Origin of the sequence: Methylobacterium sp. UNC300MFChir4.1, assembly GCF_900110155.1 — a bacterium.
GTDB lineage: Bacteria > Pseudomonadota > Alphaproteobacteria > Rhizobiales > Beijerinckiaceae > Methylobacterium.
This window is the reverse complement of sequence record NZ_FOCS01000014.1, coordinates 55,047-110,638: the sequence shown is the minus strand read 5'-3', so window position 1 is coordinate 110,638 and position 55,592 is coordinate 55,047. Positions and strand designations below refer to the sequence as shown.

General features: G+C 73.2%; 55 protein-coding genes (2 of these 55 cut by a window edge). 37 read left to right on the top strand and 18 right to left on the bottom strand.

The window, feature by feature from the left end; all coding sequences use genetic code 11:
• The 4 genes from BMY19_RS19150 to BMY19_RS19135 form a co-directional block, all read left to right on the top strand.
• Nucleotides 1–508, top strand: the 3' portion of a protein-coding gene (locus BMY19_RS19150; protein ID WP_020095120.1) for a sigma-70 family RNA polymerase sigma factor. The gene continues 35 nt to the left of window position 1, outside the view; the window shows 508 of its 543 coding nt (coding positions 36–543); its start codon lies beyond the left edge, outside the window; the stop codon is at nt 506–508.
• Nucleotides 505–1,347 (top strand): anti-sigma factor family protein, encoded by an 843-nt coding sequence (locus BMY19_RS19145; protein WP_100252619.1) that lies wholly within the window; start codon nt 505–507, stop codon nt 1,345–1,347. Before BMY19_RS19150 ends, BMY19_RS19145 begins: the two co-directional genes overlap by 4 nt.
• 70 nt (nt 1,348–1,417) lie before the next feature.
• Nucleotides 1,418–2,110, top strand: a complete 693-nt coding sequence (locus BMY19_RS19140) for a helix-turn-helix transcriptional regulator (RefSeq protein WP_100252618.1) — start codon at nt 1,418–1,420, stop codon at nt 2,108–2,110.
• A gap of 137 nt (nt 2,111–2,247) precedes the next feature.
• On the top strand, nt 2,248–2,475 hold the full coding sequence (locus tag BMY19_RS19135; RefSeq protein WP_100252617.1) for a DUF1127 domain-containing protein: 228 nt from the start codon (nt 2,248–2,250) through the stop codon (nt 2,473–2,475).
• A gap of 48 nt (nt 2,476–2,523) precedes the next feature.
• On the opposite strand, the gene BMY19_RS19130 is transcribed toward BMY19_RS19135, so the two are convergent.
• A complete protein-coding gene (locus tag BMY19_RS19130) occupies nt 2,524–3,543 on the bottom strand; it encodes a zinc-dependent alcohol dehydrogenase family protein (protein WP_100252616.1) in 1,020 nt (339 codons plus the stop codon).
• Nucleotides 3,544–3,757: 214 nt separating this feature from the next.
• Here BMY19_RS19130 and serA point away from each other — a divergent pair, with 214 nt between their 5' ends.
• Nucleotides 3,758–4,978: a phosphoglycerate dehydrogenase gene (serA, locus tag BMY19_RS19125; RefSeq protein WP_082558002.1), complete on the top strand. Its 1,221-nt coding sequence runs from the start codon at nt 3,758–3,760 to the stop codon at nt 4,976–4,978.
• A 112-nt stretch (nt 4,979–5,090) separates the two neighbouring features.
• On the opposite strand, the gene BMY19_RS19120 is transcribed toward serA, so the two are convergent.
• The 3 genes from BMY19_RS19120 to cysE all read right to left on the bottom strand — a co-directional run bounded on the left by BMY19_RS19120 (nt 5,091) and on the right by cysE (nt 9,771).
• The gene (locus tag BMY19_RS19120) at nt 5,091–7,085 is read right to left on the bottom strand and encodes a SufS family cysteine desulfurase (protein WP_100252615.1); all 1,995 of its coding nucleotides are present in this window, start codon (nt 7,083–7,085) and stop codon (nt 5,091–5,093) included.
• Nucleotides 7,072–8,469 carry a family 2B encapsulin nanocompartment shell protein gene (locus tag BMY19_RS31650; protein ID WP_026605239.1) on the bottom strand — a complete coding sequence of 466 codons (1,398 nt, stop codon included), beginning with the start codon at nt 8,467–8,469 and terminating at the stop codon, nt 7,072–7,074. Before BMY19_RS31650 ends, BMY19_RS19120 begins: the two co-directional genes overlap by 14 nt.
• Before the next feature lie 429 nt (nt 8,470–8,898).
• Nucleotides 8,899–9,771: a serine O-acetyltransferase gene (gene cysE / locus BMY19_RS19110; RefSeq protein WP_020095129.1), complete on the bottom strand. Its 873-nt coding sequence runs from the start codon at nt 9,769–9,771 to the stop codon at nt 8,899–8,901.
• A gap of 627 nt (nt 9,772–10,398) precedes the next feature.
• On the opposite strand from cysE, the gene BMY19_RS19105 reads away from it, so the two are divergent.
• From BMY19_RS19105 to BMY19_RS19095, 3 genes are all read left to right on the top strand, one after another.
• The gene (locus BMY19_RS19105; RefSeq protein ID WP_020095131.1) at nt 10,399–10,677 is read left to right on the top strand and encodes a hypothetical protein; all 279 of its coding nucleotides are present in this window, start codon (nt 10,399–10,401) and stop codon (nt 10,675–10,677) included.
• 55 nt (nt 10,678–10,732) lie between these two features.
• Nucleotides 10,733–11,983 carry a hypothetical protein gene (locus tag BMY19_RS19100; protein ID WP_100252614.1) on the top strand — a complete coding sequence of 417 codons (1,251 nt, stop codon included), beginning with the start codon at nt 10,733–10,735 and terminating at the stop codon, nt 11,981–11,983.
• 98 nt (nt 11,984–12,081) lie between these two features.
• A complete protein-coding gene (locus BMY19_RS19095; RefSeq protein WP_091681463.1) occupies nt 12,082–12,303 on the top strand; it encodes a hypothetical protein in 222 nt (73 codons plus the stop codon).
• 27 nt (nt 12,304–12,330) lie between these two features.
• Here the strand turns inward: BMY19_RS19095 and BMY19_RS19090 are convergent, their stop codons facing one another.
• Genes BMY19_RS19090 through BMY19_RS19070 form a run of 5 tightly spaced genes read right to left on the bottom strand, consistent with a single transcriptional unit; the run spans nt 12,331 to nt 17,445 of the window.
• The gene (locus BMY19_RS19090; protein WP_100252613.1) at nt 12,331–13,131 is read right to left on the bottom strand and encodes an ABC transporter ATP-binding protein; all 801 of its coding nucleotides are present in this window, start codon (nt 13,129–13,131) and stop codon (nt 12,331–12,333) included.
• 7 nt (nt 13,132–13,138) lie between these two features.
• Nucleotides 13,139–14,506, bottom strand: coding sequence for an ABC transporter substrate-binding protein (locus tag BMY19_RS19085; RefSeq protein ID WP_100252612.1), 1,368 nt, complete (start codon nt 14,504–14,506; stop codon nt 13,139–13,141).
• A gap of 33 nt (nt 14,507–14,539) precedes the next feature.
• Nucleotides 14,540–15,571 carry a branched-chain amino acid ABC transporter permease gene (locus BMY19_RS19080; protein ID WP_244534959.1) on the bottom strand — a complete coding sequence of 344 codons (1,032 nt, stop codon included), beginning with the start codon at nt 15,569–15,571 and terminating at the stop codon, nt 14,540–14,542.
• A gap of 9 nt (nt 15,572–15,580) precedes the next feature.
• Nucleotides 15,581–16,474 carry a branched-chain amino acid ABC transporter permease gene (locus BMY19_RS19075; RefSeq protein WP_042675144.1) on the bottom strand — a complete coding sequence of 298 codons (894 nt, stop codon included), beginning with the start codon at nt 16,472–16,474 and terminating at the stop codon, nt 15,581–15,583.
• Nucleotides 16,471–17,445 (bottom strand): ABC transporter ATP-binding protein, encoded by a 975-nt coding sequence (locus tag BMY19_RS19070; RefSeq protein WP_100252610.1) that lies wholly within the window; start codon nt 17,443–17,445, stop codon nt 16,471–16,473. The genes BMY19_RS19075 and BMY19_RS19070 overlap by 4 nt, the downstream gene beginning before the upstream one ends.
• A gap of 424 nt (nt 17,446–17,869) precedes the next feature.
• Here BMY19_RS19070 and BMY19_RS19065 point away from each other — a divergent pair, with 424 nt between their 5' ends.
• Both BMY19_RS19065 and BMY19_RS19060 read left to right on the top strand, forming a co-directional pair.
• The gene (locus BMY19_RS19065) at nt 17,870–18,601 is read left to right on the top strand and encodes a Crp/Fnr family transcriptional regulator (protein WP_100252609.1); all 732 of its coding nucleotides are present in this window, start codon (nt 17,870–17,872) and stop codon (nt 18,599–18,601) included.
• 56 nt (nt 18,602–18,657) lie between these two features.
• The gene (locus tag BMY19_RS19060) at nt 18,658–19,377 is read left to right on the top strand and encodes an HWE histidine kinase domain-containing protein (RefSeq protein WP_042675139.1); all 720 of its coding nucleotides are present in this window, start codon (nt 18,658–18,660) and stop codon (nt 19,375–19,377) included.
• Nucleotides 19,378–19,380: 3 nt separating this feature from the next.
• On the opposite strand, the gene BMY19_RS19055 is transcribed toward BMY19_RS19060, so the two are convergent.
• Together BMY19_RS19055 and BMY19_RS19050 are read right to left on the bottom strand one after the other, a co-directional pair.
• Nucleotides 19,381–20,160 (bottom strand): Crp/Fnr family transcriptional regulator, encoded by a 780-nt coding sequence (locus tag BMY19_RS19055; protein ID WP_020095141.1) that lies wholly within the window; start codon nt 20,158–20,160, stop codon nt 19,381–19,383.
• Between the two features lie 235 nt (nt 20,161–20,395).
• Complete coding sequence (locus BMY19_RS19050) at nt 20,396–20,614, bottom strand: DUF6894 family protein (RefSeq protein ID WP_020095142.1); 219 nt, start codon at nt 20,612–20,614, stop codon at nt 20,396–20,398.
• Between the two features lie 325 nt (nt 20,615–20,939).
• Between BMY19_RS19050 and urtA the strand changes: the two genes are divergently transcribed.
• From urtA to BMY19_RS19015, 7 genes are all read left to right on the top strand, one after another.
• The gene (gene urtA / locus BMY19_RS19045; RefSeq protein WP_056530753.1) at nt 20,940–22,235 is read left to right on the top strand and encodes an urea ABC transporter substrate-binding protein; all 1,296 of its coding nucleotides are present in this window, start codon (nt 20,940–20,942) and stop codon (nt 22,233–22,235) included.
• Nucleotides 22,236–22,422: 187 nt separating this feature from the next.
• A complete protein-coding gene (gene urtB, locus BMY19_RS19040) occupies nt 22,423–23,994 on the top strand; it encodes an urea ABC transporter permease subunit UrtB (protein ID WP_091926791.1) in 1,572 nt (523 codons plus the stop codon).
• A 5-nt stretch (nt 23,995–23,999) separates the two neighbouring features.
• Nucleotides 24,000–25,154, top strand: a complete 1,155-nt coding sequence (urtC, locus tag BMY19_RS19035) for an urea ABC transporter permease subunit UrtC (RefSeq protein ID WP_100252608.1) — start codon at nt 24,000–24,002, stop codon at nt 25,152–25,154.
• Nucleotides 25,151–25,954 (top strand): urea ABC transporter ATP-binding protein UrtD, encoded by an 804-nt coding sequence (gene urtD / locus BMY19_RS19030; RefSeq protein ID WP_100252607.1) that lies wholly within the window; start codon nt 25,151–25,153, stop codon nt 25,952–25,954. Before urtC ends, urtD begins: the two co-directional genes overlap by 4 nt.
• Nucleotides 25,955–25,956: 2 nt before the next feature.
• A complete protein-coding gene (gene urtE / locus BMY19_RS19025) occupies nt 25,957–26,652 on the top strand; it encodes an urea ABC transporter ATP-binding subunit UrtE (RefSeq protein WP_020095147.1) in 696 nt (231 codons plus the stop codon).
• Between the two features lie 300 nt (nt 26,653–26,952).
• Nucleotides 26,953–27,159 (top strand): hypothetical protein, encoded by a 207-nt coding sequence (locus BMY19_RS19020; RefSeq protein ID WP_020095148.1) that lies wholly within the window; start codon nt 26,953–26,955, stop codon nt 27,157–27,159.
• Between the two features lie 100 nt (nt 27,160–27,259).
• Complete coding sequence (locus BMY19_RS19015; protein WP_042675131.1) at nt 27,260–27,556, top strand: hypothetical protein; 297 nt, start codon at nt 27,260–27,262, stop codon at nt 27,554–27,556.
• Between the two features lie 17 nt (nt 27,557–27,573).
• On the opposite strand, the gene BMY19_RS19010 is transcribed toward BMY19_RS19015, so the two are convergent.
• The 3 genes from BMY19_RS19010 to BMY19_RS18995 form a co-directional block, all read right to left on the bottom strand.
• Nucleotides 27,574–29,220 carry a hybrid sensor histidine kinase/response regulator gene (locus BMY19_RS19010; RefSeq protein WP_100252606.1) on the bottom strand — a complete coding sequence of 549 codons (1,647 nt, stop codon included), beginning with the start codon at nt 29,218–29,220 and terminating at the stop codon, nt 27,574–27,576.
• A 431-nt stretch (nt 29,221–29,651) separates the two neighbouring features.
• Complete coding sequence (locus tag BMY19_RS19000) at nt 29,652–30,509, bottom strand: hypothetical protein (protein ID WP_244534958.1); 858 nt, start codon at nt 30,507–30,509, stop codon at nt 29,652–29,654.
• A 79-nt stretch (nt 30,510–30,588) separates the two neighbouring features.
• On the bottom strand, nt 30,589–31,221 hold the full coding sequence (locus tag BMY19_RS18995; protein WP_100252603.1) for a LuxR C-terminal-related transcriptional regulator: 633 nt from the start codon (nt 31,219–31,221) through the stop codon (nt 30,589–30,591).
• Between the two features lie 274 nt (nt 31,222–31,495).
• On the opposite strand from BMY19_RS18995, the gene BMY19_RS18990 reads away from it, so the two are divergent.
• The 11 genes from BMY19_RS18990 (at nt 31,496) to BMY19_RS18940 (ending at nt 43,148) form a co-directional block, all read left to right on the top strand.
• Nucleotides 31,496–32,089 (top strand): hypothetical protein, encoded by a 594-nt coding sequence (locus BMY19_RS18990; RefSeq protein WP_042671987.1) that lies wholly within the window; start codon nt 31,496–31,498, stop codon nt 32,087–32,089.
• Nucleotides 32,090–32,092: 3 nt separating this feature from the next.
• On the top strand, nt 32,093–33,193 hold the full coding sequence (locus BMY19_RS18985; protein ID WP_100252602.1) for an AAA family ATPase: 1,101 nt from the start codon (nt 32,093–32,095) through the stop codon (nt 33,191–33,193).
• A 73-nt stretch (nt 33,194–33,266) separates the two neighbouring features.
• On the top strand, nt 33,267–35,222 hold the full coding sequence (locus BMY19_RS18980) for an AAA family ATPase (RefSeq protein WP_026605242.1): 1,956 nt from the start codon (nt 33,267–33,269) through the stop codon (nt 35,220–35,222).
• Nucleotides 35,223–35,244: 22 nt separating this feature from the next.
• Complete coding sequence (locus BMY19_RS18975; RefSeq protein WP_100252647.1) at nt 35,245–36,606, top strand: hypothetical protein; 1,362 nt, start codon at nt 35,245–35,247, stop codon at nt 36,604–36,606.
• A complete protein-coding gene (locus tag BMY19_RS18970; RefSeq protein WP_100252601.1) occupies nt 36,603–38,030 on the top strand; it encodes a peptidoglycan-binding protein in 1,428 nt (475 codons plus the stop codon). The genes BMY19_RS18975 and BMY19_RS18970 overlap by 4 nt, the downstream gene beginning before the upstream one ends.
• Nucleotides 38,031–38,042: 12 nt before the next feature.
• Nucleotides 38,043–39,398: a hypothetical protein gene (locus tag BMY19_RS30960; RefSeq protein ID WP_170863000.1), complete on the top strand. Its 1,356-nt coding sequence runs from the start codon at nt 38,043–38,045 to the stop codon at nt 39,396–39,398.
• Between the two features lie 52 nt (nt 39,399–39,450).
• Entirely contained in the window at nt 39,451–40,215 is a 765-nt protein-coding gene (locus BMY19_RS18960) for a hypothetical protein (protein ID WP_100252600.1), read from the top strand.
• Between the two features lie 67 nt (nt 40,216–40,282).
• Complete coding sequence (locus BMY19_RS18955; protein WP_100252599.1) at nt 40,283–41,092, top strand: hypothetical protein; 810 nt, start codon at nt 40,283–40,285, stop codon at nt 41,090–41,092.
• A gap of 141 nt (nt 41,093–41,233) precedes the next feature.
• A complete protein-coding gene (locus tag BMY19_RS18950; protein ID WP_056530795.1) occupies nt 41,234–41,653 on the top strand; it encodes a hypothetical protein in 420 nt (139 codons plus the stop codon).
• Between the two features lie 112 nt (nt 41,654–41,765).
• Nucleotides 41,766–42,674 carry a lysozyme inhibitor LprI family protein gene (locus tag BMY19_RS18945; protein WP_244534957.1) on the top strand — a complete coding sequence of 303 codons (909 nt, stop codon included), beginning with the start codon at nt 41,766–41,768 and terminating at the stop codon, nt 42,672–42,674.
• A 129-nt stretch (nt 42,675–42,803) separates the two neighbouring features.
• Nucleotides 42,804–43,148, top strand: a complete 345-nt coding sequence (locus tag BMY19_RS18940; RefSeq protein ID WP_020095162.1) for a hypothetical protein — start codon at nt 42,804–42,806, stop codon at nt 43,146–43,148.
• Nucleotides 43,149–43,194: 46 nt separating this feature from the next.
• Here BMY19_RS18940 and BMY19_RS18935 read toward each other — a convergent pair whose 3' ends face one another.
• The 4 genes from BMY19_RS18935 to BMY19_RS18920 are packed head-to-tail and all read right to left on the bottom strand — an operon-like array spanning nt 43,195 to nt 46,532.
• On the bottom strand, nt 43,195–43,494 hold the full coding sequence (locus BMY19_RS18935) for a hypothetical protein (RefSeq protein ID WP_056530802.1): 300 nt from the start codon (nt 43,492–43,494) through the stop codon (nt 43,195–43,197).
• A complete protein-coding gene (locus BMY19_RS18930; RefSeq protein WP_244534956.1) occupies nt 43,478–44,605 on the bottom strand; it encodes a hypothetical protein in 1,128 nt (375 codons plus the stop codon). Before BMY19_RS18930 ends, BMY19_RS18935 begins: the two co-directional genes overlap by 17 nt.
• Nucleotides 44,602–45,021, bottom strand: a complete 420-nt coding sequence (locus tag BMY19_RS18925) for a DUF4383 domain-containing protein (protein WP_026605246.1) — start codon at nt 45,019–45,021, stop codon at nt 44,602–44,604. Before BMY19_RS18925 ends, BMY19_RS18930 begins: the two co-directional genes overlap by 4 nt.
• Nucleotides 45,022–45,080: 59 nt before the next feature.
• Nucleotides 45,081–46,532 (bottom strand): FAD-binding oxidoreductase, encoded by a 1,452-nt coding sequence (locus tag BMY19_RS18920; protein ID WP_100252596.1) that lies wholly within the window; start codon nt 46,530–46,532, stop codon nt 45,081–45,083.
• Between the two features lie 308 nt (nt 46,533–46,840).
• On the opposite strand from BMY19_RS18920, the gene BMY19_RS18915 reads away from it, so the two are divergent.
• From BMY19_RS18915 to ureC, 9 genes are all read left to right on the top strand, one after another.
• Nucleotides 46,841–47,527: a helix-turn-helix domain-containing protein gene (locus BMY19_RS18915; RefSeq protein ID WP_020095167.1), complete on the top strand. Its 687-nt coding sequence runs from the start codon at nt 46,841–46,843 to the stop codon at nt 47,525–47,527.
• A gap of 101 nt (nt 47,528–47,628) precedes the next feature.
• The gene (locus BMY19_RS18910; RefSeq protein ID WP_100252595.1) at nt 47,629–48,537 is read left to right on the top strand and encodes a class II glutamine amidotransferase; all 909 of its coding nucleotides are present in this window, start codon (nt 47,629–47,631) and stop codon (nt 48,535–48,537) included.
• Nucleotides 48,538–48,586: 49 nt separating this feature from the next.
• Nucleotides 48,587–49,273: a GltB/FmdC/FwdC-like GXGXG domain-containing protein gene (locus BMY19_RS18905; protein ID WP_100252594.1), complete on the top strand. Its 687-nt coding sequence runs from the start codon at nt 48,587–48,589 to the stop codon at nt 49,271–49,273.
• Nucleotides 49,274–49,376: 103 nt separating this feature from the next.
• Nucleotides 49,377–50,705, top strand: coding sequence for an FMN-binding glutamate synthase family protein (locus BMY19_RS18900; RefSeq protein ID WP_100252593.1), 1,329 nt, complete (start codon nt 49,377–49,379; stop codon nt 50,703–50,705).
• Between the two features lie 75 nt (nt 50,706–50,780).
• Nucleotides 50,781–52,088, top strand: a complete 1,308-nt coding sequence (gene glnT / locus BMY19_RS18895) for a type III glutamate--ammonia ligase (RefSeq protein ID WP_100252592.1) — start codon at nt 50,781–50,783, stop codon at nt 52,086–52,088.
• A gap of 90 nt (nt 52,089–52,178) precedes the next feature.
• A complete protein-coding gene (gene ureE, locus BMY19_RS18890; RefSeq protein WP_100252591.1) occupies nt 52,179–52,643 on the top strand; it encodes an urease accessory protein UreE in 465 nt (154 codons plus the stop codon).
• On the top strand, nt 52,637–53,320 hold the full coding sequence (locus tag BMY19_RS18885; RefSeq protein WP_100252590.1) for an urease accessory protein UreF: 684 nt from the start codon (nt 52,637–52,639) through the stop codon (nt 53,318–53,320). The genes ureE and BMY19_RS18885 overlap by 7 nt, the downstream gene beginning before the upstream one ends.
• Before the next feature lie 10 nt (nt 53,321–53,330).
• Complete coding sequence (locus BMY19_RS18880; protein ID WP_091977471.1) at nt 53,331–54,026, top strand: urease subunit gamma; 696 nt, start codon at nt 53,331–53,333, stop codon at nt 54,024–54,026.
• A gap of 10 nt (nt 54,027–54,036) precedes the next feature.
• Nucleotides 54,037–55,592, top strand: partial view of an urease subunit alpha gene (gene ureC / locus BMY19_RS18875; protein WP_020095175.1) — the 5' portion only. It continues 157 nt past the right edge of the window; only the first 1,556 of its 1,713 coding nucleotides appear in the window; it begins with the start codon at nt 54,037–54,039; its stop codon lies off the right edge, out of view.

Sequence of the window (55,592 nt, the reverse complement as noted above, 5' to 3'; positions counted from 1 at the left end):
CGTTCTCCCGCGCCTGGACGAGGGCTACCGGCTCGCGCACTGGCTCACCGGCAACGCCACCGACGCCGAGGACGTGATGCAGGAGGCGTGTCTGCGCGCCTACCGGGCGATCGAGGGGTTCGCCGAGGGCAATGCCCGAGCGTGGTTCCTGACCATCGTCCGCAACACCGGCTATTCCTGGCTGCAGCGGCACCGGCCGCGGGCGGTGGTCTTCGCCGACGACCTCGCCCCCGAGGCCCGCGCCGAGCTGGAGATCGGGGGCGCCCTGACCGAGGTCCCGGAGACGCCCGAGGCGACCCTCATCGCCCGCGACGACGCGGGGCAGCTCGCCCGGGCGGTCGAGGCCCTGCCGGTGGCCTTCCGCGAGGCGCTGGTCCTGCGCGAGTACCACGGCCTCAGCTACCGGGAGATCGCCACGGTGACGGGGGTCCCGATCGGGACCGTGATGTCGCGCCTCGGCCGCGCGCGGCAGCACCTGCTTGCACGGCTCGCGAAGGACGGGCGATGACCGACGACGAGACCCTCCTGCTCCTCAGCGCCTACGCGGACGGCGAGCTGTCGCCCGGCGAAGTCCTGGCCATGGAGCGCCGTCTCGCGGCGGATCCCGACGCGCGGGCCCTGGCGGAACGCCTCCGCGACCTCTCGGCCACCCTGCGCGGGCCCCTCGCGGGGCCGCCCGCCCCGGAATCCCTGCGGGCGCGCGTGATCGAGCAGATCGGCTTCACCGACCCGCCTCCGTCGCGCGGCCGCCTCGGAGACCCGCTCGGGACCCGGCTCGGGTCCTGGGTCGGGACCTGGGTCGAGGCCTGGCTCGAATCCTGGCGCAGATCCCGGCAGGCGCTGGCCGCGACGCTGCTCGTCGGCCTCGTCGGCGGGGCCGCGCTCGGCGGCGGGATCGTCTATCTCGACCGCCCCGACGGCGCCCCGGATACCGGCGCGGCCGTGCTCGCCGGCCATCTCCGCGGCCTCGCGGCGCCCCAGCCCTTCGACGTAGCCTCCTCGGACCGGCACGTGGTGAAGCCCTGGTTCAACGGCCGGACCCCCCTCGCGCCCGAGGCCCCCGACCTGTCCGACAAGGGCTTCCCGCTGGTCGGCGGCCGGGTCGACATCGTCGGCGGAACCCCCGTGCCGACCCTGGTCTATCGCCGCGACAGGCACGTCATCAGCGTCACGGTGGTCCCCGCCGCCGACGGCCCCGGCGCCGGCGAGGAGCGGCGCGACGGGTCCACGCTCGAGCGCTGGCGCCTCGGCGACCTCACCTACTGGGCGGTCTCGGACCTCAACCGGCGCGACCTGCGCGCCTTCGCCGACCTGTTTCAGTCCCGGACCGGGGGCCCGCCGGGATGAGGCGGGAATAAGGGACGCCAGTTTCGGGTTATTACTGATATCGTGATGTCGATCCGGCGAGGATCCCAGCGTGATCAGTCAATCCCACCTGCACACCCGCAGAGCCGAAACGATATCCGGGATCGGCTCCGCCCAGGAGCGGCGGGTTCAGGCCGGCGGCACCCCGGCCTTCCCGGACCCGACCCTCGTGGAGGCGGCGCTCCATCTCCTGGCGGAGCATCTCGAGCAGGGGCTGGCGGTGGCCGACCGGTACGGGCGGGCCCATTTCCTGAACCGCGCGGCGCAGGCCTTCGTCGCGCGCGGCCTCCTGTGCCTGGAGCACGGCGGCCTGCGCGGCGCGACGCCCGAGGCCAGCGCGGGGCTGCGCCGGGTCATCGCCCGCTGCGCCGCGGGCCATCGCGGCGGCTCGGTGCGATTGGAGGGCGCGGGCGGGACGCTCCTGGTCGCCGCCTCGGCGATTCCCGGGACGCTCGGCCCGATCGGCGAGGGCGCGGTTCTCCTGCGTCTCACCGACCCCGGGACCCCGCGCCTGCCGGATCCCGGCATTCTCCAGGACCAGTTCGGCTTCACGCCCGCGGAGGCGGCCCTGGCCGTCGACATCCTGGCCGGGAACGACCTCGCGGCGAGCGCGACGCACCGCCGGATCACCCGGAACACGGCGCGCGTGCACCTGCGCCACCTGTTCGAGAAGACGGGGACGCGCCGCCAAGCCGAGCTGGTGCGCCTGCTCCTGCTCTGCCCGCAGCCGATCGCGGACGCCTAGCGCGCTCCGGCAAAAATATTCGCGCCGCGCGCCACCCTTAATCCGAACGGAGGATGCGCATAGTCCGCATTGAAGCGAGGCTGATCCGGCCGATCGTGGACAAACCACGGATCTTTCGGCGCAACGGAGGCTGGATCATGATCCTCTCGTTCCTGAAATCTGTCCGGAAGAGCCGTATCGCGGCGCGAAATCTTCGCATTCTCTCGGCCCTCGACGACGAGATGCTGAGCGACATCGGCCTCGACCGGCGCACACTCCGCACGTTCTGCGAGAACGGCTGCGCGCACGTGCCGCCGCCGCCGAGCCAGGCCGAGACGCCCCGGGCCCTGATGATACCCGGTGGGCTCGGGATCGCCTTCCGCTGAACGCCCGCCGCACCGCCCGCTGCACCGCCTCGGGACCGGCCGGACCGCTCAGATCTCGACGCAGATCTTGCCGAAGTGGCGGTTGCTCTCCTGGTGGCGGAACGCCGCGACGAGGTCGTCGAGGGGGAAGCGGCGGTCGATGACCGGCCGCAGCCCGCAGGCATCGATGCCGCGGATCATCTCGATCTGGTGGCGCCGGCTGCCGACCAGCACGCCCTGCAGCCGGATCTGCTTCAGGAGCGCCGGCACCAGCGGCAGCTCGCCCGCGACCCCCGAGAGGATGCCGATCACCGAGACGTGGCCGGCGACCCGCGCGGCGGCCATGGACTGCTCCAGCGTCGCCGGGCCGCCGACGTCGAGGACGTGGTCGACACCGCGCCCGTCGGTCAGGCGCCGGGCGGTCTCGCCCCAGGCCGGGTCGGTGCGGTAGTTGATGACGTGGTCGGCGCCGAGACCGCGCAGGCGCTCCAGCTTGTCGTCGCTGGAGGAGGTGGCGATCACCGTGGCCCCCGCCGCCTTGGCGAATTGCAGGCCGAACAGCGACACGCCGCCGGTGCCCTGCACCAGCACCACGTCGCCGCTCTTCAGGCCGGCATCGGCGTGCAGCGCCCGCCACGCGGTGAGCGCGGCGGTGGTGAGCGTCGCCGCCTCGGCGTGGTCCCAGCCCCGCGGGGCGCGGGTGAAGGCGGTGGCGGGCGCGGTGACGCCCCCGCGGGCGTAGCCGTCGACCCCGTCGCCCGGCACGGTGGCGAAGCCCTCGACGCGCGGCGCGCCCTCCAGCCAGGTCGGGAAGAACGTGCTGACCACCCGGTCGCCCACGGCGAACTCGGTCACGCCCGGCCCCACGGCCTCGACCTCTCCGGCTCCGTCGGACATCGGGATGCGCGGCTCGCTCGGGCCCCACATCCCGCTGACCACCGCGTAGTCGTGGTAGTTGAGGGAGCTCGCCCGCAGGCGGACGGTGATCGCGCCGGGCCCGGGCTCCGGCACGGGCCGCTCGCCGAAGGTCACCTTGTCGAAGCCGCCGCCGGGCTGGACGATGACGGCCCGGGCTGTCGATCCGGTCATGACGCACCTGTCGCTCCGCGGCCTCGGCCGCCGGGAGGCGGACACTGGCAGGCCCCGCGCGCCGCGTCGAGACGACGGGGCCGGGCCGTCCGCCGCGGGGCGGGGGAGGGCGGCCCGCGCCCGCAACCCCTTCCTGCCCGCGCCGCCCTTGCCGCCGCGCCGCGCCGGCGCCAAGGTCGCGGATTGCACCCCGTCCGTGGAGGGAGGACAGACCGTGTCGACCGAGCGCGTCGTTCTGACCGAAAGCATAGCGCCGACAGCGTCCAGGATCTTCACCCAGGCCGGGATCGGCGCCATCCGGCAGCTGTCGCGCGCGGTCAGCCCCGGGGACGCCGGCGAACTGGCCGACGTCACCGTCCTCGGCATCCGCTCGCGCACGCAGGTCACCGCCGCGCTTCTCGACGCCCTGCCCGACCTCGCCGCCATCGGCTGCTTCAGCGTCGGGACCAACCAGGTCGACCTCGAGACGGCGCGCGCCCGCGGCCTGCCCGTGTTCAACGCGCCGTTCTCGAACACGCGCAGCGTCGCCGAACTGACGATCGGCGAGATCGTGATGCTGCTCCGGCGCATCGTGCCGCGCTCGGTCGCGGCCCATGAAGGCGGCTGGGACAAGTCGGCCACCGGCGCCTTCGAGGTGCGCGGCAAGACGCTCGGCATCGTCGGTTACGGCAATATCGGCGCGCAGCTCTCGAACCTCGCCGAGGCGATGGGCATGCGCGTCATCTTCTACGACCTCACCGACAAGCTGCGCCACGGGAACACCGAGCCGGCCGAGAGCTTCGAGGCCCTGCTCGCCGTGAGCGACGTGGTCAGCCTGCACGTCCCGGAGACGCCGCTGACCCACGGGCTGATGGGCGCGGAGCGGATCCGCGCGATGAAGCCGGGCGCCTACCTGATCAACAACAGCCGCGGCACGGTCGTGGACCTGGACGCCCTGGCGGCGGCTCTGCGCGACGGTCACCTCGCCGGGGCCGCGATCGACGTCTTCCCGGTGGAGCCGACCTCCAACGCCGAGCGCTTCGTCTCGCCCCTGCAGGGGCTGCCGAACGTGATCCTCACCCCCCATGTCGGCGGCTCGACTGAGGAGGCCCAGGACCGCATCGGCGCGGAGGTGGCCCGCAAGCTGGTCGACTACGTCCAGACCGGCTCGACGCTCGGCGCCGTGAACTTCCCGCAGGTCCAGCTGCCGCCGCGCCTGTCCGGCGCGCGCTTCCTCCACGTGCACCGGAACGTGCCCGGCGTGCTCGGGCAGATCAACGCGATCTTCTCGGGCCGGTCGCTCAACATCGACGCGCAGTACCTGCAGACGGACGGCGAGTTCGGCTACGTCGTGGTGGACGCGTCCGTGCCGCCGGGCGAGGCGGACGCGGTGCTCCGCGCGCTGCGGGCCATCGACGGCACGGTGCGGACGCGGCATCTCCGGCCGGCGGCGTGAGGATCCGCGCGCCGCGCCGGACGTCGGCGACGGGTCGCGCGGATCCTCACGCCCGCAGGGCAGGGTTCGGCGGACACGACGCCCCCGCGCCCGCCGGCCGGCGACGCGCCGGTCACGGTCGCGGCAGGGTGTGCAGCGCCCTCAGGAAGGCGTCGACCTCCGCGCGGGTGTTGTAGAAGGCCAGCGAGGCCCGCACCGACTGGTCGACCCCGAACCGGCGCAGGGCCGGCAGGGCGCAGTGGTGGCCCGAGCGCACCGCGATGCCGTGACCGTCGAGGTGGTGGGCCACCGCCGCGTTCGTCTGCCCCTCGATCACGAAGGACATCACGCTCACCTTCTCCCGGGCCGTGCCGATCAGGCGCAGGCCCTTCACGTCGGCGAGCCCGCCTTGCGCGTAGTCCAGGAGGTCGTGCTCGTAGGCGGCGATCGCCGGCATGCCGATGCCCGCGAGGTAGTCGAGCGCCACTCCGAGACCGACCGCCCCGGCGATGTCGGGTGTGCCGGCCTCGAACTTCTCGGGCGCGCCCTTGTAGACCGTACGCGCGAAGGTGACGTCCTCGATCATGTGGCCGCCGCCCTGCCAGGGCGGCATCGCCTCCAGCAGGTGCGTCTTGCCGTAGAGCGCGCCGATCCCCGTCGGCCCGAACACCTTGTGGCCGGAGAAGACCAGGAAGTCCGCGTCCAGGGCCTGCACGTCCAGCGGCATGTGCGGCGCGGATTGCGCCGCGTCGACCAGCACCGGCACCCCGTAGGCGTGGGCGAGCTGGATGATCTCCCGCACCGGGTTCACGGTGCCGAGCGCGTTGGCCACCTGCGTCACCGAGACGATCTTGGTGCGGCCCGACAGCAGCGCCGCGTACTGCTCGAAGATGATCTCGCCCCGGTCGTTGACCGGGATCACCCGGAGCGTCGCCCCGGTCTGCTGGGCCAGCAGCTGCCAGGGCACGATGTTGGCGTGGTGCTCGATGGTCGAGACGATGATCTCGTCGCCCGGGCCGACATTGGCCCGGCCGTACGAGTTCGCCACGAGGTTGATCGCCTCCGTGGTGCCCCGCAGGAAGACGATGTCGTCCTTCGTGGGCGCGTTGAGGAAGCGGCGCACCGCCGCGCGGCCGCCCTCGAACAGGTCGGTGGCGCGCGCCGCCAGGGTGTGGGCGGCCCGGTGGATGTTCGAGTTGTGCCGGGCGTAGAACTCCGAGGTCGCGTCGATCACCCCTTGCGGCTTGTGGGTGGTGGCGGCGTTGTCGAGCCAGACCAGCGGGTGGCCGTTGACGCTCTGGTGCAGGGCCGGGAAGTCCCGGCGGACATGCTCCACGTCGAAGGGCGCCCCCACCGGGCTCGACCCCTGCGCGGCCAAGCGCGGCGCCGAGCCCGGGTCGCGGGCCGGCTCCACCCGGGGGCTCGCCGGCGCCCTGCGGGCTGGGCCGGGGCCGAGGTTCAGGAAGTAGTAGTCGCCGGCCGGCGCCTCGGGCACCCGGGACAGATGGCCGGTCCGGGCGAAGCGCTCCTGCGCCGCATCGCGGCCGACTTTCGACGGATCGGCCGGCACGAGAGCCGGGGCGAGGGCGTGCGCGAAGGCGTTGGCGCGGGGATGGTCCGCGGCGATCTGCCGGTGCAGCTCCGGACCGCCGGGCAGGGCGGCCGCCAGCGCCGGGGCACCGGCGAAGGAGAAGTCCGGCAGGGCGGGGCGCGGGCTCGCCGGGTGGACCAGCGGGATCGCCCCGACATCGGCGAGGGCCGGGCTCGCGGGTGCGAGGTTCGGCGCGGTCGGGCCGGAGAGGCCCGGCAGGCCGACCGGCGGCGCCCCGAAGGAGCGCGCCGCCAGCGCGGAGGCGTCGGGCGGCAGGCCGGCGGGCTGGCCGCCCGCTGGGGCGGAAGGGACGCCCGGGGGCGCACTCGGCAGCGGCGCGCCGCCCGGGCGCTGGGGCAGGCTCTCGAGGGCCTGCGGGACCTGGGGGCCGGCGGGAAGCGCCGGCGCGAAGGGCCGGTTCGCGGCCTGACCCTGCCCGTAGATCTCCCGGGCGAGGCGTCCGACGAGATCCGCGTGGGCCAGCTCGCCCGGGCTCGCCCCGGGCAGCCCGAGGGCGACAGCCTCAGGCGTAGTCATGGTAGTTGCCCAGCAGCACGTTATCGAGGCGGGCGATCGCGTCCTCGACCAGCACGGCGGCCGAGAAGTAGCGGGTCACGAGGTGCGAGGCGATCGAGTGGTCGTTGGTGCCCATGTAGCGCACCGACAGGCCGGGCTCGATCTCGCCGGTCACGCCCGATTTCTGCAGGCCGACCACGCCCTGCTCGCCCTCGCCGACGCGCAGCAGCAGGATCGAGGTGGTCTCGGCCCCGGTCACCGGGTCGAGGTCGATCGGCAGCTTGTCGCTCGGCACCAGCGGCACGCCGCGCCACGTGATGAACGGCGCGCCGAACAGGTGGACGACGACCGGCGGCACGCCGCGGCGGGTCGCCTCCCGGCCGAAGGCCGCGATGGCGCGGGGATGGGCCACGAAGAAGGCGGGCTTCTTCCAGACCAGGGTCAGCAGCTCGTCGAGGTCGTCCGGGGTGGGCGGGCCACCGCGGGTGGGGATGCGCTGGCGCGGGCCGACCTCGCCGAGAAGGCCGAACTGCGCGTTGTTCAGGAGCTCCCACTCCTCGCGCTCCTTCACGGCGTCGACCGTGAGGCGGATCTGCTCGCGGAGCTGGTCGATCTCGTTGGAGTAGAGATCGGTAACGCGCGTATGGGTGTTGAGGATCGTCTGGATGGTCGAGAGGTGGTACTCGCGCGGATCGACCTCGTAGTCCACGAAGGTCGTCGGCAGGCGCGGCTCGCCGGTATGGACCGCCAGCAGCTCGATCCCCTGCTCGCCGTAGGAGTTGGTGTGACCTTTGAGGCGGTCGCGCTCCTCGCGGTACTGCGCGATCTTGGCGCGGATCTCCTCGCTCTCCACCGCGGCGGCGTCGAGGGTCAGGAGGGTCACGGCCGACAGGGCCTTCACGGCCGGGGCGGGCGCGCGCTCACCGGCGAGGCCCGCATCGCCGAAATAGTCGCCCTTCGTGGCGAGCCCCTGGCGCAGGCGACCCTTGTAGGGGCCCGACAGGGTCAGCTCGACGGTGCCGTCGGCCACCACCGTGAGGCTGCGGCCGGCGGAGCCCTCCTCGTGGATCACCGTTCCGGCCTTGTGCCGGCTCTCGGTGAACTTGGCCGCCAGCGCCGCCAGCTCGGCATCGCCCAGCCGGCTGAACAGCGGCACGGCCCGCAGGGAGGCGGGACGGATCACCTTGCCGTCCCCCTTGTCCTCGGCGACGAGATCGATCCGGCCGGGGCGGGCCAGCACGACGGCGCGGCGGTTGACGCGGTAGACCCCGCCCGCCACGTCCACGAAGGGCAGGAGCCGGAGCAGCCAGCGCGGCGTGTTGGCCGCGTTCTGGACCGAGGTGACGGTCGCCGTCGCAAGATTGCGTGCCGCCGTGGCGCTCACGCTCAGACCCGGTCCGCTCATCGTTCGTCCTCACTCCATCCAGGATTTCAGGCGCGCCGCGCCGATCCGCGCGGCGGCGGTGCGCCCCGCAGCCTGTGCGGGGCGGACGCAAGTCGTTCCGATCAGAACGCGACGACGATCGCGACCCGAGCGGCCGCACCGTCAATCAAATCATGTATTCTCTAGCAGTCCGACAGCCATCGTCGAACGCTCGGCCGGGCCGACTTCATCGTTGTTCCAGCGATGTCTGGATAAAGTCTGATTCGCCCAAGGGTCAACGGAATGATATCCCTATTTTTCGTCGATTCGTAGAAATGGATCCCGTGGTATGCACGACGAACAGGACACGACCGTCCTCAGGCAGGCAGGCCAGAGAACTTAATTCTACGGAGTCGCGCCCGGCGGCGGCGCCCGGACGACTTTGTTGTCAGGAAAAATCTTTCGCGCGTCTCAGATGCCGTCCCCGTAGCCGAAGGACTGGTCCATGCTGAGCGCCGGCTCCTCGTCGACGGGCAGGCGCGAGACGACCCGGGCCGGCACGCCCGCCACAGTTGTGTGGGGCGGCACGTCCTGCAGCACCACCGCGGCGGCCGCGACCTTGGCGCCCGCCCCGACGCGGATGTTGCCCAGCACCTTGGCGCCGACGCTGAGCAGCACCCCGCGCTCGATCTTGGGATGCCGGTCGCCGCTCTCCTTGCCGTTGCCCCCGAGCGTCACCGACTGGAGGATCGAGACGTCGTCGGCGATCACCGTGGTCTCGCCGATCACCACGCCGGTGGCGTGGTCGATGAACACCCCCGAACCGATCCGGGCCGCCGGGTGGATGTCGCAGCCGAACACCTCGGAGATCCGGCTCTGGACGTGCAGCGCCAGGGTCGCCCGGCCCCGGTGCCAGAGCCAGTGGCCGACCCGGTACGCCTCGAGCGCGGCGAGTCCCTTGTAGAACAGGAACGGGTCGAGGTAGCGGCGGCAGGTCGGGTCGCGCTCGCGGATCGCCACGAGGTCGCGCACCGCGTGGGCGCCGGCCTGCGGGTCGGCCTCGAAGGCCGAGAGGCACAGGTCGCGCATCGACAGGCGAGCGAGGTCGCCGTCCCCGAGCCGGTGGGCGAGGCGGTAGGCGAGGGCCTGTGCCAGCGAGCGCTGGTCGAGGATCGTCGCCTGGATGATCCCCGCATAGAGGGGCTCCTCGATCAGGGCCGCCTCGGCCTCGGCGCGCAGGGCGGCCCAGACTTCGGCCTCCGCGGTGCTGCGGCTCGTGATGCGCAGGGGCGGCTGGACCACGGCCATCGTGGCGCCCGCGGCGGGCAGGGCAGCGTGATGCATCGGTCGTCGCCGATCACGGCAGGGGGCGGAACGGGCCGGGCCGGCCGCGCTCCAGGGCGTCGTGCCCCTGGACCGTCACGCCCACATTGGCCGGGGCGTCGCCCCGCATCATCGTCCCCGGGGCCATGGTGTCGTCTCCCTCGAATCGGTCGCGGTGGCGGCCCGATTCCGCCGGCGGCGCCGGCGAGAAGTCTCTTCCGGATGCCCCGGCCCGGCGGAGAAGGTTTCGACCGCACGAGCGCGTTGCCGGAGCATTGTTTCGCTAAGTCATTGCTATAGAATGATATTCAGGCATCGCGCCGGCTTTGGCAAGTCCCGGGAGCCGGCCGGCACCGGCGATCGATCGCGGCCGCGATCCGGGCATATCTCCGCCGACCCCGTGCTTCTGCTCCGGCTCGCGGCTTCGACGAACAACCTGCGCTGCAAGTCCTCGCCAATTTGGCAGCACATTCTCGGGCCCGGCGTCTACATTGACGGTGTCGACATACAGTCGATGCGGAGCCCAACGGAGGTTTGCCGTGATCACCAGCAAGGAACGGTTCGCCCGGATGACTGCGCCGTGTCTGCCGTGTTGCCGCGTCCAAGAGGAGGAAAGCGCACGACATCAGACACGCGAGGCGACCACCGATGCTGACCTATGACACGACCCGGAACACCCGTCCCGACCTGAGCCCCGAACCGGCCGCCGCCCTCGGCCGGGCCCTGTCCCGGAGCGTCCGCTCCCATCCCTCCCACGAACGCGCCGCCCTCGCGAGCGCCCTCGACGACGGCCTGATGCCCGACGAGGTCGCGCAGATCCTCGCCGGCCGCCCGGTGGCCGAGGCCTTCCCGATCCGCTGGGGCGAGAGCCCGGAAGCCTACGCGTCCCGGGCCGTGTCCGAGATGTTCGTCGCCTACCTCCAGTAGGCGCGTCGCTGCCGGCCGCGCCGGCCTCTCCGACCACGAACGATGGAAACCTGCCATGTCGGTCTTCCCCCGCGGGTGGAGGCGCCGGACGGGGACGGCCGCCTGCGCGCTCGCCCTGGCGCCCGCCCTGGCGCTCGGTGCCGCCGGCCCGGCCGCGGCCGGACACCCGCCGAAGGGCCGCGGCGCGGCCGGCGTGCCGGACGTCCCGGCCCGGCTCACGGTCGGGCCGGGCGGACGGGACCTGAGGCTCGCGGGCGATCTCGCGGCCGGGGTCGCCGCGCGGGTCCGGGCCATCCTCGCTGCGCACCCGCGGATCGCCCGGATCCATCTCACGAGCGACGGCGGCCTCGTGGAGGAGGGGGCGGCGATCGGGGCGCTCGTGGCGGCCCGCGGCCTCGCCACCTACGTCCCCGACGCCTGCGCCTCGGCCTGCACGCTGATCTTCATCCGCGGCCGGACGCGCTACCTCGCGACCGGCGGCCGGCTCGGCTTCCACGCCCCCTACGAGATCGGGGCGCGGGGCCGGATGCACCCGGTGGATTCCGCGCCGGAGCGGGCGGCCTACCGGGCCGCCGGCCTGCCGGCGGCCTTCGTGACGCGGGCGCTGGCGGTGCCCCCGGCCGGGATCTGGATCCCGACGGACGGGGAGCTGCGCGCGGCCGGCATCGTCAGCGAGGTCGTCGGACCGGACCGCTTCCCCGATTCCACCCTGGACGCGGATCCGAGCGCGGCCGGGGCGCGGGCCGCGATCCTGCGGAACCTGCCGATCCTGCGCCAAGCCGAGGCGGCGGGGCTCGACCCGATCGCCCGGTGGTACCGGGACGGCTACGCCGCCGGCCGGCCGGAGGCGGAGGCCGCCGCGGGGTTGAGGCGGATGGCGGCCGGCTACCTGCAGCGGCGCTTCCGGGCGGCCGACGACGCCGTCGTCCGCGCCCTGGGCCAGCGGATCCTGGCGACGCTGGAGCGGGCCGGCGCGGGGGACGCGGCGGCCTGCGGCCTCCTCGCGGCCGGCGACCTCGTGGCGCTCGACGCGCGGCTGCGGGCCGAGCGGCCCGCGTCGCACGGGCTCGCCCCGCTCCTCGCCCGGACACGGGCCGCGCGGCCGGACGGGGCGGCCGCGCCCGCCGCGGACCCGGGCACCGCGCGGTCGATGGCCGCAGCGGCGGCCCCCTCGGACGACTGCGCCGCCCGAATCGCCGCGACGCGGCGCGCCCTCGACCTTCCGGCCCGCGAATCGGCCGCCGCGCTGCGGGCCCTGTTCCTCGCGGAGCCGCAGCGGATCCTGGCGAGCCGCGACGGGCCGTAGCGGCCCGCCGACCCTCGACACGCCGCGCCGGCGCCTATCTTCGCACCCGCGGCACGCCCCGGACGGGCGCCGGCCGCGGGGAGACAGGGGTTCGACGGATGCCGGATTATCGCCTGCGCGGGGCGGTCCGTGGCGAGGATGGCGAGATCGGCGCGCCGCGCGTCGACGAGGTGCTCACGGCCGCGGACGCGAAGGAGGCGGTGCGCCTCGCCAACAGCCGCTCGCTGACGATCGAGGACGACGCGGTGAACGCCCTGTGGCTGGTCGACGCCCACGGTACCCTGCTCTGGTCCCTGCGCCGGGCCGACCGGGACTCCTGACGCGAGGCCTGACGCGGGCCGGCACCGTCAGCCCGATGCGCGGCGGCCCGTCTCCGGCAGCGCGGCGGCCCCGGCATCGTCGGCGCCCCCGAGATACAGGGACCGGACGTCGTCCCGCGCCCGCAGGGACGCGGCGGTGCCGGCCAGCGCGCTGCGCCCGTTCTCCAGCACCACGGCGTGGTGGGCGTGGCGCAGGGCGAGGCGGACGTTCTGCTCGGCCACCAGCAGGGTCAGACCCTCGGCGCGGTTCAGGCCGGCGAGCACCCGGTAGATCTCCTCGACCACGCGGGGGGCGAGCCCCATCGACGGCTCGTCGAGGACGAGCAGCCGGGGCCGCCCCATCAGCGCCCGGCCGATCGCCGCCATCTGCTGCTCGCCGCCCGAGAGCAGGCCGGCGGCGACGCCCCGCTTCGCGGCGAGCCGCGGGAACAGGCCGTAGACCCGGTCCAGATCGGCGCGCACGCCGCCGCGGCCCGTACCGCGCCCGAGGCCGCCCGCCACGAGGTTCTCCTGGACGCTCAGGCTCCGGAAGCAGTGGCGCCCCTCCAGCACGCCCACGAGCCCGGCGCGGACGAGGACGTCGGTCCGGGTCCGCGTCACGTCGCGCCCGTCATAGGCGAGGCGCCCGGCCGTGACCCGGCCGCGCAGGGCCGGCAGCAGGTTCGACGCCGCCCGCAGCAGGGTCGTCTTGCCGGCGCCGTTGGCGCCGACCAGGGCGACGATCTCCCCCGCCCGGACCGCGAGGTCGACGCCATGCAGGGCGTGCACCGCCCCGCCGTAGACGACTTCCAGGGCCTCGACCTGCAGGAGGGGCGGCGCGGTGCTCACCGGGCGCTCACCGGGCCACCGCGGCGGCCTGCTTGCCGGCCGCGTCCGCGGCCTCCTCGGCCGCGCAGTCGCGCGGGGTGATGCCGCGCTCCTTGGCGTAGGCGGTCGCGGAGGCCTCGATGATCGGGCGCAGGCTCGCCCAGTCGGGGGCGATCCAGTCGGACACGACGGTCCACTTCGCCCCGTCCCATTGCTGGAAGGTGACGCGGCCCTCGCCCTCGTGGTTGGCGCAGGTGACGTTGATCGAGTGGAACAGGCCCTTGGCGCCGAGCGCCGCCACCCGGGCCTCGTCGAGGCGCAGGTGCTCGAAGCCCCAGCGCACCTCGTCGCCGGTGAGCGTCCGCTGGCCGAACCGCGCTTGCGCGATCCGCACCGCCTCGACGTTGAGGATGCCGTTCAGCACCCCGAGATTGTGGTAGACGCTGCCGATCCGCTTCCGGTCGGCGAGGTTGCCGTTGCCGGCCCCGTAGACCTTGCCGACGACCTCCTGGATCACCGGGTAGGCGGTGCCCGAGGCCTGGGTCGTGATGGCGACGTAGCCCTTGGCGGCGTCACCCGCCGGGATCACGTCCTCCTCCGAGTTCGACCAGACATTGCCGACGATGCGGTCGGCCGGGAAGCCGGTCTTCTGGGCGGTCTTCAGGGCCACCGGGTTCATCACGCCCCAGCCGCGCAGCACCACGAAGTCGGGCCTCAGGCGCCGGATCGTGAGCCACTGCGACTGCTGCTCGTTGCCGGGATGGGGCACCTCGATCTGCGCGACGGTGAAGCCGTAGCGCTCGGCGAGCCGCGCGTAGATCGGGATCGTCTCCTTGCCGTAGGGCGAGCCGTGGTAGAGCACCGCGACGGTCTTGCCCTTCAGCTTGTCGAGGCCGCCCGCGCGGGCGCCGAGATACTGGATGATGCCGCTCGTCTCGCTGTAGGGGTTGAGCAGCAGCGGGAACACGTAGGGGAAGACGCGCCCGTCCGTGGAATCGGTGCGGCCGTGGTTGATCGTGATCAGCGGCACCTTGTCGGCGGTGATGCGGTCGATCATCGCGTAGGCGATGCCCACCGAGAGCGGGTTCCAGGCGGCGATGCCGGGCCGGGACTTCAGCCGCTCGTAGACCTCGACGCCGCGCTCGACCTCGTACTGGGTCTCGCCCTCGCTCCAGGTGAGCTTGACGCCGTTCACCCCGCCGTCGCGGGCGTTGATCAGGTTGAGATAGTCGATGAAGCCCCCGAAGAAGCCGGTCCCACCGGCCGCGTAGGGGCCGACCCGGTAGCTCTGGAGCGGGAAATACTGCTCGTCGGCCCAAGCGGCCCGGGGGGCCGCGCCGGCGAGCGCGACGGTGCCGGCGAGGAGCGCGGCGCGGAGACGAGGCGTCAGGGGCATGGTCGTCCTGGGGTTGGTCGGGCGGGGAGGGGATCAGGCAGCGCGGCGGCCGAGGCGGCGGCCCGCCCGGTCGAGGAGGGCGGCGAGGCCGGCGGGCTCGCGGATCAGCACGGCGACGATCAGGGCGCCGAGCACGACGCGCTGGACCATCTCCAGGGTGCCGGAATCGAACCCGTCGCCGAGCAGCGCCGCGCCGAGGCGCGACAGGAGCAGGGGCAGCACCACGATGAAGCCCGCGCCCAGGAAGGCGCCGCGCAGGGTGCCGAGGCCGCCGATGATCACGATGAACAGGATCTGGAAGGAGCGGTCGAGGTTGAACCCCGCCGGCTCGACGGTGCGCAGATACGCGAAGGCCCAGAGCGCCCCGGCGATCCCGATCACGAAGGACGAGGCCGCGAAGGCCAGGAGCTTGGTCCGGGCGACCCGCACGCCGACGAGGCGGGCGGCGGTCTCGTTGTCGCGGATCGCCACGAGGTTCCGGCCCGTGGGCGAGGTCACGAGCCTCCACGCGACGAAGGTCAGCAGCGTGACCACCGTGAGCGTGACCAGGTAGCGGCCGCGCGGGTCGTCGAAGGACAGGCCGGCCACCACCAGCCGGGGGGCGATGACGATGCCCGAGGGGCTGTCGTCGGAGATCCAGCCGATCCGGTTCAGCGCCCAGACCACGAAGAACTGCACGGCGAGCGTCGAGACCGCGAGGTAGAAGCCCCGCAGGCGCAGGGCTGGCAGCCCCGCCACCAGCCCGGCGAGCGCCGCCACGAGGCCGGCGAGCAGGAGTGACGCCGGGAGCGGCAGGCTGGGCAGGCGCAGCGACAGGTTGAAGGCCGCGTAGGCCCCGACCGCCATGAAGGCGGCCGAGCCCAGGGAGAGCAGCCCGGCATAGCCGGTGAGCAGGTTGAGCCCGAGGCCGGCCAGCGCCAGGGCCAGGAACGGCGTCAGCAGCGCCTCGAACAGGTAGCTCGTTCCGGTGAGCGGAAGGATCCCGTAGGCGAGGACCAGCAGGGCGCCGAGGCCGAGGGTCCCGGCGGGCAGGTGCGGGCGCGGCACGGCGCGGGGGAGGGCCACCACGGCGGCTCAGACCCGCTCGACGGCGCGCAGGCCGAGCAGGCCCGACGGCCGGACCAGCAGGAAGCCCAGGGCCGCCACGTAGGCGATCCAGCCCTCGATGCCGCCGCCGATGACCGGCCCGAGATAGACCTCGGACAGCTTCTCCGCCGCGCCGACGATCAGCCCGGCCACGATCGCCCCGGCGACGGAGTCGAAGCCGCCGAGCACGAGCACCGGCAGCGCCTTCAGCACCACCAGCGACAGGGAGAACTGCACGCCGAGCCGCGCCCCCCAGAGCAGCCCCGCCACCAGCGCGACGATCCCGGCGGCGATCCAGACCGCCGACCAGATCCGGGGCAGGCGCAGGCCGGTGTTGAGGGCGGCGAGCGGATCGTCCGCCACCGCCCGGAAGGCGAGGCCGGTGCGGGTGTAGCGGAAGAAGGCGGCGAGGACCGCCACCATCAGGCCCGCCACCGCGGCGGCGAACAGGTCGAACCGGCTGACCAGCACGCCGCCGAGATCGATCGGCGTGTCGTCGATGCCGAGGTCGAGGCCGTGGACCTGGGTGCCCCAGGCGAGCTGGGCCGCGCCCTCGATCACGTAGGCGACGCCCAGCGTCGCCATGAACAGGGTGATGGGCGGCTGGTTGACGAGCGGCCGCAGCACCAGGCGCTCCACGCCGAGACCGACCACCACCATCGCGGCGAGCGTCGCGGCCAGGGCCGCCGGGACGGGCAGGCCGCGCTCGGTCAGGCTCACGAAGGTGAGGGCGGCGAACAGCACCATCGCGCCCTGCGCGAAGTTGAGCACGCCCGAGGTCTTGTAGATCAGCACGAAGCCGATCGCCACGAGAGCGTACATGACGCCCGACAGGAGGCCGCCGACGACGACCTCGATCAGGAAGGCGAGATCCGGGCTCATGCGGCGGCCGCGTCCCCGTCTTCGGCCGCGTCTCCATCCGCGTCTCCATCCGCGGCGGGATCAGCGGCGGGATCAGCGGCGGCATCCGCCTCCCCGTCCGCGAGCCCCAGATAGGCCGCGATGACCGCCGGGTCCGCCCGCACCTCCGCGGGCGTGCCGGTGGCGATGCGGCGGCCGTGATCGAGCACGGTCACCCGGTCGGAGAGGCGCATGACGACGCCGATATCGTGCTCGATCAGGACGATCGCGGCCCCGGACCGATCCCGCGCCGCCCGGATGAAGCCGGTCATCTCGGCCTTCTCGGTCGCCGTCATGCCGGCCATCGGCTCGTCGAGGAGCAGGAGCCGCGGCCCGGCCACCAGGGCCCGGCCGAGCTCGACCCGCTTCTGGAGCCCGTAGGGGAGGCTGCCGGCGGGGCGGTCGGCCACCGCCGCGAGGCCGAGGCGTCCGATCACCGCCTCGGCAGCGGCGCGGTGCGCGCGCGCCTCCCGCCGGGCGGAGGGCAGGCCCAGGATCTGGGCCGCGGGCCCGGCGCGCCGCGCGGCCGAGAGCCCCGCGAGGACGTTGTCGCGCACGCTCAGGCCCGCGAACAGGGCGAGGTTCTGGAAGGTCCGGGCGACGCCCAGCGCGGCGAGCCGCCCGGCCGGCACCCGGGCGAAGCTCTCCGCGCCGAGCCGCACCCGCCCGGCCCGCGGTGCGTAGAGGCCGGTGATCGCGTTGATCAGCGAGGATTTGCCGGCGCCGTTCGGCCCGATCACGGCGTGGATCTCGCCGGCCCCGACCGCGAGGTCGATCTCCGCGAAGGCGACGGTGCCGCCGAAGGCGAGGGACAGCCCCTCGACCGACAGGACCGCGTCCGCCCGGTCCCGGTGCGGGCCGCCGCCGGGGCCTGCCGCCGGGCGGGCGGCGGGCCGGGGGAGGGGGCCTCGCCCGTCCCGGACCGGGCGGACGAGGCGCAGCGCAGGCTGCATGGGCAGGAATCCGTCCACGATAGGCCGTTCGCTGCGGCGCGAACCGGCGGAACCCGTTGAGAGAAGGCGAGGAACAGGACGACGACGTGTCCCGAGCCGATATTCCGGCATTCCCGCCCGTCAAATCGTGCTCCGCCGGGTCCACGAAGTCAAAAGCACAGTCTTTTCAATTTCGACACGACGCGCGAACATTCTCCCTCAGGGAGAGGCCGGCGCGAGATCACTGCTCTAGTACTGACGACGGGCCGCCCGAACCGCCGAGATCTTGCCGCCTCGCGACGGTGACGGGCCCGGATCCGGGCGATTCGGCCGGGTGCGGTGGGCGGAAAGACACCTTACGGTAGCACAAACTAATCTGCGTAAGTATTCATGGCTTGAAACAAAATGTAGGTTCGCGCCCCCACGCCGTCGTGGAGACGCCGCCATGCCAAACCCGCTCGTGCACAAGCTAAATTGCTATGTCGGGCTCTCCGAAGACGACCGGATGTGCTTGGCCGACGCCATGAGCCCGAGCCGCATGGTCGCCGCGCGCACCGACATCATCCACGAGGGCGACGATCCGCGCGCGATCAACGTGATCCTCGAGGGCTGGGCCTGCCGGTACCGGCAGTTCGCCAACGGGCGCCGCCAGATCGTCTCGCTCCTGCTCCCGGGCGACCCGTGCGACCCGCACATCTTCCTCCTCGACGAGATGGATCACGCGATCGGCGCGATCACGCCCGTGCTCCTCGGCCAGATCTCCGGCCCCGCGATGCGGGACGTGACCGCCCGCAGCCCGCGGCTCGACATGGCCTTCCATCGCGAGGCCCTGGCCACCGCGGCGATCCAGCGCGAGTGGACGGTCAGCCTCGGCAGCCGCACCGGGATCGAGCGCCTCGCCCACCTGTTCTGCGAGGTGCACGCGCGCCTGGCGGCCATCGGCCTGAGCGACGGGAATACCTGCGCGATGCCGATGACGCAGAACGATCTCGGCGACGCGATGGGGCAGACCAGCGTGCACATCAACCGCACGCTCCAGGAACTGCGCGGCATGGGGCTGATTACCCTGCGCAGCCGGCGCCTGACGATCCACGATCCGACCGCGCTCGCCCGGCTCGCGCATTTCGACACCGCGTACCTCCATCTCACCGAGGCCGGCCACGCCGCCGCGCGCTGAACCCTGCCCGCCCCGCGGTGATTGAGCCAGGTTGAACACATCCGGAGTGGCCCGGCATGACAGACCCTCGCGATCCGGCGGAGCGACTCGCGGCCCTCGAGGCCGACAACGCGCGCCTGCGCCGGCTGCTCGACGCGGCGGGGCTCCCGGACGGCCTGCGCCACGGCATGCGCAACACGATGGCGATGATGCGCACCGTCATGCACCGCTCCGCCGAGAGCGCCGCGGATGTCGAGAGCTACGTGGCGCATCTCGACGGCCGGTTCGGGGCGATCATGCGCGTGCAGGCCGCCACGGACGCGTTCGGCGATGCGGACCTGCACACGCTGATCTCGGACGAACTGATGTTCCACCTCGCCCGCGAGGGCGAGCAGGCCAGCCTCGCGGGCCCGCGGGTGCGCCTCCGCCCCAAGGCCGCCCAGGTCGTCGCGCTGGCCCTGCACGAACTGGCGAGCAACGCGGTGGAGCACGGATCCCTGGCGCTCCCCCAGGGCCGGATCCGCGCCGCGTGGCGGGTGACGGACGCGGAGGCCGGACCGCCCGTCCTCAGCCTCGACTGGGCCGAGACCGGCGGCAGCGGTGTCCAGGCCTCCGGACGGCGCGGCTTCGGCACGGACGTGCTGACGGAGATGCTGGCCTACGATCTCGGCGCGGCGGTCGACCTGCGCTACGAGCCGGACGGGCTGCGCTGCGCGATCCGCGTGCCGCTCACGGCCCAGATCGGGCGCCGCGTGGCCGAGGATCCCGAGACGGACTGGGACGGCGACGGCCGGTGAGCCTCACGAGCCGGACGCCGCCCGCACCTGCCCGGTCATCTGCGGCAGCGCGCCGAGCGCCTCCACGGGCGGGTTCGGGCCGGGCAGGAGCAGGTAGTCGGGCGTGAACCCGGAAAACTCCCGCAGACGCTCGAGATTCGGCACGCGCACGCTCTTGCGCCCGCTCTCGATCAGGCCGGCCCTGCGCAGATCGGAGAGGACGCGCGAGAGGTGGACGTTCGAGAGCCCCGCCGTGTCGGCCAGTTCGGACTGCGCCAGCGGCAGGCGGTAATCGGGCTCCAGGCCGAGGCCGACGGCGTTCAGGCGCGCGAAGAGCTCGCAGATGATGTGGGCGACCTGCCTGTCGGCGGACCGGCGCCCCACCCCGACGAGCCATTCCTGCAGGACGGCCTCGTCGACCAGGATCGACCACCAGAGGGCGCGGTAGATGTTGGGCCGGAGGGCGGCGAGTTCCTTGATCGTCCGGTAGGGGACCGAGGCGACGGTGCAGGGCGTCAGCGTCGCCACGGAGTGGATCGCCCGGTTGAGCAGGGACGCGTGCAGGTCGCAGCCGTCGCCGGGCACGAGGTAGGCGAGGATCGAGCGCCCCCCGTCGGGCACCAGCTTGTAGCGGCAGGCGAACCCGTCGAGGATCACGTAGGCGGCGTCGGGCCGCACGCCTTCCGAGACCAGGTCGCGGCCCGCCTCGACCTGCGCGACATCGCTGGTGGCCGCTGCCAGGGCGGCCACGTCGCCCTCGTCCAGGTTCGCGCGCAGGGCCAGCTTCCGAAGGAAGGGGTTCAAGGGATCTCCCGGACATCCTGCCCCGCGCGCGGGGCCGCCTCTGCGTAAACGCGCGACGGCTTATCCTTACTCCGCGAACGCATCAAATGATCGCCACGCCCGGATGCGGCTCTCGGCGCGATCGGACCGGGGCCGCCTCCCGGCATCGGCCGCGAAGGTCGCGACAAGTCGCGCTGGGGTCGCGCTGGGGTCGCGCCGCGTCGTGCCCGTCGGGGCATGGGGCCGGGTCGGCGTATCAGGAGAGCGGCAGCGTGCGCAGGACGGTGCCGTTCGCGTCGTGGATCTCCATCCGCCAGCCCGCCGCGGCGTCCGGCAGCTCGCCGGCCTTCCGGAACTCCTCGATCAGCACCAGCGCCTCCGCCTCGGCGTGCGCGACCGACGCGGCGAGGACGCCGGTCTCGTCCTCGATCGTCTCGCCGTCGCTCCTCAGGCGGAAATAGTAGCGCTCTGCCATGACAGCCTTCAGCCCAGGACCCCCTCCCGCCCCGGCGGACGCGCGCCGCCCGCCCCGCGGGCTGAGGTAAGTGGCATCGATCCGCATCCGTTCAACGTGCTGGCGAGATTGCGGTCGCCGGTGCCCACCGCTTGGTCCGCCCGCCCCCCGACGTGCCCCCCGACGCCGCAGGACGCGGCACGGCGCTGCCGCTCCGGCGGGCGAAACGCCGTCCTTCTGGGCGCCGGCGCGCCCCGAGCAGCCTCCCGGCGCGCCATGCCTAAATAATTGGCACACGATTTGCGAAGCCCGGCCCGTCGCGAGGAAGACGACGCAGGGGACCGCCATGAAGGCATTTGGAACTTGGGCCTCGGCCGCCGCGCTGGCCGCCGGGCTGGCGATGGGCACGCTGGGGGCGGGCGCCGCCCGGGCGCAGGAGACCATCAAGGTCGGGATCCTGCACTCGCTGTCGGGCACGATGGCGATCTCGGAGACCACCCTCAAGGACGCGATGCTGATGCTCATCGCCGAGCAGAACGCCAAGGGCGGCGTGCTGGGCAAGAAGCTGGAGCCGGTGGTGGTCGATCCGGCCTCGAACTGGCCGCTCTTCGCCGAGAAGGCCCGCGAGCTGATCAGCAAGGACAAGGTCGCGGCCGTGTTCGGCTGCTGGACCAGCGTGTCGCGCAAGTCCGTGCTGCCGGTCTTCAAGGAGCTCGACAACATCCTGTTCTACCCCGTCCAGTACGAGGGCGAGGAGAGCGAGCGGAACGTGTTCTACACCGGCGCCGCCCCGAACCAGCAGGCGATCCCGGCGGTCGACTACCTGATGTCGGAGGATGGCGGCGGCGCCAAGCGCTGGGTGCTGGAGGGGACCGACTACGTCTACCCGCGCACCACCAACAAGATCCTCGAAGCCTACCTCAAGTCCAAGGGGGTCAAGGACGAGGACATCATGATCAACTACACGCCGTTCGGCTTCTCGGACTGGCAGACGGAGGTGTCGAAGATCAAGGCGTTCGGCTCGGCCGGCAAGAAGACCGCCGTGGTCTCGACCATCAACGGCGACGCCAACGTGCCGTTCTACAAGGAGCTCGGCAACCAGGGTATCAAGGCCACCGACATCCCGGTCGTCGCCTTCTCGGTGGGCGAGGAGGAGCTCGCCGGCATCGACGCCAAGCCGCTGGTCGGCCACCTCGCCGCCTGGAACTACTTCGAGTCGATCAAGACGCCGGAGAACGAGGCCTTCATCAAGAAGTGGCAGGCGTTCAAGAAGAACCCCAAGGCCGTCACCAACGACCCGATGGAGGCCCACTACATCGGCTTCAACATGTGGGTGAAGGCGGTCGAGAAGGCCGGCACCACGGACCCCGACAAGGTGATCGACGCGCTGCCGGGCATCGAGCAGAAGAACCTCACCGGCGGCACCGCGAAGATGCTGCCGAACCACCACATCACCAAGCCGGTCTTCATCGGCGAGATCGAGGCGAACGGCCAGTTCGACGTGGTCTGGAAGACCGAGGGCCTGATCCCCGGCGAGGCGTGGTCGAAGCAGCTCGAGGGCTCGAAGGACCTCGAGGCCGACTGGGTCAAGCTCAAGTGCGGCAACTACAACACCAAGACCAAGTCCTGCGGCGGCGCGTAAGCCGCCTTATCCCCTCCCCAGGCGATCCCGGGCCTGCCCGGGATGCGCTCAAGCTTGCGGGGAGGGGTAGGGGTAGGGGTGGGGGTGGGGGTGGTGCAGGAGGCACCGCCACGCTCGATCCTGAACCACCCCCACCTCCGGCTCCTCCCCGCAAGGGGGAGGAGAGTTCCGCTGCGCCAGAAGTGCCATGCTCCGTCTCCTGACCCTCCTCGTCCTGCTGCTCTGCGCCCCGGCGCTCGCCCAGGCGCCCGATCCCTACGCGCAGCTCGCCGGCGACGGCTACGCCGAGATCGAGGCCGGCGTCTCCGGCCTCGCCGCCTCTGGCGACCCGCGCGCCGACGCGATCCTCTCGGCCCTGTCGGACGGCCGCCTGCTGGTGGGCCCGGACAAGACCCTGCTCATCCGGCAGGGCGGCGCCGTCGTGGACGCGAGGACCGGCGCCCCGGCCGCCGACAGCCCCGACCTCAAGCCGGTGCGGGCCAACAACCGCGTCCGCCGGGCGATCGAGGCCGCCCGCGGGCAGCTCGACCTCGCGAGCCCCGACCCGGCCCGGCGCCGGGCCGCCGCCGACGCGGTGTTCAAGGCGCGGGACGCGGCCGCGCTGCCGGCCCTCGACGCGGCGCTCGCCCGCGAGACCAGTCCGGGCGTCCGGCAGGCGCTCACCGAGGCCCGCGCCGCCGTGCTGCTCGCGAGGCCGGGCACCGCGGAACCCGACCGGATTGCCGCGATTCCAGCCATCCAGGCCCGGGGCGATGGCGACGCGATGGGCATCCTGCGCGGTCTCGCGGCGGATCCGAGCGAGGCCGTGCGCGCCGCCGCCGCCCGCGGCATCGCGGCGATCGAGACGCGGCTCGCGATAATCGGCGCCCTCCAGAACGTCTGGTACGGCATCTCGCTCGGCTCGGTCCTGCTGCTCGCCGCCATCGGGCTCGCCATCACCTTCGGGGTGATGGGCGTGATCAACATGGCCCACGGCGAGATGGTGATGCTCGGCGCCTACACGACCTACCTCGTGCAGGAGCTGATCCGCACCAAGGCGCCCGTCCTGTTCGGCTGGTCGCTGGCGATCAGCATCCCCTGCGCGTTCCTGGTCGCCGGCCTCGTCGGGGTGCTGATCGAGCGGTTCATCATCCGCTTCCTGTACGGGCGCCCGCTGGAGACGCTGCTCGCCACCTTCGGGGTCAGCCTCGCGCTGCAGCAGGGCGTGCGCTCGATCTTCGGCCCGACCAACCGCGAGGTCGGCGCCCCCGCCTTCATGAGCGGCGCCTTCGACTTCTACGGCCTGTCGATCACCTGGGGCCGGATGTGGATCATCGTGTTCGCGTTCGCCGTGTTCCTGGGCCTCCTGTTCGTGCTGCGGAAGACGTCCTTCGGCCTGAAGACCCGGGCGGTCACCCAGAACCGCCGCATGGCCGCCGCGATGGGCATCCGCACCCCCTACGTCGACGCCCTGACCTTCGGGCTCGGCTCCGGCATCGCGGGGATCGCGGGCGTCGCCCTCTCGCAGATCGACAACGTGTCGCCCAATCTCGGCCAGGGCTACATCATCGACTCGTTCCTCGTGGTGGTGTTCGGCGGCGTCGGCAACCTCTGGGGGACGCTGGTGGCGGCGCTGACGCTCGGCGTCGTGAACAAGCTCGCCGAGCCGTATATCGGCGCGGTGCTCGCCAAGATCGGCCTCCTGATCTTCATCATCCTGTTCATCCAGAAGCGCCCGCGCGGCCTGTTCGCGCTCAAGGGCCGGGCGGTGGAATCGTGAGCCCCATGCCGCCTCGCACCCCCCTCATCGACCTGAAGGGCTGGATCTTCCTCGCCGTCCTGGCCGCCTTCTGCCTCGCCGTGCCGGCGCTGAATCTCGCGGTGCCGGAGGGCTCCGGCCTGCACCTGCCGACCTACCTCGTCTCGCTCTTCGGAAAATACCTCGCCTACGCGCTGCTCGCGGTCAGCCTCGACCTCGTCTGGGGCTATTGCGGCATCCTCTCGCTCGGCCACGGGGCGTTCTTCGCCCTCGGCGGCTACGCGATGGGCATGTACCTGATGCGCCAGATCGGCGCCCGGGGCGTCTACGGCAACCCGGTCCTGCCCGACTTCATGGTGTTCCTGAACTACAAGGCGCTGCCCTGGTACTGGTACGGCTTCGACCATTTCGCCTTCGCGGCCCTGATGGTGCTGCTGGTGCCGGGCCTGCTGGCCTTCGTGTTCGGCTGGCTCGCCTTCCGGTCGCGGGTGACCGGCGTCTACCTGTCGATCATCACCCAGGCGCTGACCTACGCGCTGATGCTCGCCTTCTTCCGCAACGACATGGGGCTCGGCGGCAACAACGGGCTGACCGACTTCAAGGATCTCCTGGGACTCTCGGTTCAGGCACAGAATTTCCGCGTCGGCATCTTCGTGGCCACCGGAATCGCGCTGGCTTTGGGCTACCTGATCGCCCGGGTCATGACGGTCTCGGCCTACGGCAAGATCCTGATCGCCGTGCGCGACGCCGAGAGCCGCACGCGCTTCCTCGGCTACCGGCCGGAGCACTTCAAGACGCTGGCCTTCACGGTCTCGGCCATGATGGCGGGCGTCGCCGGCGCCCTCTACGTGCCGCAGGTCGGCATCATCAACCCGGGGGAGTTCGCGCCCACCAACTCCATCGAGACGGTCATCTGGGTGGCGGTGGGCGGTCGCGGCACGCTGGTCGGCGCGGCGCTCGGCGCCGTGCTGGTCAACTACGCTAAGACCGTGCTCACCGGCGCGATGCCGGACGCGTGGCTGTTCGCGCTCGGCGGCCTGTTCGTGTTCGTGACGCTGTTCCTGCCGCGCGGCCTCGTCGGCACCGCGATCGAGCGGTTCGGCTCCCGGCGCGCCGCCGCCAGGCTGCCGCCGGAGCCCGCCATCGCCCCGAAACTCGCCGAAGAAGGGCAGGGCTCGTGAGCACCGACCTCCTCGAACCGCCGGATACCGCTGCCCGCGGCCCCGCCAACCGGAAGCGCGAGACGGACGCGCTCCTCTACCTCGACGACCTGCGGGTGACCTTCGACGGCTACAAGGCTCTGCGCGGCCTGTCGCTGACGCTGGCCCGCGGCGAGTTGCGGGCGATCATCGGCCCGAACGGCGCCGGCAAGACCACCATGATGGACTGCATCACCGGCAAGACGCGGCCGGACAGCGGCATCGCGCTGTTCGACGGCACCCACGACCTGCTCAGGAGCGACGAGCCGGCGATCGCCGACCTCGGCATCGGCCGCAAGTTCCAGAAGCCCACCGTGTTCGAGAGCCACACGGTCGCCGACAACATCCTGCTCGCCCTCAAAGGTCCGCGCGCCGCCTTCGCGTCCCTGTTCGGCTGGCGCAACCGGGTGGAGGCCGCGCGGATCGATTCGCTGCTGGAGACCGTCGGCCTGCTGGCCCACCGGGGCCGCCCGGCGGCCGATCTCAGCCACGGCCAGAAGCAGTGGCTGGAGATCGGCATGCTGCTCGCGCAGGACCCCAAGCTCCTGCTGGTCGACGAGCCGGTGGCCGGCATGACCGACGCCGAGACCGCCGAGACCGCCCGCCTGCTGCGCCGCATCGCCGGCGAGCACGCCGTGCTGGTGGTCGAGCACGACATGCACTTCGTCCGGGACCTCGGCTGCCGGGTCACCTGCCTGCACGAGGGCGCGGTGCTGGCCGAGGGCTCGATCGACGCCGTCTCGGCCGACCCGCGGGTCGTCGAGGTGTATCTGGGACGATGACCATGCTCTCCGTCGACGGCATCGACCTCTATTACGGCGCCGCGCAGGCGCTCCGCGGCGTCTCGCTGACGGCCGAGGCCGGGCGGGTCACCACGGTCCTGGGCCGCAACGGCGTCGGCAAGACCTCGCTGCTGCGGGCGATCGTCGGCCAGCAGCCGGTGCGCTCCGGCGCGATCCGTCTCGACGGCCGCCCGATCCAGGGCCTCGCGCCCTACGACCGGGCGCGCGCCGGGATCGCCTTCGTGCCCCAGGGCCGCGAGATCTTCCCGCTGCTCACCGTCAAGGAGAACCTGGAGACTGGCTTCGCGCCGCTCAGGCGCCGCGACCGCCATATCCCGGGGGAGATCTACGACCTGTTCCCGGTGCTCAAGGACATGCTGCACCGGCGCGGCGGCGACCTCTCGGGCGGCCAGCAGCAGCAGCTCGCCATCGGCCGGGCGCTGGTGACGCGGCCGAAGCTCCTCGTGCTCGACGAACCCACCGAGGGAATCCAGCCCTCGATCATCAAGGATATCGGCCGGGCGATCACCTACCTGCGCGGCAAGGGCGAGATGGGGATCGTGCTGGTCGAGCAGTATTTCGAGTGGGCCCGGGACCTCTGCGACTCCTACGCCGTGATGGATCGCGGGCAGGTGGTGCTGGCCGGCCCCCGGGCCGGGATGGTCGAGGCCGACGTGCTCCGCTGGATGTCCGTCTAGCGCGCCCGCCGCACGTCCCGCCGCACGTCCTGCCGGCGCCGGGCCCGGGAATACCGCACTTCGATCCGGATATTGGGACGGATAATCAACAATCGGAGCGCGGCCGGGGCCGACATCGACCGCCAAATCTGTGCACACGGCCCCGGTTGGCCAATGTTAAAACACAATTCAGGTCCGCCATGGGGCACAACCACGGGGGGCCCATGACGATCCTGGATCCGATCACCGGCGAGCTGGTCACCATCGCCGTTCCGCGGCCGCGGCCGCAGGCCGGCCCGCGCTGACGGGCGGCGCGCTGTCATGACGAACGCGACCGATCGAAGGGCCGGCCGCCGCGGCGTCCGCGGCGGCCGTGCCCAGGTCCGGACGGTGCCGCCGGGCCTGCTGCTGGCCGGCGGCGTGGGGGCGAATGCCCCGCTGACGGCCGTCGACCTGATCGCCCAGGCCCGCGCGGCCCGGCGGGAGGCCGAGGCCCGCGACGGCGCGGACCGCGCGGAGCAGGGCTGACGCGGCGACCGGGACCGCCGAGCCGGCCACCCGCCTCTTGAGATCACCCGCGCGGGATGGTCAGAAGGCCGGCAGTCTCGCGGCAGCCGGCGGGTGAGTCATGAAGTTCGGCGTCCTGATCCTGGCCGGCGCCTGCGGCGTCCTCGTCGGGATCGTCATCGGGTACGTCGCGGGAACGCGACTCAGCCAAGCCTTCGCGCAATTGCCGGTGACGGACCGCTCTCCCGCCGCGCAGGCGCTCCGGATCGTGGACCGCATCGCGACCGAGCACGGCCTCGCGCGGGACGCGCTGCTCCGGGCGATGCTCGACCAGCAGGGCGGCCGGACGGGGACCGCGCGTCCCGGCGAGGAGCCGGGCAGGGAGCCGGGCAGGGCCCCGGGCGAACCGGCCCGGTAGGGCGCCGACCGCGCGCCTCACGCGGCCGGCGCCGGCCGGGGGCGCAGCCGGAGGCTCGCGGCGGTGAGCACGGAGCGCAGCTCGGCCGGCCGGACCGGTTTCGAGAGGATCGGGATGTCCGGCGCCCCCAGATCCTCGCGCACGCGCGCCTCGTCGTGGCCGCTCATCACCACCGCCGGCAGCGGGCGGCCGGCGAGCCTCCGGACCGCCGCGATGCAGTCCGTCCCCGTGACGCCGTTCCCGAGCTCGAAATCGGTGATGAGGAGGTCGATCTCCGGCACGGCGTCGGGGATCCCGGTCTCGGGCCGGACGCGGCAGCCCCATTTCTCCAGCAGGCTGGCGGTCGCCCGCAGCACGGCAGCGTCGTCCTCCACCAGCAGCACGCGCAGGCCGCCGATCGTCGCCGGCGGGTCGAGCCGGGCGGGGAGAACCGCGGGCTGCGGGGCCCGGGCGAGGGGCAGGTCACCGATCGTCACGCAGGTCCCGCGCCCCGGCACCGAGCGCAGCGTCACCGTCAGGTCCAGGAGCGCGCCGAGCCGCCGGACGATCGGCAGGCCGAGGCCCACCCCCTCGACGTCCCGGTCGCCGCGGCGGCGGACTTGGTAGAACTCGTCGAAGACCCGCTCCTGATGCGCGACCGGGATCCCGGGGCCGCGATCGTAGACCTGGATGGCGAGCCGGTCGCCCCGCCGGCGGCAGGCGATCAGGATCGGCCGGCCGGGCGCGTACTTGATCGCGTTGTTGACGATGTTCTGGACCATGGTCGTGAGCAGGGCCCGGTCGGTGCGCACCACGACCGCGCAGGCGCGGCTGCGCAGGGCCGTCCCGGCGATCTGGGCGGCCTCGGAGTTCTGGCGCCGGACATCCTCGAGGATGTCGTTGATCGCGACGGGCTCGGGCCGGGGCTCCACCCGGCCGCTGTCGAGGGTCGAGATGTCCAGGAGCGACTTGAACAGGCGCGAGACGCTCTGCAGCGACCGGTCGATGTTCTCGACCATCTGCAGCTCCTCCGGCCCCAGCCGGGCGCCGCGCAGGCAGGCGGTGAACAGGCTGATGGCGTGGATCGGCTGGCGCAGATCGTGGCTCGCCTGCGCCAGGAAGCGCGACTTGGACAGGCTCGCCTCCTGCTCGCGCTCGTAGGCGCCGCGCAGGCGCTCCAGCAGGCTGTAGATGTAGGTCGGCACGAGGACGGTGATGGCCGTCAGCGTCAGGACGAGGAACGGGTTCGCGCGCCAGTACGCGTTGAAGTACGTGGTCACCGCGATCGAGACCAGGGCCGCCGCCGTGGACGCCTTCAGGGCGGTGACGCCGTAGCGCAGGCCGTTGCCGACGATCAGCCGGATGACGATCGCGTAGAGCGGCAGGAACGGCGCGCCGCCCACCGCCATCGTGTAGGTCATCCCGCCGAGGTCAAGGAGGAAGGTGACGACGCGGCGCGGCGTGTTGCTGCCGGGGTTGCGGCTGATCCAGCCGTACAGCGCCACGGCGAAGACCCAGTGGCACGTCACCAGATAGGCGACGAACCGGGCCTCCGGCGGGGCGATCCCGCCGTAGATCTGGGGCAGGAGATACAGGCAGGCGAGGCCGATGACGACGGCCCGGATCAGCGCCTGCGCCTTCTCGTTGTCGTACGCCTCGTCCCGCCGGCGCCGCGACCCGAACATCGGCGGCTCAGGCCCGGCCGGCTGCGACGCCGAGACCGAGACCGAGGCCGGGCACCCGCTCCGCCGAAGCGGACCCCGCGGCGTCCGCCCTGAATCGCGCCGTGCCGGCCCCGGTCTCCCGCTGTCGCTTCATCGTGCAGTCGCCCTGCCGCGTCGCCGCCCGGGATCCGGGCAACGGCGCGCCGCCGTCGCCGATCGCGGACAGATCTGACAAGTCTACCTGAAGGTGATCGACGCCACCAGACGCGACGGGAGCCCGCGATGTGGCGGCGCGGACGAGTCTTCGGTGCTAGAACCGCTTATTCAGTCTCCGCTACAATGGTCCCCGTGCTGCATCGAGACGTTCCTGCGGAAAATATGCGGCAGATTATTTTTTACTTCACTGCAGGTCTGATCTCGTCGACCGGCCGCACGCACGGTCGCGGGCGCCGTCAGCGGTAGGTGCCGGCGCCCGGATCGAATCGATAGACCCGGGCATCCCGGTCCGTGGCCGGACGCAGCGCCCCGTCCGCGCCGAGCACGGTGCCGCTCAGCGTGACCCGGACCGGGGGCCACGCGGCGGGGTCGCGCGGATCCTCCGGCAGGATCTCCAGCCGCCCCGCGCTCGATCCCAGCCGGCAGGGATCCTCCGCGCAGCCGGCCGTCTCGTCGGCGCCCGCCGCGACCTCGCCCGCGAGCGTCCAGTGGGCCGGCGCGTCGCGGAACTGGAGGAGGAGGAACGAGAAGCCCTGCGATCCGGCCGTCCCGTAGACCGTGAGGCGCAGGCCCATCAGGAGGCGGCCCCGGCTCAGCGGCCTGAACACGGCGCCGAGCCGCTCGTCCACCTCCGGGGCGCCGCCGTTGCGGTTCCCGGTCCCGATCCGGCCGGACAGGACCTGCACGTCTTCGAGGCGCCAGCGCATATCCTTGAGGACGTAGGTGGCAGCCGCGACGCTCAGCCGGTCGGGCGCCGCGGCGTCCGCGCCCAGGGCCGGCATCGTGACGAAGCCGGTGAACCGGCTCCCGGTCTCGGTGGAGAACATCGCGGCGGTCCAGAATTCCGCCGTGCGGCCGTCCTTCATCCGGCAGGTCTCGGCCTCCTTGTCGGCCGGCCGCCCGCAGATCGCCGCCAGCACCGTGGCGCGCGGCAGCATGGCGAGGTCGGGATCGGCCGCGGCGGGCGCGGCGGCCAGTCCGGCAGCCAGTCCGACCGCCAGTCCGGCCGCCAGCACCGACAGCACCGCCAGGGCCGGGCCCGTCAGAAAACGCCCGCGGGCCGCGCGCCCGTCTCCCCGTCCCGCCCGTCTCATGCGCCGGGCTCTGCCACGGAGCCCGGCACCGGGCCATTCGGACAGGTGTACGATCGGCCCCGCCGCACGGCCCGCCCCGTCAATCCCCGACGCCGGCCGTGGCGGCCTTCGCGGCCGCGGCGGACCGGGAGGTGACGTCGAGGGCGCGCAGCAGCGCCGAGACGTGGATGCGGACGGTGAAGGGGGAGATCTCGAGCTCCCGGGCGATCTCCTTGTTGGTGCGTCCCAGGGCGACGAGGCGCAGCACGTCGCGCTGGCGCTGCGTCAGGGGCGGGAGCGGGCCGCGCGGCGCGGCGAGACCCGAGACCGGGCTGCGCCGGATCACGAACTCGCCGTCGCGGATCGCCGCGATCGCCTGGGCGATCTCCGCGGCGGGCAGCGCCTTGCCGATGAAGCCGTCGGCACCCTCGGCCATGACGGTCCGGATCAGGCCCTCGTCCTCGATCATCGACACGACGATGATCGAGGCCCGCTCGAACTCGACGCGCAGCGCGCCGATGGAGTGGCGGGGATCGAGGCCGGGGAACAGGAGGTCGAGGAGGAACGCCCGCGGGGGCGCCCCGGCGCGGGCCATCGCCAGGACCTGCTCCATGGTGGCGGCCTCCCGGACCAGGGCCTGCGGGTAGAGCCGCTCCGCGATGTGCCGCATGCCCTCGCGGAACAGCGGGTGGTCGTCGGCAACGATCAGGGTCTCTCGCGCGGAGCCGTTCATGCCACTCCCGGTCGCAGCATCGGAATCTATCCCCATGACGTCGCGGCGCGGAGCCATGCCGAGGAAAATCCCCGGCGTGTCAAGGCTGCGACGATAGGTCATATACACTAGTAGACCGGTTTTTTCCGCCTGCCTAGAAGTCGGCCGGTCATGGTGACAGGCATCGGCCCGCTAATTTCTTCGAATCTTTCCAAAAAGAGCGAGGCTGCAGGTCATGTCGTGCGCGCCGACGCGACGCACGAATTACGTCGTTCCATGTTCGGGGGCCCGCTGGATGTCGGAAGTCGAACACCAGAATGCTGAGCGGCAGGCTCAGGATAGGCTTTCCGAGCCCCGCGCGGCCCCGAGCGCCCCGCCCGCCGCCAAGCCGGGCCTCTCGCCGAGCCTCATCGCGATCGTGGGCGGCCTGGTGGCGGCGGGCGCCGTCGCGGGCGTGCTGCTCTCGGGCGGCGGCGAGACCGCCGGGACGGCCGCGCGCCCGGCCCTGACGCTGGTCAAGGCGGGCGAGATCGACAAGGCCGCCGAGACCCTGCCCTCCGACGAGAAGGACAAGATCGTCGCGGAGGCCAAGGCCTGCCGAGCCCCGCTGGGCCAGATGCGCCTGTCGAAGATGGCGGCCGATGCCGGCGGCGTGGTGCGCATCCGGGCCGGGAACTACCTGTCCCCCGCCTTCAACGTCGCCGACGGCCCGATCAACATCGCGGTCCCGTTCCCGGCGCCCTACGAGACCGGCAAGGGCGAGATCACCATCGAGGGCGCCGCCAAGGACGTCTTCGTCGAGCTGACGCCGGGCCTGAAGATCGACACGACCGGCGGCGTCCAGCGGATCCCCGTGATCTGGAATACCAGCAAGCCCTGCGGAGGCTGACGGATGTCGAAATCCGCCATCCTCCCCTTCGTCGTCTCCGGGCTGGTGGTCGCGGTCCTCACCCCGCTCCTGCTGAGCACCGATTACGGCCCGGTCGCTTGGTGGAACGCCGCCGGGCCGGAGCTGCGCTGGAAGGCGGCGATCGGGATCGCCGTCGCCCTGCTGGCGGCTCTGGGCCTCGCCGCGACCGCGACGGCCGCGCGGAAGGCGGAGGCCGGCCTCGGGCAGCCGGCCGGCGGCCTGCTGGCCCTGCCGCGCCTGATCGTGGCGCCGCGCCGGGTCGTGGAGGCCCGGTCCCCCGAGGCCGTGATCGCGAATCTCGAGGCCATGGTCGGGCTCGCGCCGGTCAAGCGCGAGGTCAACGCCCTGATCGCGCGGCTGGAGCTGGAGCAGCGGCGGCGCGCCGAGGGCCTGCCGGTGGCGGCGATCAGCCAGCACATGGTGTTCACCGGGCCGCCCGGCGTCGGCAAGACCGAGGTGGCGCGGGCGATCGGCGAGATCTACCGGTCCCTCGAAGTGCTGCGCCGCGGGCATCTCGTGGAGGTCGACCGCGCGGCCCTGGTGGCGGGCTATGTCGGCCAGACCGCGGCCAGGACCCTCGAGAAGTGCCACGAGGCTCTCGACGGCATCCTGTTCATCGACGAGGCCTACACCCTGGCCGCCGGCGGCGGGGGCGGCGGCGACTTCGGCAAGGAGGCGATCGACACCCTCCTCAAGTTCATGGAGGACAACCGCGACCGGATCATCGTGATCGTCGCCGGCTACACCAACGACATGCGCCGGTTCATCGACACGAATCCCGGCCTCGCCGGCCGGTTCACCAAGACCGTCGAGTTCCCGCCCTACAGCCCGAAGGATCTCTGCGAGATCCTGAGGCGCATGGCGGCCCGGCAGCAATTCGCGCTCCCCGAGGGGTTCGAGGCGGCGCTGACTCCCTGGCTCGCGCAGCGGTCCCGCGCCGACGACTGGTCGAACGCCCGCGAGATGCGGACCCTCCTCGAGAAGGCCCGCGAGGCCCAGGCCGCCCGGGTCTCCCTGCAGGGCGGCGACCTGCGCCGCCTGGAGATCGTCGATCTGCTCCGCGCCACCGGCGAGGACGCCTGAGGGCGGCCCGAGGGGCCACGCGCGCCCAGCACCCAGGCCATCACCAGGGCCAGCACCAAGGTTCGCCACGTCCATGGAACGCCTCGACAAGCATCCGGTCGCGCTCTTCGCGGTCATCGTGCTGGGTGCCACCGGCCTGCTGGTCGCCCTGCGGCCGGACGTGCTCGGGTCGCTCGCCGCGACGCCGTCGGCGCTGCTGCGCAACGGCCTGATCCTCGGGGGCCTCGTCGGCGGCCTGCTCGCGGCGAGCTACATCCCGGCGCGGATCGAGGCGACGCGGCGCGCCCTGGACCGGGCCCGGGCGAGCCGCAAGATCCGCCCGATCCGCTTCGTCGACGACGGCGCGGCCGCGGAGAAGAAGGACCTCCTGGCCACCGCGCTCGCGACCCTCGACGGCATGGTCGGGCTCGACCCCGTGAAGCTGGAGGTGAAGGGCGTCATCGCCCGGATGCAGGTGGAGCAGCAGCGCCGCGCCCAGAACCTGCCGGTGGCGGCCATGAGCCAGCACATGGTGTTCACCGGCCCCCCCGGCGTCGGCAAGACCGAGGTGGCGCGGGTCCTCGGCAGCGTCTTCAAGGCGCTGAAAGTGCTGCGCAAGGGCCACCTCGTGGAGGTCGACCGGGCCGGGCTGGTGGCGGGCTACGCCGGCCAGACCGCGATCAAGACCCTGGAGCGCTGCAAGGAGGCCCTCGACGGCATCCTGTTCATCGACGAGGCCTACGCGCTGGCTCCCGGCGGCGGGAGCGGCGGCGAGTTCGGCAAGGAGGCGATCGACACCCTCCTCAAGTTCATGGAGGACAACCGCGACCGGATCATCGTGATCGTCGCCGGCTACACCAACGACATGCGCCGGTTCATCGACGCGAATCCCGGCCTCGCCAGCCGGTTCACCAAGACCGTCGAGTTCCCGCCCTACAGCCCGCCGGAGCTCGCCGAGATCCTGAAGCGCATGGCCGCGGGCCAGGGCTTCGTCATGCCGGAGGGGTTCGAGAAGGACCTCGCCGCCTATGTCGGGGCCCGGTCGAAGGCCGAGGACTGGGCCAACGCCCGCGAGATGCGCACGGTCCTGGAGAAGGCCCGCCAGGCGCAGGCGCTGCGCCTCGCCGCCAGCCCCGGCGGCGACATCAACCGGCTCGAACCCGCCGACATCGCCGCGGCCCTCGGCCGCCAGGCCGGCGGCGCGGTCGACATGGACGCGGCCCGGAAGGTCATGGCCCGCCTCGACGCGATGATCGGGCTCGCGCCGGTCAAGGAGCAGGTGAAGACCGTGGCGGCGCGGGTGCTGGTCGATGCCCGGCGCCGCGCCGAGGGCATCGAGGTCGGCGCGGTGAGCCAGCACATGGTCTTCACCGGGCCCCCCGGCGTCGGCAAGACCGAGGTGGCGCGCATCATGGGCGACATCTTCCGGACGCTCGGCGTCCTGCGGAAGGGGCACGTGGTCGAGGTCGACCGGGCCGGGCTGGTGGCAGGCTACGTCGGCCAGACCGCGGCCAAGACCCTGGAGCGCTGCCGCGAGGCCCTCGACGGCATCCTGTTCATCGACGAGGCCTACACGCTGGCCGAGGGCGGCGGGGGCGGCAGCGACTTCGGCAAGGAGGCGATCGACACCCTCCTCAAGTTCATGGAGGACAACCGCGACCGGATCATCGTGATCGTCGCCGGCTACACCGGCGACATGGCCCGGTTCATCGACACGAATCCCGGCCTCGCCGGCCGTTTCACCAAGACCGTCGCGTTCCCGGCCTACGACCCGTACGACCTCGTCGAGATCCTGCGCCTGATGGCGTCGCGGCAATCGTTCCGGCTGCCGCCGCGCTTCGAGACCCTGCTGATCCCGTGGGTCGAGCAGCGCGCGCAGCGGCACGACTGGGCGAATGCCCGCGAGATGCGCACGCTCCTGGAGCGCCTGCGCGAGGCCCAGGCGATGCGCCTCGCCAGCGATCCCCTGGGCGATTACGGCCAGTTCGAGCTCGTGGATGTCGAGCGGGCGCTCGGCGGCGGGGCCCCGCGCGCCGCCGCCCTGTCGTGACGGCCCGGGAGCCGTCGCAGCCATGAGCATCGCCCGCGAGGACTGGCTGCGCGCGCACGCGGCCCTCTGGTACGACGATCGCCGATACCGCCTGGCCTGGCTCGCCCTGCCGCAGGCCGTGACCTGCGCGGTGGCGGGCCTGTGCATGGCGCTGGCCGCGCAGGGTGTCTGGGGTCAGCCGGCCACCGCCTCGAAGGCGCGGCTCGCCGAGCTGAGCGCCCTGCGCGACCGGGCCGGCAAGGACGGCGACCGCAAGGCGTTCGACGCGCTGACCGCCGCGGCCACCCAGGGCCAGATCGACGCCGCGACCAAGCTCGGGACGCTCTACGACCCCCTGACCGCCGCCTACTTCCCGAACAAGCCCGCGCCGAACGATTTCGACCGGGCGGCCGCCCTCTACGGACCGGGCGCCGCGATCGGCGATCTCCTGGCGGTCACGCGCCTCGCGGACGTGCTGCTCGACCCGGCCAACCCCAACCGCGACCTGCGGCGCGGCTGCCGCCTGGCCCAGACCTGGATCGACGCCCCCGAGACGCTCGAGCGCACGATCACCGGCGAGGAGCGGCTGACCGTCAAGCTCGCCACCTGCTACGTCGAGCCCGAGAGCGGCCTGCCGCAGGACCCGGTGCGGGCCGGGGGGCTGGTGACCGCGGTGCTGTGGCGCCGCCACCGGCCGACGATGGACGCCTTCATCAACAATCTCGGGCAGCAGAACCCCGCCCTGGTGTCGGGCATCCAGCGGCACTTGGCCGAGCAGCGCCGGTACATCGGCCCGGTGGACGGGCGGCCCAATCCCGGGATCATCACGGCCCTCCAGGTGGAGGCGGGGATCACCAACACGGTCGCGACCCCGCGGCCCGAGCCGCGGCGGGTGACGCCCAAGGGCCCGGATCCGGAGGTGCTGGCCCTCCAGGCCGCCGCCCGGACCGGCGACCGGCGGAAGATGGCCGACCTGAAGAGCCGCGCCGAGGCCGGGGACGCGGACGCGCTCACCGCCTACGCGCGCCTGTTCAACCCGGTGATGAACAAGGGCGACGTCTTCGCGCCGGACGCGCAGGTCGCCGTCGCCGCCTACGAGCGCGCCGCGGCCGCCGGCAACGGCATGGCGGCCGGCGAGGCGGCGGTGCTGTACGATTCCGGCTACGGCAACGTCGCCAAGGATCCCGGGAAGGCGGCGGCCCTCGCCCTGCGGGGCGTCGACCTCAAGGACGACCAGATCACCTTCTGGCTGCTGTTCCCGGAGGCGGGCAACTGGAGCGACGGGTTCTGGGGCGCGATCCAGGCCGCGCTGACCGCCCGCGGCTTCTACACGCTCCCGGTCGAGAACAAGCGCAATTCCGCGGTCATCACGGCCCTGCGCGCCTACATGAAAGCCAAGTCATGAGCGGCGCCACGATCGGGACCGACCGGCTCCGGGCGCACGCGACGCTCTGGTACGCGGACGCGCGCTACCGCCTCGCCTGGCTGGTCCTGCCCCAGGCCGCGGTCGCGCTCCTGGCCGGCCTCGCCCTGGCGCTGCTGAAGCCCGCGGGCGAGTGGGGCAAGCCCGCCGACAGCAAGGAGAACGAGAAGCTCTATCTCGACCTGCTCGACAAGGCCGGCAAGGACGGCGACAGGGCCGCCTTCGAGAAGCTGCGGACGGCCGCCGAGGCCGGCGACGTCAGCGCCCGGTCGTTCATGGGCGCCCTCTACAATCCCGAATGGGCCGCGGTCTACGCCAAGAACCCGGTCAAGCCCGACGCCGCCAAGGCCCTGACCTACTACCAGAAGCCCGCCGACCTCGGCTTCCCCGGGGCCCAGCGCGGCATGACCGAGCTCCTGCTCGACCCCGCCCGCGGCCAGCACGATCTCAAGCGGGGCTGCCGCTACGGGCTGGCCTTCCAGGCGAACCCGGTCGCGGCCCGGAACAACTACCTCGATTCCTGGTCGACGCTCTACTGGATCGCCGGCTGCTACACCGATGCCGGGAGCGGCGTCCCGCGGGATCCGCAGAAGGCCGCCGACCTCTACATGAACACGGTGGCGGCCAAGCTGCCGCGGGCGGTCACCACCTTCACGGACGAGCTCGGCCGCCAGCCCCCCGACCTCGTAGCGGCGATCCAGCGCGACCTCGCCAAGCGCGGCTTCTACACCGGGCCGGCCGACGGGACGGCGACGCCGCAGACGCGCGCGGCCGTGCAGGCCCTGGCCGGCCGGGGTGCCGGCCCGCAGGGCAATGCGGGAGCTGGCAGTGCGGGGGCGGGCAACCCCGGAGCCGGCAACACCGGCGCCGCGAAGCCCGCCGGCCCGCCGCCTCCGGCACCGCCCGCGGCGACGCCGAGCGTCGAGGAGCTCATCGCGCTGTCCAAGAGCGCGGTCTCCAACGCCGCCGACGCGGCGAAGCTCCGGGGCCTGGCGGAGAGCGGCGTCCCGGTGGCGCAGTACCTCTACGCCGCGATGCACCTGTCCCCGGCCAACCGGGAGCAGCGGGTCACCGCGCCGGACGGCCCCCTGGCGGCCCGGTATCTCGAGCGCCTCGCGGTCGAGCGCTCCTTCGCCCCCGCGGCGGCCTCGGCGGCCTTCCTGTACGATCTCGGCGGCGCCGGCCTGCAGCGGGATCCCGCGAAGGCGGCCGACCTGACGATCCGCGCCCTCGAGCTCAAGTCCACCGAGATCCTGCAGAATCTCGAGCAGGACCAGTGGGGCGCCGGCTTCTGGGCCGCCCTCCAGCAGCGCCTCGCCGACCGGAATCTCTACCAGGGCCGCGTCGTCGACCAGCGCAACGACCGGACCATCCAGGCGGCGCGCCGCCTCCTCGGCAATCCATAGGAGACGGCCATCATGGGTCCCCGCCGCAAGGATCCCGCGCGGTTCCCGGCCCCCCGAGCCGGACGCCGCACCGCCCACCGCGCCGCCGCCCTGCTGGCGGGCCTGATGGCGGGCCTGCTGGCCGGCCTCCTCCTGCCCGCCGCCGCGCAGGCGCAGATCAAGGTCCGCAAGGCCGACTGCTTCTTCGCGGCCGACGGCAGGACCGTCATCGACGGGGTCTGCGAGTTCCTGACCGACGCGCGCAGCTACGGCGTGGGCGGGTTCCGCCTCGCCACCTACACCAACGGCTACCTGCGCGACGGCGTGGTCGTGTCGGTGACGGCGCCCGGCCAGGGCACGGCGACCTGGAACCGGGAGCCCGGCGGCAAGCCCGAGGACGGCCCCGCCGACAGCGTCACCGCGGAGGGCGCCTGCTGGACCGGGTCCCGGAGCCGGATCTGCGCCTGGAAGGTCGGCGAGGGCCGCCCCGGCTTCGGCGGCGCCCCCGCGGCGGCGCCCGAGGCCGGCGCTCCGCGGGCCGCCGACTGCTACCTCGAGGTCGCGGGCGATGTCCGCCTCGACGGGGCCTGCCAGTTCCGGTCGGAGACCGGGCAGACCGGCGCCCGCGGCTTCGAGATCCGCTCCTACGCCGCGGGCAAGCTCGACGTCGTGGCGCAGCTCGTCCGCGACCCGCAGAACCCGCTGAAGGCCACGGCCTTCTGGAACGGGTCGTCCGGGGGCCTGCGCGCCGCCGAGGCCCTCGGCGCCCTGTCGCCGAGCGGCCCCTGCTGGGACAATGACGGCGCCCGTCTCTGCGTCTGGCAGCCCGGCCAGCCCCGCGGCGGCTGGGACCGGCGGGTCGAGGCCCGGGCTCCGGCCCCGCCCGAGACGCCGCCCTCGCCGCCACCGTCGCCGCCACCGGCACAGGCGCCGTCACAGGCGCCGCCTCCGCCGCGCGACGGCGCGGAGGGGCGCGATCCGCCGCCGGGCACGTTCCTGAAGCTGTCCTTCAAGGGCCGCTGCGAGTCCCTGATGATGGACGGGGAGGACCTCACCGCGACCTGCGCCCCGGAGGCGGTGAACACCTCCGTCGTCGGCAGCCCGAAGGCCGGGTTCATCTTCGGCACCACCGACGGCAAGGCCATGGCGTTCATGGCCTCGGCCAAGGGCTTCGTCGAGGGCGGCACCCTGCACCAGCCCGTCGACGAGCTGATGTACGCCGAGCGCGACCAGTCCACCTTCAAGGTCAAGGGCACCTGCGAGATGCCCAACCCGATGGGCGGCCCGGTGGTCATCACCTGCAACGCCCAGTCGGCGAACAGCACCTACGCGGTCCGGTTCCGCACCGACGGCGGCAAGCCGGTCCTGACGCGCGGCGACGCGAAGTGAGGCTCTCGCCGCGGACCGGAACCGCCCGACCCGCGAACTTGAGGAGGATCCCATGGCACGACGCGTTACGACGGGAGGGGCCGGCGGCACCGGGATCCTCGTCGGCCTCCTGGGGCTCTGCCTCGCGGGACCGGCGCTCGCCGGATCCACGAGCGTGACCGCGCGGCCCGGGGAGCGGGTCCGCCTCGACGGCTACGCCACCCACGAGACCCGACCGGGCTGCCCGTCCGTTCCGGCGGCCGCGATCGAGCTGGTCACGCCCCCGCGCGGCGGCCGCATCGAGCAGCGGCGCGAGTTCCTGATCCTCGGCCAGAACATCGACGGCACCCCGTCGCGGGACGGCTGCCAGGACGTCGAGCGGGACGCGCGGACGCTCTACTACACGGCCCGGCCCGACTTCGCCGGCCACGACACGGTGTCGGTGATCGTCACGTTCGTCACCGGCGAGGAGGCCACCTACACCTACAGGATCACGGTGCCCGAGGGCGAGGGCCGGCGGGCGCCGGCGGTGTCCCAGGCACCTGCCCCCCGCGACGCGGGCCTCGCGCGGCCGGCCCCGGCGGCGCGCGCCGCTCCCGCCGAGCGGGCGACTCCGGCCGCGACTCCGGCTGCGACTCCGGCTCCGGCGCCCCGGGAGGCGAGCACCGGCGACTTCCTGCGCGACGCGGTCCGGGGCGCGGTCCCGGCCACCCGGCCGGCGCCGGCCGCGCCGCCCCCGAAGGCCGCCGAGGCCGCGGCGCCCGTGCCCGGTACGCCCGCACCGCCGCCGCCGCAGCAGCTGGCACCGCCGCGCCCGCCCACCGCGCCGCAGCTCTGACGCAGCTCCGGCGCGGACGGCCGGACCGGCCGCCCGCACCCCCACCGCCAAGCCGAGGACGAGTCCCGTGCATCAGCGCCTCCCGAACGCCCCCCGATCCGCGGCACCGACCCGACCGCGTCGGCGCATCGGCGCCGGCGTCCTCGCCCCCGGATCGGCGCTCTGCCTGCCGCTCTGCATTTCGCTCTGCCTCGCCCTGCCGGCCCGGGCGGAGGTGGAGAACAAGACCGCGCGCGCCGGCCAGCGGATCTTCCTCCAGGGCTTCACCTACTACTTCGCCACGCAGGGGTGCCGCTCGCGCGCGGCCACGATCGAGCTCGTCAGGCCGCCGCGCGGCGGGCGCATCGAGCAGCGGCGCGAGTTCCGGATCCTCAGCGGCAAGGTCGACGAGACCGGGGCGCAGATCCGGCAGCCGGACGGCTGCGAGGACGCCAAGAAGGACTCGATGTCGCTCTACTACACGGCACGGCCCGACTTCTCCGGACTCGACACCCTGTCGATCGACGTCACCTTCGGGGACGGGTCCACGGTGCCGTACACGTTCCGGATCACCGTGCCGCCGGGCGAGCCCCGCCGGGCCCCGGCGGTGTCGCAGGCGCCCGTCCCGCGCGCGGGCGGCGCCGGGCAGGCCGCGCCGGCGGCCCGGGCGACGCCGGCTCCGGCCCCCCGGGAGGCCGGCACCAGCACCGGCGACTTCCTGCGCGACACGGTCCGCGGCTCGGTCGCGGCCCCGCGGCCGGCACCGGTCGCGGAGCCTCCGAAGTCCGAGGCGGCCGCGGCGGACGCGCCCGGCGCGCCGCCTCGGACCGAGCCTCCGCCGCCGCGCGCGATGGCGCCGGCGCCGCGCCCCCGGCCAGCGGCCACGCCGCAGCTCTGAGACCCTGCGGGGCCGGCCGGTGCGGCCCGGCCTCGCTCATCCGACGGATCCACGCCTGACCGGCCCCCGCTGCACAGGTCCGGCAGGTCACCGACAGAGCCACCAGTAGAGCCACCAGCAGAGCGAAGTGAGAGGCGCCCCATGGGATCGATGCGGAACGCGTTCATCTACGCGGCCATCCTGTCGACGCTCCCGCTCCCGGCGGCCGCGGCGGAGACCTGCCGCGACCATTACCGGAGCGAGGGGACGCCGATGCTCCAGGCCATCACCTACAAGACGTGGATGATCTTCCCCTCGGTCAGCCCCAGGGCCGCGTTCGACCGGGTGACGCGGGCGGTCCTGGCCGAGGGGTTCGTGGGCGTGCACGTGGAGAAGGCGCTCGGAACCCTGACGGCCCAGCAGGAGACATCCGGCTCGGGGCGACCGCAGACGCTGCGGGTCGTCGTGCGCAAGGCCGGGGCGGGCAGCCGGGTCGACGCCCTGTTCATGGTGCAGGCCGGTCAGATCGGTCAGGATGTCGACCAGAACCTGTGCCGCATCGTCGATGCCGCGGCGCAGTAGGCCCCCGATGTCGACCGGCTCCAGGGACGCGGCCCAGAGGCGAGGTTCCGATGCGCAGTCCGGTGCGAGCTTCGGGGCAAGGTTCGGGGCGATGCTCAGCGCGGGGCCGGCCGTGACGCGACTCCCGGCGGCCACCCTCGCGGCAGCCCTCGCCGCTTTCCTTGCCGCAACCCTCCTGGCGCCGTCGTCGGCCCGCGCGATCGACTGCCGCAAGGCGGCCAGCCCACTCGAGCGCATGATCTGCGCCGACCCGGCGCTCCGGAAGGCGGACGCCGCCCTGGGTGCGGCCTATTCCGGCCTCCTGCACAGCACGGACGACGCCGAGATCCGCGCGATGCTGGTCGCCAGCCAGAAGCGCTGGGTGGCGGCCCGGGACACGTGGCTCGGCGACCTGGACGCGGCCGACGCGCGCCCCGTCGTGCTGAAGGCGATCCGGGCACGGACCGAGGACCTGTCCGGCCGCTCGAAGAGCGATCCCGCCCGACCGCACTGGATCGCGGCGGCGCTGCGGCAGCGGGCCTTCGCGGCGCGGTTCACCGGCGGCCCCTTCGCGGGGTTCGACACGGCGTGCGACTTCCTCCCCGTCGGGCGGGACCGGGTCTACGGGTGCTTCGGCAGCCGGCGCTACCAGAACGGCGACCGGGTCTGCACGCTGTCCGACGACTGGGCGAGCGGCCACACCTCCGAGACGCGCACGGTCGCGCGGGTCGTCGACGGCGCCGCGCGCACGGTCGCGACCTGCACGATCGGCGGGGGCGACGACGCGGAATGCCCGGGTCCCGACAACGCCGACGGCCGCTGGGCACGGCCTGCCGCCCCGGCCGCCGCCGGGGCGGCGGCGGCACCCGCGGGCCCTCGGCCCGTCCTCGACGTCGAGCTGGCCCCGGACGCCGATGCCGAGACCTGGCTCTCGGCCTGCCTGACCGACCCCGCCTATCCGCCGCCCGACCCGGTTTCGGCGGCCCGGACGGCCCCGGGATCGAGCCCGCCCGCGCCGGCGGGCGCCCCGAGCAGCCGGTGACGATGGGACCGCACGCCCCCGCGCCTGATCCGGGCCCTGCGCCGGCCCGGGGCCGCCGGCACGCTCTCGGTGACCACGACGGGCGACGGCGAACTGCCCGAGGTCCACGAGTACGGGGTCGCGTGCCGAATGAGACGGATCCTGCGGGCGCTGCCGCTGATCGCCGTGACGGGCCTGGCCGCGACCGCCGCGGTCGCGGCCCCCATTCCCCCCTGCGCGGCCGACGCCGAGCGGCAGGCCCTCAAGCTGCTGCGCTTCCACAGCGACGGCGACGCGCGGGCCACGGTCGATCCCGCGTCCGTCCGGTCCGTCGGCACCGTCGCGTCCCTGGTCGGGACGCGGCGCTTCCAGGTGATCGAGGTGGAGGGCAGCATCTACAAGGGCGCGTATCGGATCCGGCTGATCTACGCGCCGATGCCCGGGAGCTGCGTGCTGATGGGGCAGGAGATCCTCGAGCGCTCCGATCCCTACTGAGCACCGGCCCGCGGCCGGCCCTCCGGCCGCCCCGCGGGCCCTGTCCTCAGCGCACGCCGAGGCAGCCGGTCCCGGGCGCCGGCAGGACCAGCCAGGCACCGCCCGCGTAGAGGCGCCGGACCGCGCCCGGCGCGGCGGGCCGGAGCACCAGGTACGCGCGGCCGGACGAGACCAGGGCCCCGTCGTCGGCGGCCGCCAGGGCGGCGGGGTTCCCGAGCGCCACCACGGTCTCCGGCTGGACCGCGAGGGCGGTCAGCGCGGTCACGCCGAGCCCCCCGGCGAGCGCCGCCGCGACGGCGCCGACCGGCAGGCCGCGCCGCGGGCGCCGATCAGTAATCGTAGGCATGCTCGAACCGGCCCCCCGCGGCCTCCACGGCGCGGATCTGCGCGACGAGCTGCTCCACCGCGGTGTCGTAGCCGACGCGCTGCCAGCCCGGCTCGGACTGGATCGGCATCGCGAACAGCGGCTCGGCCCCGGCGAGGGTGACCGTCCGGCCCGGCGGCAGGAGGACGGTGGTGAGGATCCGGTGGTTGCCGGCGATCTCCAGGACGGTCCGGCCCCGCGCGCCGAGGCCCCGGACGATCTCCGTGAAGGCCCGGTAGCGCGGGGTCTCCATCAGGGCGGCCGGGCCGCCGTCGCCGACCGGGACGGGGCCGAGGAGGGTGATGCGCGGGTCGGCGGCCGCGTCGCCGGCATCGAGCCCCGCCACGACGCTGCGGATCGTCAGGCCGGCCGGGTCCATCCCGGCGAGCCACGCGATCCCCTGGGCGTAGGCCCATTTCACCCCGTATTGCAGCGTGAGCGCGCCGCGCCGCTCGACCGCCCGCAGGGACGGCGTGAACGGGACCTCGTGCCAGAGCCGGGACAGCTCCGCGTCGAACGGGTAGCGGTACCAGGGGGTCTGGCGCAGGAACGCGGCGTAATCCCCGAGCAGCCGGGCGTTGAACCGGTCCTCGTCCGTCGGCTCCGGCCCCCGCCACCACGCGGTCAGCGCCCCGAGGCTGCGCTCGTAGGCGCCCTGGATCAGCATCTCGGCCGTGAAGCTCAGGCCAATCACGTAGTTGGTGACTTTCTGGCCCGCGGTGACGTCGCCGGTGCGCCCGGCCGCCCGGGTCGCTCCGCACAGGCTCGTCCAGAAGCCCGTCGTCGCCGCCCAGTAGTCGAAGGCCGATTCCGAGGCGGAACGCGTCACCCCGGCGAGGTCCGCGTAGGCGTGGACGATGTCCCATTCGGGGAAGGTGAGGTAGCTGTCGCCGGCCGCGCGCTTGTAGCCCTCGGGGGCGATCCCGAAGCGCGAGCCGCCCGCCGAACGCCCCGGCCCGGCGGGATCGGGCCTGACAGTGCAGCCCCCCTCGATCGCCGCGACGGGCAGGGCGCAGGCGAGGGCCAGAACGGCGAGGCCGGCGACCGCCCAGCGGACGACCCGTCGCCGGCGGCGGGGGGGCCGGGGGCTCACGCGGCGACCCCGGCCGCGGTCCGGGCGCGCCACGGCCACCAGCCGAGCACGACGCCGGCGAGGCCGAGGCTCAGGTGCGGGCCGTTGGAGAGGAGCGGGCTGTCCTGAAAGCCCTTCAGGAACAGCGACAGGTCGAGGAAGCTCGACCCGGTGAGCACGCCGACGACGCCGTCGAGCAGGTAGATCGCCCCGAAGGCCCGCAGGAAGGTCACGGCGGCGGAGCGCGACCACAGGCCGGCGGCGAGCGCCCACAGGCCGGAGGCGAGGTGGAGCGCGTCCTTGTAGACGTCGAGCCGGAACAGGCCGAAGACGCGGCCCTCCGCGTCCCGGAAGGCCGGGACGTAGTCGGTGGCGGCGGCGAACAGCAGGATGGCCGCGAAGGCGAGGGCGGCCACCTGCGGGGGCGTGGGTCTCATGGGCGTCTCCTGGGTCGGCACGCGCGGCCCGCGCGAGGCGGATCCGTGCCGGGGCGCGGTCAGGCCATGTAGGTCGACCACAGGGCGTTCCGGAACAGCAGCCCCGGATCGTAGCGGCGCTTGGCCGCCACGAAGGCGTCGAGCTTCGGATAGGCCCGGGCCATCTGGTCGCGCCGGGCGTGCAGGCGGTAGGGCAGGTAATAGGCCCCGCCGATCGCCACGACGCGCTCGATCAGGGCCTCGGTCATGCGCATCATCGCGGCCTCGTCGCCCGGGGTGAGCCCCTGCGAGAACGACATCACCGCGCCGATCCGCGGGCCCGGCGCGTAGGCCAGCGCCGAGTCCGGGTCCGCCGCCACGTAGCGCAGGGTGACGTTGAGGCAGTCGCAGCCCGAGCGCGGGATGGTCTCGCGGCAGGCGGCGAGGAACGCGTCGAAGCGCTCGGGCGGGACGAAGTACTCGTGCAGGATGTCGGTGCGGCTGCGGTCGCGCGAGGCGAGGTTGGCCACCGGCTCGTTCATCAGGCTGTTGCGGGTGGCGAGGCCGGGATCGAGCGTCGGGTTGAGCCGGGTCTCGGCGATCCAGCGGGCGCGCTTGCCGAACTCGCTGCCGACCTGGGCCCGGTAGATCTCCCGCGAGACCGCCGAGAACGCCCCCTGCGCGGCCGCCGCGGGCAGGACCTGCGGCGGGTGCTCGGCCTCCGCGTAGGTGACGAGGATCGCCTCGTCGAAGAATCCGGCCTGCGCGACCGAGAGCCGGCCGTAGGCCATGCGCAGGCGCGGGTCGCGCGCCGCCGCCGCGAAGGCCGGCGCGAAATCCGCGGCCGGCATCACCGCGAAGGTCGGCGTCAGGAGGCGGTTCGGCACCATCTCGACCACGAGGTCGACCACGATCCCGAACAGGCCGTAGCCGCCCATCGCCAGCCCGAACAGCTCGGCGTTCTCCTCGCGGGAGCAGGTCACGAGGCTGCCGTCGGCCAGGACGAGGCGGACGGCGCGGACGGTGGAGCCGAACGGGCCGTGCGGCGCGGGCCAGCCGTGGGCGTTGACGCAGAAGGTCGAGCCGACCCCGAAATCGCTGTTCGACTGCATGACCGTCGGCGAGTAGCCGATCCGGTCGAGCTGCCGGATGACCTGCGACCAGCGCGCGCCGGCCCCGACCCGGAAGAGGCCGGCGGCTGTGTCGGGCTCGATCGGGCCGCCCTCCAGGGTCACGGCCGTCCCGTCGCGGGCGAGGCTCTGGCCGCCCATGGAATGGCGGGCGACGCCGACGGCGACCGGCCGCCCGGCGGCGGCGGCGTCCCGGATCTCGGCGCGCACGGCCTCGATCAGGGCGTCGGTCGAGCCCGTCGGGAGCACGGCGTGGCGCGTCACCGGGGTCGGGTTGAGGCCGCTCGCGTCGTTGAGGATGATCCGCGGCGCGGCCCGGGCCGCCCGCGGCAGCAGCGCGGCGGCCGCCGCGGCGCCGCCGCCCGCGAGGATCCCGCGCCTGCTCGGTCCTGTCCCGGCCATGCCCACCCTCGATTCGCGCCGGCGGGGCGACCGGCTCGCCCCGCCGGCCAACCCTGCGACGGGTTCGGATCCGGCGGCGTGAGATCACGCACGGAGCGCGGCGCACCGCCGGCCGGGACGATGCCACGCCGCCCCCGGCGCGGTCGAGCGCCCGCGCTCCGGCCGTCGGCGCCGCGCGCCGATCCGTCCTCAACCGCGATTCCTCGACGGGTCGCGGATCGCGACGTTGACAGGCGTCCGGGGCCACGGCACGGCGGCGGAGGACCCGCTAGGCCGGAGCCCACGATCGCCGAGGAGGGAGATCCGCCATGCCGTCAGGCGCTTCGAACCGGACGGCAGGGGAGGCCCCGCGGCCGGAGCGGGAGCCGGTCCTGCTGCAGGATCCGCACGCCGTCCGCGAGCCGCGCGAGAACAACCTCGAGCGCGCGATCGGCCACGCGGTGCGCGAGCGCCGGAAGCGGCTCGGCATCACCTCGGCGGACCTCGCCGCGACGACCGGCCTGTCGCCCGGCATGCTGTCGAAGATCGAGAACGGCAACATCTCGCCGTCCCTGACGACGCTGCAGCTGCTCGCCCAGGCGCTCGGCATGCCGATCACCGGCTTCTTCCGCGGCTACGAGGAGGTCCGCAACGCGGTCTTCGTCAAGGCCGGGGAGGGGATCGAGCTGGAGCGGCGCGGCACGCGGGCCGGGCACCAGTACAACCTGCTCGGGCACATCCACGAGAACACCAGCGGCGTGACGGTCGAGCCGTACCTGATCACGCTCACGACCGATTCGGACGTGTTCCCGACCTTCCAGCACCCCGGCCTGGAGTTCCTCTACATGCTGGAGGGCGAAGTGCTGTACCGGCACGGGGACCGGCACTTCCACATGCAGCCCGGCGACAGCCTGTTCTTCGACGCCGATGCCCCGCACGGGCCGGCGGAGCTGCTCGTGCTGCCGGCCCGCTACCTCTCGGTGATCGCGTATCCACAGTCGGGCCGCACCGGCTGACGGGCCGCGTTGTTCTCAGGAAGAAATCTTATTTCTTGAGGGTTGATTTCCGCCACGCAGGCCGCCTATGCTCCGGGCGAACCCGCGACGGAGGTGGTGCCATGTGCGGCATCGTCGGATTGTTCCTGAAGGACCCCGCCCTGGAGCCGCAGCTCGGCGCGCTGCTCGCCGACATGCTCGTCACCATGACGGATCGGGGGCCGGACTCGGCCGGCCTCGCGATCTACGGGCCGCCGGCCCCCGGCCTGTCGAAGATCACCGTGCAGTCGGCACGCCCGGAGGCGGATTTCCCCGCCCTGGAGCAGCGCCTCGCGGAGGCCTCCGGCGGCTCGGCGCGGGTGGCGGTGAAGAGCTCGCACGCGGTCATCACCGTGGCGTCCGACCGCCTCGCCGCGACGCGCGATGCCCTGAAGGGCCTCGCGCCCGATCTGCGCGTGATGGGCGCGGGCGAGAGCGTGGAGATCTACAAGGAGGTCGGCCTGCCGAAGGACGTGGTGGCGCGCTTCGGCATCGCCGGGATGTCGGGCACCCACGGGATCGGCCACACCCGGATGGCGACGGAATCGGCCGTGACCACCATGGGCGCGCACCCGTTCTCGACGGGCGCCGACCAGTGCCTCGTGCATAACGGCTCGCTGTCGAACCACAACAACCTGCGCCGGAGCCTCGCCCGCGACGGTATGGCCTTCGAGACGGAGAACGATTCCGAGGTCGCGGCGGCCTATCTCACCACCGCGATGGCGCGGGGCCGGGACCTCGGCGCGGCGCTCGCGGGGGCGCTCACGGATCTCGACGGGTTCTTCACCTTCGTGGTCGGCACCAAGTCCGGCTTCGGGGTGCTGCGCGACCCGATCGCCTGCAAGCCGGCGATCATGGCCGAGACCGAGCGCTACGTCGCCTTCGGCTCGGAATACCGGGCGCTCGTCGGGCTGCCGGGGATCGAATCCGCCCGCGTCTGGGAGCCCGAGCCGGCGACCGTCTACTTCTGGGATCAGCGGCGGGCCGCCTGAGCCGCCCCCGCAGCCTTCTCGTCACGGATCTCGTCCACGGATCTCGCCCATGCCCGTCTTCGATCTGGCGGCGACGCCCCTGCGCGCCCTGAACCAGGCCCTCCACGGCGTCGCTCCGGGCGCCAACGACACCGAATTCGAGGTGCTGAACCCGCGGGGCCAGCACGCGGTCGCGGTCGGGATCGACGGGCCCGTCACCGTCACGGTGCGCGGCCCGGTCGGCTACTACTGCGCCGGCATGAACGACGGCGGCACCGTCACGGTGCAGGGCTCGGCGGGCCCGGGCGTCGCCGAGAACATGATGTCCGGCACGGTCGTGATCGAGGGCGACGCCTCGCAATATGCCGGCGCCACCGGGCGCGGCGGCCTCCTCGTCATCAAGGGCAACGCGGCCTCGCGCTGCGGCATCTCCATGAAGGGGATCGACATCGTCGTGCACGGCTCGATCGGCCACATGTCGGCCTTCATGGGCCAGTCCGGATCCCTCGTGGTCCTGGGCGATGCCGGCGAGGCGCTGGGCGACTCGCTCTACGAGGCGAAGCTGTTCGTCCGCGGCAGTGTGAAGAGCCTCGGGGCCGACTGCGTCGAGAAGCCGATGCGCCCCGAGCACCGCGCGCACCTCGCGGCCCTGCTGGACCGCGCCGGGGTCGCGGACGTCCGGCCGGAAGAGTTCCGGCGCTACGGCTCGGCCCGCAAACTCTACAGCTTCAACATCGACAACGCCGACGCCTACTGAGAGCGCGCCGCCGGAGTGGATACCGGTTCGGCGCGAGCGAGCGCGTCGAATCAAGGACTTAAAGCCGCTCCCGATCGGGAGCGGCTCAAGCGGGAGACCGGGCATGACCTACCAGAACCCGCCGATGCCGCCGCGCAAGTCGGCGACCTTCGACGACCACACCCTGGCGGAGATCCGCCGGGCCGCGGCCACCGGCATCTACGACATCCGCGGCGGCGGCACGAAGCGCAAGCTCCCGCATCTCGACGACCTGCTGTTCCTCGGCGCCTCGATGTCCCGCTATCCCCTGGAGGGCTACCGGGAGACCTGCGGGACCGGCGTCACCCTCGGCACGCGGTTTGCGAAGACGCCGATCGCGTTGAAGATCCCGATCACCATCGCCGGCATGAGCTTCGGATCCCTGTCCGCCAACGCCAAGGAGGCCCTCGGCCGCGGCGCTACGCTGGCCGGCACCTCCACCACCACGGGGGACGGCGGCATGACCGACGAGGAGCGCGGCCATTCCGACATCCTCGTCTACCAGTACCTGCCCTCCCGCTACGGCATGAACCCGCGCGACCTCCGGCGCGCCGACGCCATCGAGGTGGTGGTCGGCCAGGGCGCGAAGCCCGGCGGCGGCGGCATGCTGCTCGGCCAGAAGATCTCCGACCGGGTCGCCGCCATGCGCGACCTGCCCAAGGGCATCGATCAGCGCTCCGCCTGCCGGCATCCGGACTGGACCGGACCGGACGATCTCGAGATCAAGATCGGCGAACTGCGCGAGATCACCGACTGGGAGAAGCCGATCTACGTGAAGGTCGGCGGCGCCCGGCCCTATTACGACACCGCACTGGCCGCGAAGGCCGGGGCCGACGTCGTCGTCCTCGACGGCATGCAGGGCGGCACGGCGGCGACCCAGGACGTGTTCATCGAGCATGTCGGCCAGCCGACGCTCGCCTGCATCCGCCCCGCCGTGCAGGCGCTGCAGGATCTCGGCCTGCACCGGAGCGTGCAGCTCGTGATCTCGGGCGGCATCCGCTCGGGCGCGGACGTCGCCAAGGCCATCGCGCTTGGGGCGGACGCGGTCTCGATCGGCACCGCGGCGCTCGTCGCCATCGGCGACAACGACCCGGCCTACGAGGAGGAGTACCGCGAGCTCGGCTCCACCGCGGGCGCCTACGACGACTGGCACGAGGGCCGCGACCCGGCGGGCATCACCACGCAGGACCCCGAGCTGGCGGCCCGCCTGGACCCGGTCCGCGCCGGCCGGAAGCTCGCCAACTACCTGAAGGTCATGACCCTGGAGGCGCAGACGATCGCCCGCGCCTGCGGCCACAACCACCTGCACAACCTGGAGCCCGAGGACCTCGTGGCGCTGACGCTCGAGGCCGCCGCCATGGCCCGCGTGCCGCTGGCCGGCACCGACTGGTACCCGGGCAAAGCGGGCTTCTAGGGCCCTTCAACCCCGCCGGTCGCGCCGGAACGGGGCGCGGCCGGCCCCCAACCGATCCGCGCTCAGGGGGCTGCCGTGACGACCGACCTTTCCGCCTACGCCGCCGAGCACGGCGTGAAGTACTTCATGATCTCCTACACGGACCTGTTCGGCTGCCAGCGCGCCAAGCTGGTGCCGGCGCAGGCGATCGGCGCCATGCAGCGCGACGGCGCGGGCTTCGCGGGCTTCGCCACCTGGCTCGACCTGACCCCGGCCCATCCCGACCTGTTCGCGATGCCGGATGCCGCCTCGGTGATCCGCCTGCCCTGGAAGCCGGACGTCGCCTGGGTGGCGGCCGACTGCACCATGGCGGACGCCCCCGTCGACCAAGCGCCCCGGGTGGTGCTGAAGCAGCTCGTGGCGCGGGCCGCCGCCGAGGGCCTGCGGGTCAAGACCGGCGTCGAGGCCGAGTTCTTCCTGCTGAGCCCGGACGGATCGGCGATCTCGGATCACCACGATCGGGCGGAGAAATCCTGCTACGACCAGCAGGCGCTGATGCGCCGCTACGACGTGATCGCCGAGATCTGCGACCACATGCTGGCTCTGGGCTGGAAGCCCTACCAGAACGACCACGAGGACGCGAACGGCCAGTTCGAGATGAACTGGGAATACGACGACGCGCTGGCCACCGCCGACAAGCACGCCTTCTTCAAGTTCATGGTCCGCTCGGTCGCCGAGCGGCACGGCCTGCGGGCGACCTTCATGCCGAAGCCGTTCCCGGGGCTGACCGGCAACGGCTGCCACTGCCACGTCTCGGTGTGGAACAATGCCGGCACCGTGAACGCCTTCGCGGATCCCGAGATGCCGTTCGGCCTCTCGACCCGGGGCCGGCACTTCCTCGGCGGGATCATGCGGCACGCGCCCGCGCTCGCCGCGATCACCAACCCGACGGTCAATTCCTACAAGCGCATCAACGCGCCCCGCACGATCTCGGGCGCGACCTGGGCGCCGAACGCCGTGACCTGGACCGGCAACAACCGCACCCACATGGTGCGCGTGCCCGGGCCGGGCCGGTTCGAGCTGCGCCTGCCCGACGGGGCGGCCAATCCGTACCTGCTCCAGGCGGCGATCCTGGCCGCGGGCCTGGACGGCCTGGCGTCGGCGGCCGATCCCGGGCCGCATAGCGACGTCGACATGTACCGCGACGGCCACGCCGTCACCGGCGCGCCGCGCCTGCCGCTCAACCTGCTCGACGCGCTGCGGGCCTTCGAGGCCGACGAGGCCCTGCGGGACAATCTGGGCGGCGCATTCTCCGTCGCCTACCTCAAGTTGAAGCAAAATGAGTGGGACAGCTACTGCGCCCATTTCACCGCCTGGGAGCGCGAGACCACGCTCGATGTCTGAGCCGGTGCTGCCGGTGACGGGCCGAGCGGCGGACCGGCTCTTGCAAGGCCCAGATCGATCCTGGCCACGGGGAGCGGGACGCGGACCGACATGCGTGTGATCCATCGTATCCTGGGCAGCCGGCAGGACGCCGAGATGGCGCATCGCCTGCACCACCTCGCGCATCGCGGCGCGGTGGACGTGCTCGTCGTGTCGAGCACCGACGTCGCTCGGCGGCGGATCCGCGCGACCACCCAGTCCGGCGAGGAGATCGCCCTCGCCCTGCCGCGGGACGAGCCGCTCTTCGACGGGGCCGTGCTGGCGCTGGACGCGGACCGCGCCCTCGTCGCCCGGGTCGGCTCCGAGCGCTGGCTCCGCCTCGTCCCGGACAGCCAGGCCGCCGCCCTCGAACTCGGCTACCACGCCGGCAACCTCCACTGGCGGGTCCGCTTCGCCGACGGCGCCCTCCTGGTGGCCCTGGACGGACCGGCCGACGCGTACCTCGTCCGCCTCGGCGCCCTCGTCACCGACCGGCAGGTGACCCACACCATCCTCGACGAGGCGGCGCCGTGCTGAGCCGGCTCCTGGCGTTCCAGCAGGCCGACGCCGCCTTCCCGAGCGGGAGCTTCGCCTTCTCCAACGGGATCGAGGGGCTCGTCGCGGGCGACCCGGCCTTCGACACGGGGAGCCTGACGCGGACGCTCACGGCCCTCGTGCGCTTCCGGTGGGCGGAGAGCGACCGCGTCGCCCTGATCCTCGCCCACCGCGCCGGCCCCGATCCGGCCCGGCTCGGCCGCATCGACGCCGCCGTGGAGGCGGCCACCCTCGTCGAGGCGATGCGCACCGGCAGCCGGCGCAACGGCGCCTCCCTGCTGACCACCCACGCGCGGCTCGCCACGCCCGGTGCCGGGGACATCCGCGCCGCGATCCGGTCCGGGCTCATGCTGGGGCACCTCGCCACCGTACAGGGCGCCCTGTGGCGGGGGCTGGGCCTGTCGGAAGCGGAGGCGGCGGCCGTCGCCGGCTACCAGCTCGTCTCCGGCCTGGTCTCGGCCACGGTCCGGCTCGGTCAGGTGGGCGCCATCCAGGGCCAGCAGGCCCTCCAGACGGTGCTGCCGCTCGTCGCGGAGATCGCCGAGCGGCCCGTGACCGAGGACCCCGACGGCGCGATCGTCCTCACGGGCTTCACGCCGCTGATCGAGATCGCCGCGATGCGGCACGCGCGCGCCGACCTGCGCCTGTTCGCCAACTAGGGAGCGGGTGATGCTGCTCACGCCCACCGAGCTGGAACGGCTCACGATCTTCACCGCGGCCGAGCTCGCCCGCAAGCGCCGGGCCCGCGGCCTCAAGCTTAACTACCCGGAGGCGGTGGCGCTCATCACCGACGAGATCCTGGAGGGCGCGCGCGACGGGCGCAGCGTCGCCGACCTCATCGGCTGGGGCTCCACGATCCTGTCGACCGAGGACGTGATGCCGGGCATCGCCGCCATGCTGCCGATCCTGCAGGTCGAGGGCGTCTTCCCGGACGGCACCAAGCTCGTCACGGTCCACGAGCCGGTCCGCGCCCGGGCGGGCGCCCCCGCCGACACCCTGGAGCCCGGCGCGATCCTGCCGGCCGACGGCGCGATCGAGCTCGCCGCGGGCCGCCCGCGGGTCACCCTCGACGTCGTCAACACCGGCGACCGCCCGGTCCAGATCGGCTCGCACTACCACTTCTTCGAGGTGAACCGGGCGCTCGATTTCGACCGGGCGGCGGCCCTGGGCTACCGCCTCGACATCCCGGCCGGGACGGCGATCCGCTTCGAGCCGGGGCAGCGCAAGACCGTGACGCTGGTCGGCTTCGGCGGCGCCCGGGAGCTGACCGGGCTCAACGACCTGACGCAGGGGACCCTGCCCGACGACGCGGCGCGGGCGGCGGCCCTCGCCCGCGCCAAGGCCCGCGGCTTCAAGGGCGCCTAGGGAGAGTGCCATGGTGACGATCCCGCGCCGCGACTACGCCGCCCTCTACGGGCCGACCACCGGGGACGGGGTGCGGCTCGCCGACACCTCCCTGGTGGCGGTCGTCGAGCACGACCACGCCGTCTACGGGGACGAGTGCCTGCACGGCGGCGGCAAGACCCTGCGCGACGGGATCGGGATGGCGCCCGGGGTGACCGCCGCGCAGGGCGCGCTCGACTTCCTCCTCTGCAACGTCGTGGTGATCGACCCCGTCCTCGGCATCCAGAAGGGCGATCTCGGCATCAAGGACGGGCGGATCGTGGCGCTCGGCAAGGCCGGCAACCCGGCGATCATGGACGGCGTCGACCCGCGCCTGATCGTGTCGGCCGGGACGACGGTGCGCGACTGCGAGGGCCTGATCGCGACGCCCGGGGCCATCGACGTGCACGTGCACTTCGACTCCGCCGGCCTGCCGGACCACGCGATCGCCTCCGGCGTCACGACCCTGCTCGGCGGCTCGCTCGGGCCGATCACCGTCGGCATCGATTCCGGCGGCCCGTTCAACACCGGCCGCATGCTCCAGGCCGCCGAGGCCTGGCCGGTCAATTTCGGCTTCCTCGGGCGCGGCAACACCCACCGGCCGGCCGCCCTGAAGGAGCAGCTGGAGACCGGCGTCCTCGGCCTCAAGATCCACGAGGACTGGGGCGCGATGCCGGCGGCGATCGACGCCTGCCTGGGCTTCGCCGACGCCTACGACTTCCAGGTCCAGCTCCACACCGACACGCTGAACGAGTCGGGCTTCGTGGAGGACACGCTGGCGGCAATCGGCGGCCGCACCATCCACATGTACCACACGGAGGGGGCCGGGGGCGGCCACGCGCCGGACATCATCCGGGTCGCCGGGCTGCCGCACTGCCTGCCGTCGTCGACGAACCCGACCAACCCCTACACGGTCAACACCTTCGACGAGCACCTCGACATGACGATGGTGTGCCACCACCTCAACCCGGCCCTGCCGGAGGACGTGGCCTTCGCGGAGAGCCGCATCCGCGCCCAGACCATCGCCGCCGAGGACGTGCTCCACGACATCGGGGCGATCGCGATGCTCGGCTCCGACAGCCAGGGCATGGGCCGGATCCACGAGGTCGTCTGCCGGACGTGGCAGCTCGCCTCGAAGATGAAGGACCAGCGCGGCCCGCTCCCCGAGGAGAGGCCGGGCTTCGGCGACAATGCCCGGATCAGGCGCTACATCGCCAAGTACACGATCAACGCGGCGCGCACCTTCGGCATCCAGGAGCATGTCGGCTCGCTGGAGCCCGGCAAGATGGCCGACATCGTCGTCTGGCGGCCGGCCTTCTTCGGGATCAAGCCGGAGCTCGTGATCAAGGGCGGCTTCATCGCCTGGGGCGCGATGGGCGATTCCGCCGCCTCGCTGATGACCTGCGAGCCGGTGCTGATGCGCCCGCAATGGGGCGCCTTCGGGCGCGCCAAGCAGGCGCTCTCGGCCTGCTTCGTCCATCCCCTGGCGATCGAGGCCGATCTCGGCGGCCGGCTCGGCCTGCGCAAGGCGCTCCTGCCCGCGCGCGG

Bases quoted from the DNA above. Each gene is read 5' to 3' on its own strand.
- BMY19_RS19145 (WP_100252619.1), top strand. From the start codon at position 505: ATGACCGACGACGAGACCCTCCTGCTCCTCAGCGCCTACGCGGACGGC.
- BMY19_RS19135 (WP_100252617.1), top strand. From the start codon at position 2,248: ATGATCCTCTCGTTCCTGAAATCTGTCCGGAAGAGCCGTATCGCGGCG.
- BMY19_RS19130 (WP_100252616.1), bottom strand. From the start codon at position 3,543: ATGACCGGATCGACAGCCCGGGCCGTCATCGTCCAGCCCGGCGGCGGC.
- BMY19_RS19120 (WP_100252615.1), bottom strand. From the start codon at position 7,085: ATGACTACGCCTGAGGCTGTCGCCCTCGGGCTGCCCGGGGCGAGCCCG.
- BMY19_RS31650 (WP_026605239.1), bottom strand. From the start codon at position 8,469: ATGAGCGGACCGGGTCTGAGCGTGAGCGCCACGGCGGCACGCAATCTT.
- cysE (WP_020095129.1), bottom strand. From the start codon at position 9,771: ATGCATCACGCTGCCCTGCCCGCCGCGGGCGCCACGATGGCCGTGGTC.
- BMY19_RS19105 (WP_020095131.1), top strand. From the start codon at position 10,399: ATGCTGACCTATGACACGACCCGGAACACCCGTCCCGACCTGAGCCCC.
- BMY19_RS19100 (WP_100252614.1), top strand. From the start codon at position 10,733: ATGTCGGTCTTCCCCCGCGGGTGGAGGCGCCGGACGGGGACGGCCGCC.
- BMY19_RS19095 (WP_091681463.1), top strand. From the start codon at position 12,082: ATGCCGGATTATCGCCTGCGCGGGGCGGTCCGTGGCGAGGATGGCGAG.
- BMY19_RS19085 (WP_100252612.1), bottom strand. From the start codon at position 14,506: ATGCCCCTGACGCCTCGTCTCCGCGCCGCGCTCCTCGCCGGCACCGTC.
- BMY19_RS19075 (WP_042675144.1), bottom strand. From the start codon at position 16,474: ATGAGCCCGGATCTCGCCTTCCTGATCGAGGTCGTCGTCGGCGGCCTC.
- BMY19_RS19070 (WP_100252610.1), bottom strand. From the start codon at position 17,445: ATGCAGCCTGCGCTGCGCCTCGTCCGCCCGGTCCGGGACGGGCGAGGC.
- BMY19_RS19065 (WP_100252609.1), top strand. From the start codon at position 17,870: ATGCCAAACCCGCTCGTGCACAAGCTAAATTGCTATGTCGGGCTCTCC.
- BMY19_RS19060 (WP_042675139.1), top strand. From the start codon at position 18,658: ATGACAGACCCTCGCGATCCGGCGGAGCGACTCGCGGCCCTCGAGGCC.
- BMY19_RS19050 (WP_020095142.1), bottom strand. From the start codon at position 20,614: ATGGCAGAGCGCTACTATTTCCGCCTGAGGAGCGACGGCGAGACGATC.
- urtA (WP_056530753.1), top strand. From the start codon at position 20,940: ATGAAGGCATTTGGAACTTGGGCCTCGGCCGCCGCGCTGGCCGCCGGG.
- urtB (WP_091926791.1), top strand. From the start codon at position 22,423: ATGCTCCGTCTCCTGACCCTCCTCGTCCTGCTGCTCTGCGCCCCGGCG.
- urtC (WP_100252608.1), top strand. From the start codon at position 24,000: ATGCCGCCTCGCACCCCCCTCATCGACCTGAAGGGCTGGATCTTCCTC.
- urtE (WP_020095147.1), top strand. From the start codon at position 25,957: ATGCTCTCCGTCGACGGCATCGACCTCTATTACGGCGCCGCGCAGGCG.
- BMY19_RS19020 (WP_020095148.1), top strand. From the start codon at position 26,953: ATGACGAACGCGACCGATCGAAGGGCCGGCCGCCGCGGCGTCCGCGGC.
- BMY19_RS19015 (WP_042675131.1), top strand. From the start codon at position 27,260: ATGAAGTTCGGCGTCCTGATCCTGGCCGGCGCCTGCGGCGTCCTCGTC.
- BMY19_RS19010 (WP_100252606.1), bottom strand. From the start codon at position 29,220: ATGTTCGGGTCGCGGCGCCGGCGGGACGAGGCGTACGACAACGAGAAG.
- BMY19_RS19000 (WP_244534958.1), bottom strand. From the start codon at position 30,509: ATGAGACGGGCGGGACGGGGAGACGGGCGCGCGGCCCGCGGGCGTTTT.
- BMY19_RS18995 (WP_100252603.1), bottom strand. From the start codon at position 31,221: ATGAACGGCTCCGCGCGAGAGACCCTGATCGTTGCCGACGACCACCCG.
- BMY19_RS18990 (WP_042671987.1), top strand. From the start codon at position 31,496: ATGTCGGAAGTCGAACACCAGAATGCTGAGCGGCAGGCTCAGGATAGG.
- BMY19_RS18985 (WP_100252602.1), top strand. From the start codon at position 32,093: ATGTCGAAATCCGCCATCCTCCCCTTCGTCGTCTCCGGGCTGGTGGTC.
- BMY19_RS18980 (WP_026605242.1), top strand. From the start codon at position 33,267: ATGGAACGCCTCGACAAGCATCCGGTCGCGCTCTTCGCGGTCATCGTG.
- BMY19_RS18975 (WP_100252647.1), top strand. From the start codon at position 35,245: ATGAGCATCGCCCGCGAGGACTGGCTGCGCGCGCACGCGGCCCTCTGG.
- BMY19_RS18970 (WP_100252601.1), top strand. From the start codon at position 36,603: ATGAGCGGCGCCACGATCGGGACCGACCGGCTCCGGGCGCACGCGACG.
- BMY19_RS30960 (WP_170863000.1), top strand. From the start codon at position 38,043: ATGGGTCCCCGCCGCAAGGATCCCGCGCGGTTCCCGGCCCCCCGAGCC.
- BMY19_RS18960 (WP_100252600.1), top strand. From the start codon at position 39,451: ATGGCACGACGCGTTACGACGGGAGGGGCCGGCGGCACCGGGATCCTC.
- BMY19_RS18950 (WP_056530795.1), top strand. From the start codon at position 41,234: ATGGGATCGATGCGGAACGCGTTCATCTACGCGGCCATCCTGTCGACG.
- BMY19_RS18940 (WP_020095162.1), top strand. From the start codon at position 42,804: ATGAGACGGATCCTGCGGGCGCTGCCGCTGATCGCCGTGACGGGCCTG.
- BMY19_RS18935 (WP_056530802.1), bottom strand. From the start codon at position 43,494: ATGCCTACGATTACTGATCGGCGCCCGCGGCGCGGCCTGCCGGTCGGC.
- BMY19_RS18925 (WP_026605246.1), bottom strand. From the start codon at position 45,021: ATGAGACCCACGCCCCCGCAGGTGGCCGCCCTCGCCTTCGCGGCCATC.
- BMY19_RS18920 (WP_100252596.1), bottom strand. From the start codon at position 46,532: ATGGCCGGGACAGGACCGAGCAGGCGCGGGATCCTCGCGGGCGGCGGC.
- BMY19_RS18915 (WP_020095167.1), top strand. From the start codon at position 46,841: ATGCCGTCAGGCGCTTCGAACCGGACGGCAGGGGAGGCCCCGCGGCCG.
- BMY19_RS18910 (WP_100252595.1), top strand. From the start codon at position 47,629: ATGTGCGGCATCGTCGGATTGTTCCTGAAGGACCCCGCCCTGGAGCCG.
- BMY19_RS18905 (WP_100252594.1), top strand. From the start codon at position 48,587: ATGCCCGTCTTCGATCTGGCGGCGACGCCCCTGCGCGCCCTGAACCAG.
- BMY19_RS18900 (WP_100252593.1), top strand. From the start codon at position 49,377: ATGACCTACCAGAACCCGCCGATGCCGCCGCGCAAGTCGGCGACCTTC.
- ureE (WP_100252591.1), top strand. From the start codon at position 52,179: ATGCGTGTGATCCATCGTATCCTGGGCAGCCGGCAGGACGCCGAGATG.
- BMY19_RS18880 (WP_091977471.1), top strand. From the start codon at position 53,331: ATGCTGCTCACGCCCACCGAGCTGGAACGGCTCACGATCTTCACCGCG.